General features: G+C 58.1%; 41 protein-coding genes and 1 pseudogene (1 of these 42 running past the window's edge). 27 read left to right on the plus strand and 15 right to left on the minus strand.

All coding sequences use genetic code 11. From position 1 onward, the window contains the following. Positions 1-218, minus strand: the start of a protein-coding gene (locus tag TBK1r_RS14630; RefSeq protein WP_145211885.1) for a DUF7847 domain-containing protein. The gene continues 514 nt to the left of window position 1, outside the view; 218 of the gene's 732 nt are visible here — the first part of the coding sequence; it begins with the start codon at positions 216-218; its stop codon lies off the left edge, out of view. A gap of 550 nt (positions 219-768) precedes the next feature. Between TBK1r_RS14630 and TBK1r_RS14635 the strand changes: the two genes are divergently transcribed. The 10 genes from TBK1r_RS14635 (at position 769) to TBK1r_RS14680 (ending at position 19,948) form a co-directional block, all read left to right on the plus strand. Beyond that, entirely contained in the window at positions 769-1,941 is a 1,173-nt protein-coding gene (locus tag TBK1r_RS14635) for an RHS repeat-associated core domain-containing protein (RefSeq protein ID WP_145211888.1), read from the plus strand. A gap of 20 nt (positions 1,942-1,961) precedes the next feature. After that, positions 1,962-2,396, plus strand: a complete 435-nt coding sequence (locus tag TBK1r_RS14640) for a hypothetical protein (RefSeq protein WP_145211890.1) — start codon at positions 1,962-1,964, stop codon at positions 2,394-2,396. A 1,259-nt stretch (positions 2,397-3,655) separates the two neighbouring features. Then, positions 3,656-5,701 carry a hypothetical protein gene (locus TBK1r_RS14645; RefSeq protein ID WP_419580357.1) on the plus strand — a complete coding sequence of 682 codons (2,046 nt, stop codon included), beginning with the start codon at positions 3,656-3,658 and terminating at the stop codon, positions 5,699-5,701. Between the two features lie 291 nt (positions 5,702-5,992). Continuing rightward, entirely contained in the window at positions 5,993-6,973 is a 981-nt protein-coding gene (xerC, locus tag TBK1r_RS14650) for a site-specific tyrosine recombinase XerC (protein ID WP_145211896.1), read from the plus strand. Between the two features lie 25 nt (positions 6,974-6,998). After that, entirely contained in the window at positions 6,999-8,063 is a 1,065-nt protein-coding gene (locus TBK1r_RS14655; RefSeq protein ID WP_145211898.1) for an RHS repeat domain-containing protein, read from the plus strand. 1,798 nt (positions 8,064-9,861) lie between these two features. Further along, on the plus strand, positions 9,862-11,904 hold the full coding sequence (locus TBK1r_RS14660; protein WP_145211901.1) for a hypothetical protein: 2,043 nt from the start codon (positions 9,862-9,864) through the stop codon (positions 11,902-11,904). A 281-nt stretch (positions 11,905-12,185) separates the two neighbouring features. Then, positions 12,186-13,142, plus strand: a complete 957-nt coding sequence (locus TBK1r_RS14665) for a tyrosine-type recombinase/integrase (protein WP_145211904.1) — start codon at positions 12,186-12,188, stop codon at positions 13,140-13,142. Positions 13,143-13,167: 25 nt separating this feature from the next. Then, complete coding sequence (locus TBK1r_RS14670; protein WP_145211907.1) at positions 13,168-14,367, plus strand: RHS repeat domain-containing protein; 1,200 nt, start codon at positions 13,168-13,170, stop codon at positions 14,365-14,367. 741 nt (positions 14,368-15,108) lie between these two features. After that, positions 15,109-16,494 carry an IS4 family transposase gene (locus tag TBK1r_RS14675; RefSeq protein ID WP_145208338.1) on the plus strand — a complete coding sequence of 462 codons (1,386 nt, stop codon included), beginning with the start codon at positions 15,109-15,111 and terminating at the stop codon, positions 16,492-16,494. 1,534 nt (positions 16,495-18,028) lie between these two features. Further along, entirely contained in the window at positions 18,029-19,948 is a 1,920-nt protein-coding gene (locus TBK1r_RS14680; RefSeq protein WP_145211910.1) for a DUF2207 domain-containing protein, read from the plus strand. Positions 19,949-20,064: 116 nt separating this feature from the next. On the opposite strand, the gene TBK1r_RS14685 is transcribed toward TBK1r_RS14680, so the two are convergent. Then, on the minus strand, positions 20,065-20,598 hold the full coding sequence (locus TBK1r_RS14685) for a Uma2 family endonuclease (RefSeq protein ID WP_145211913.1): 534 nt from the start codon (positions 20,596-20,598) through the stop codon (positions 20,065-20,067). A gap of 499 nt (positions 20,599-21,097) precedes the next feature. Here TBK1r_RS14685 and TBK1r_RS14690 point away from each other — a divergent pair, with 499 nt between their 5' ends. Beyond that, positions 21,098-22,510, plus strand: coding sequence for an ArsB/NhaD family transporter (locus TBK1r_RS14690; protein ID WP_145211916.1), 1,413 nt, complete (start codon positions 21,098-21,100; stop codon positions 22,508-22,510). Between the two features lie 7 nt (positions 22,511-22,517). Here the strand turns inward: TBK1r_RS14690 and TBK1r_RS14695 are convergent, their stop codons facing one another. The 3 genes from TBK1r_RS14695 to TBK1r_RS14705 form a co-directional block, all read right to left on the minus strand. Beyond that, on the minus strand, positions 22,518-22,868 hold the full coding sequence (locus TBK1r_RS14695) for a hypothetical protein (protein WP_145211919.1): 351 nt from the start codon (positions 22,866-22,868) through the stop codon (positions 22,518-22,520). 149 nt (positions 22,869-23,017) lie between these two features. Continuing rightward, positions 23,018-23,869, minus strand: coding sequence for a 50S ribosomal protein L11 methyltransferase (locus tag TBK1r_RS14700; RefSeq protein ID WP_145211922.1), 852 nt, complete (start codon positions 23,867-23,869; stop codon positions 23,018-23,020). Continuing rightward, positions 23,866-24,498, minus strand: a complete 633-nt coding sequence (locus tag TBK1r_RS14705; RefSeq protein ID WP_145211925.1) for a TerB family tellurite resistance protein — start codon at positions 24,496-24,498, stop codon at positions 23,866-23,868. Before TBK1r_RS14705 ends, TBK1r_RS14700 begins: the two co-directional genes overlap by 4 nt. Positions 24,499-24,645: 147 nt before the next feature. On the opposite strand from TBK1r_RS14705, the pseudogene fliW reads away from it, so the two are divergent. Then, positions 24,646-25,071, plus strand: a pseudogene (fliW, locus tag TBK1r_RS14710) (flagellar assembly protein FliW); the annotation flags it as partial. A gap of 521 nt (positions 25,072-25,592) precedes the next feature. Next, on the plus strand, positions 25,593-25,817 hold the full coding sequence (csrA, locus tag TBK1r_RS14715) for a carbon storage regulator CsrA (RefSeq protein WP_095739475.1): 225 nt from the start codon (positions 25,593-25,595) through the stop codon (positions 25,815-25,817). 75 nt (positions 25,818-25,892) lie between these two features. On the opposite strand, the gene TBK1r_RS14720 is transcribed toward csrA, so the two are convergent. Together TBK1r_RS14720 and TBK1r_RS14725 are read right to left on the minus strand one after the other, a co-directional pair. Next, entirely contained in the window at positions 25,893-26,402 is a 510-nt protein-coding gene (locus TBK1r_RS14720; RefSeq protein WP_095739476.1) for an acetolactate synthase, read from the minus strand. A gap of 126 nt (positions 26,403-26,528) precedes the next feature. Beyond that, positions 26,529-27,524, minus strand: coding sequence for a 6-bladed beta-propeller (locus TBK1r_RS14725; RefSeq protein WP_419581359.1), 996 nt, complete (start codon positions 27,522-27,524; stop codon positions 26,529-26,531). A gap of 183 nt (positions 27,525-27,707) precedes the next feature. Here TBK1r_RS14725 and TBK1r_RS14730 point away from each other — a divergent pair, with 183 nt between their 5' ends. From TBK1r_RS14730 to TBK1r_RS14775, 10 genes are all read left to right on the plus strand, one after another. Next, positions 27,708-28,133 carry an acyl-CoA thioesterase gene (locus tag TBK1r_RS14730; protein WP_145211931.1) on the plus strand — a complete coding sequence of 142 codons (426 nt, stop codon included), beginning with the start codon at positions 27,708-27,710 and terminating at the stop codon, positions 28,131-28,133. A 603-nt stretch (positions 28,134-28,736) separates the two neighbouring features. Continuing rightward, positions 28,737-30,185 carry an IS4 family transposase gene (locus TBK1r_RS14735; RefSeq protein WP_145211934.1) on the plus strand — a complete coding sequence of 483 codons (1,449 nt, stop codon included), beginning with the start codon at positions 28,737-28,739 and terminating at the stop codon, positions 30,183-30,185. Between the two features lie 314 nt (positions 30,186-30,499). Further along, on the plus strand, positions 30,500-33,079 hold the full coding sequence (locus TBK1r_RS14740; RefSeq protein ID WP_145211936.1) for a DUF1592 domain-containing protein: 2,580 nt from the start codon (positions 30,500-30,502) through the stop codon (positions 33,077-33,079). A gap of 26 nt (positions 33,080-33,105) precedes the next feature. Next, positions 33,106-34,467, plus strand: coding sequence for a DUF1552 domain-containing protein (locus TBK1r_RS14745; RefSeq protein WP_145211940.1), 1,362 nt, complete (start codon positions 33,106-33,108; stop codon positions 34,465-34,467). A gap of 125 nt (positions 34,468-34,592) precedes the next feature. Further along, positions 34,593-37,091, plus strand: a complete 2,499-nt coding sequence (locus TBK1r_RS14750) for a TonB-dependent receptor plug domain-containing protein (protein ID WP_145211943.1) — start codon at positions 34,593-34,595, stop codon at positions 37,089-37,091. Between the two features lie 186 nt (positions 37,092-37,277). After that, positions 37,278-37,922 carry a YfiR family protein gene (locus TBK1r_RS14755; RefSeq protein ID WP_419581360.1) on the plus strand — a complete coding sequence of 215 codons (645 nt, stop codon included), beginning with the start codon at positions 37,278-37,280 and terminating at the stop codon, positions 37,920-37,922. A 24-nt stretch (positions 37,923-37,946) separates the two neighbouring features. Then, on the plus strand, positions 37,947-39,473 hold the full coding sequence (locus TBK1r_RS14760) for a sensor histidine kinase (RefSeq protein ID WP_145211949.1): 1,527 nt from the start codon (positions 37,947-37,949) through the stop codon (positions 39,471-39,473). Positions 39,474-39,581: 108 nt separating this feature from the next. Next, the gene (locus TBK1r_RS14765) at positions 39,582-40,034 is read left to right on the plus strand and encodes a response regulator (protein ID WP_145211952.1); all 453 of its coding nucleotides are present in this window, start codon (positions 39,582-39,584) and stop codon (positions 40,032-40,034) included. A 3-nt stretch (positions 40,035-40,037) separates the two neighbouring features. After that, positions 40,038-42,458: a hybrid sensor histidine kinase/response regulator gene (locus TBK1r_RS14770; RefSeq protein ID WP_145211955.1), complete on the plus strand. Its 2,421-nt coding sequence runs from the start codon at positions 40,038-40,040 to the stop codon at positions 42,456-42,458. Between the two features lie 26 nt (positions 42,459-42,484). Further along, positions 42,485-44,593 (plus strand): hypothetical protein, encoded by a 2,109-nt coding sequence (locus TBK1r_RS14775; RefSeq protein WP_145211958.1) that lies wholly within the window; start codon positions 42,485-42,487, stop codon positions 44,591-44,593. Positions 44,594-45,074: 481 nt separating this feature from the next. On the opposite strand, the gene miaA is transcribed toward TBK1r_RS14775, so the two are convergent. Then, positions 45,075-46,052, minus strand: coding sequence for a tRNA (adenosine(37)-N6)-dimethylallyltransferase MiaA (gene miaA / locus TBK1r_RS14780; RefSeq protein WP_145211961.1), 978 nt, complete (start codon positions 46,050-46,052; stop codon positions 45,075-45,077). A gap of 111 nt (positions 46,053-46,163) precedes the next feature. Here miaA and TBK1r_RS14785 point away from each other — a divergent pair, with 111 nt between their 5' ends. Then, the gene (locus TBK1r_RS14785; RefSeq protein WP_419581361.1) at positions 46,164-46,733 is read left to right on the plus strand and encodes a GNAT family N-acetyltransferase; all 570 of its coding nucleotides are present in this window, start codon (positions 46,164-46,166) and stop codon (positions 46,731-46,733) included. A 121-nt stretch (positions 46,734-46,854) separates the two neighbouring features. Here TBK1r_RS14785 and TBK1r_RS14790 read toward each other — a convergent pair whose 3' ends face one another. From TBK1r_RS14790 to TBK1r_RS14810, 5 genes are all read right to left on the minus strand, one after another. After that, positions 46,855-49,125 (minus strand): hypothetical protein, encoded by a 2,271-nt coding sequence (locus TBK1r_RS14790; RefSeq protein ID WP_145211964.1) that lies wholly within the window; start codon positions 49,123-49,125, stop codon positions 46,855-46,857. Beyond that, a complete protein-coding gene (locus TBK1r_RS14795; RefSeq protein WP_372896217.1) occupies positions 49,122-49,727 on the minus strand; it encodes an RNA polymerase sigma factor in 606 nt (201 codons plus the stop codon). Before TBK1r_RS14795 ends, TBK1r_RS14790 begins: the two co-directional genes overlap by 4 nt. Before the next feature lie 66 nt (positions 49,728-49,793). Next, entirely contained in the window at positions 49,794-51,068 is a 1,275-nt protein-coding gene (locus tag TBK1r_RS14800) for a DUF1501 domain-containing protein (RefSeq protein ID WP_419581362.1), read from the minus strand. 82 nt (positions 51,069-51,150) lie between these two features. Further along, a complete protein-coding gene (locus TBK1r_RS14805; RefSeq protein ID WP_419581563.1) occupies positions 51,151-52,773 on the minus strand; it encodes a DUF1549 domain-containing protein in 1,623 nt (540 codons plus the stop codon). Positions 52,774-52,941: 168 nt separating this feature from the next. After that, on the minus strand, positions 52,942-53,241 hold the full coding sequence (locus tag TBK1r_RS14810; protein ID WP_145211967.1) for a hypothetical protein: 300 nt from the start codon (positions 53,239-53,241) through the stop codon (positions 52,942-52,944). Positions 53,242-53,301: 60 nt separating this feature from the next. Between TBK1r_RS14810 and TBK1r_RS14815 the strand changes: the two genes are divergently transcribed. Next, on the plus strand, positions 53,302-53,718 hold the full coding sequence (locus tag TBK1r_RS14815) for a hypothetical protein (RefSeq protein WP_145211970.1): 417 nt from the start codon (positions 53,302-53,304) through the stop codon (positions 53,716-53,718). 193 nt (positions 53,719-53,911) lie between these two features. After that, entirely contained in the window at positions 53,912-54,826 is a 915-nt protein-coding gene (locus TBK1r_RS14820) for a cysteine peptidase family C39 domain-containing protein (protein ID WP_145211973.1), read from the plus strand. On the opposite strand, the gene TBK1r_RS14825 is transcribed toward TBK1r_RS14820, so the two are convergent. Beyond that, positions 54,805-55,146 carry a hypothetical protein gene (locus tag TBK1r_RS14825; protein ID WP_145211976.1) on the minus strand — a complete coding sequence of 114 codons (342 nt, stop codon included), beginning with the start codon at positions 55,144-55,146 and terminating at the stop codon, positions 54,805-54,807. The two genes, TBK1r_RS14820 and TBK1r_RS14825, sit on opposite strands and share 22 nt — an antisense overlap. 492 nt (positions 55,147-55,638) lie before the next feature. Here TBK1r_RS14825 and rnc point away from each other — a divergent pair, with 492 nt between their 5' ends. Beyond that, on the plus strand, positions 55,639-56,436 hold the full coding sequence (rnc, locus tag TBK1r_RS14830; protein WP_145222632.1) for a ribonuclease III: 798 nt from the start codon (positions 55,639-55,641) through the stop codon (positions 56,434-56,436). Here the strand turns inward: rnc and TBK1r_RS14835 are convergent. Continuing rightward, positions 56,433-57,461, minus strand: coding sequence for a beta-ketoacyl-ACP synthase III (locus tag TBK1r_RS14835; RefSeq protein WP_145222630.1), 1,029 nt, complete (start codon positions 57,459-57,461; stop codon positions 56,433-56,435). The two genes, rnc and TBK1r_RS14835, sit on opposite strands and share 4 nt — an antisense overlap. Between the last annotated feature and the right edge of the window lie 210 nt (positions 57,462-57,671).

The raw sequence follows: 57,671 nt of genomic DNA on the forward strand, positions 1-57,671 counted from the left end.
GCACCGATGTAGACCGGACCAAAAATCCCTTCGATCCACATCGTACTCCGCATCAAATCGACAATCTCGTCCTCGCTGTAGACATAGTAGGCGAGGTAATTGATCAGCAGATTCCCAGGCAGCCAAACGGTCAGAATGATCGCGCTAAACAACACAAGATGGTTGGAGAGAAGCCGGCACGCTTCACCAAATTTTCCGATCAGGCTGGTTTGATGCATCGTCGAAAAATGACTCAACGCGCTCGCGTCTGACGCAGGTGTCGCGTAGGGATTCACAGAAGGCGGGGGCCGGTCATTCGAAGTCATCTTGATCTCTGGAACAGGGTCTGGAGCCTTGTCGGTCGACGGGGTAGTTCGCGAATGTTGACTTAGGCGTTTTCGATTCACGGTTGGACATCCTCTTGAATATCCAGACCGCATCATGTTGATGCCGTCGGAGCAATGTATCATGCGTTGAACCACCGAGCCAATGGTGCGCTCCAACCTGACAAAACAAGATCGCCCCCGCAACCGAACCTCGTTTGCATAAAGGACCGATGCCCTTTGGTCTTGTCCCGAACCGGTTCCCCCGATCCGCTCCAGCCTCCAATTTTCCTACCCCAAAATCTTCCTACCTCCTCTGGTCACCAAAGCCGAACACCCGATAACTCGCGACACGAACAGCGACAACATGCTGTCGAGCATCCGTTAGACTGGGGCAGCGACCGGCAAGCTCAGCGACGGCTGGGACGACCACAAAAACAAGACCAGTGAGAGTATCACCGGAACGATGAGTGGCTACGGATTCGATGTGATAACGAGCGGCACCGACGACGTGTTCTACCAATGGGACGCACTCGGTCGCCGCGTCGCACGCGGCGACGGCACGACGGTCAGCATCGATGTCCAAAATGGCCAGCCAACGATCGCAGACGACACGTCCGGAACCGCAGCGACCAGCCCGACCTACACCACCGCCTACGCGAACTCCCTCGACGAACCGGTCGTGCGTGACAGCACCGGCGGCGTGCGACACTACCATCGCGGCCAACAGTACAGTGTCAACGCACTGACCGATTCGAGTGGAGCGATCAAGGAACGGTACGCGTATGATGCCTACGGCAGTCTCTCGATCTTCGACGCCAGCGGCACGGCACGTACGCCAACTGCCGAAGGCAACCGGTACACCTACACCGGTCGCGAGTACGACGACGTCCTTGACCTCTACCACTACCGCGCCCGCATGTACGATTCGATTGCGGGACGGTTTTTGAGTCGTGATCCGATTGGGTTCGAAGGTGGCCAGTGGAGCCTGTACATGTATGTTGGTGGGATGCCAACCAACGCCGCTGACCCCAGTGGATTGCAGATCAGGTTCTTTCCACCGGAAGGAGATCCACGAAATGAGAACAGTAGGTTGCCGGGATTTCACGTAGCTGACAAACCTGGGTGGTTCAGGATCGTATGCCACGGTGGCTGCCACCTGGATGATGTAAGTGAGTTTTCACCCAAAAAACCAAATCCAAATTGGACGCCAGACGGAGGAGGCGGACCCGCATATATTCCCATCCCGGTAAATGAAATGTGCGCAAAAATCTTGTCGCACCCTTCTTATAAGCCCGGTTGCAAGGTCGAAATCATTGCTTGTCAGGTGGGACGAGGGGATTACGGCGAACGGTTGGCCGAGTGCTTGGGAGGCGGTTCTGATGTTTACACCTACCCAGAAAGCATCAACCCCGTAGGCAATAGCTTTTACTGCAACAACTCACCCCAGGAACCCGAAGACCTCTATGCCCCGGATTCCGGAGGAAACAAGCCACCAGTCATTTCACCTGGGCTATCGGATCTAGAAGCATGCTACGCGAGGTGCGATCGAACTTTTCCCGGATTAACGAATTGGGTTCTTCGCAGCATATGCAAAGCAAAGTACTGTGACGTTCGTTACGGAAATGGAAGCCTATGACCCATGCAGTCAACTGAAACATGCGATTCTCTATCAAAACTGTGGTGGTTGCAGTCCTTATGGCTGCTTTAGCAATGTCACATTTCGTGCTCCAAGCGAAACTACGAATGCAAATCCGTGCGTTCGAAGAGAAAGAGGAAGAACGCGAAAGCCTTGAGGACCCACTGGAAAGGCAACTAGTCGACTCGCTCACTACCGGCGACTTACTTGGGACGAATCCATATTATATGATTCTTGTGGATAAGGTCGTGACACCAGCCAATCCGGAAATGTTTAACGGCTGGGCGAAAATGTTAGCCGAACTCGACGATTCTTCTCCGTCCGCTTTTGTGGACTGTGAATTCCACTTGTTTCGTTTTCGAGAGGGCAGGGACTACACAATCTTTGCCGTTATCGTGCGAGAGGATAGGTGTGTAAAGGTAATGTGGATAGGAGCAGAGATAAAACCCGTCTGAGTTGACGCGCTCAGCAATTTTCCGTCAGTGACCAAGCCAAAGGGGGCCATTACCTTTCCGATTAACCTGCCCGGTGGGCAGGATGCCCGCCGTCTTTGGGCACGATGCCGACTAAGAAAAAGGGTCAGGAGCCGAATTGGCAGGATAGGCAACCTGACGACTACGGACGCATCAAAGGGGGCGGGGGTTGAACCCCGCAAATGCAGCGGCGGACGATTGATGTGATCACAGGACCGAGTTGACTTCCGCCGCAATGGGAGGCCGCTTGGTCTTGCCACAAGACCGACCGCGCACCTTCGGACATGAAAGAACGCCGAAGGCACGGCGGGTAGGATGCCCGTCGACTGAAACCCGTCGGGGACAGGATGTCCGTCGGAGAACGATGGCAGGAAGCGGGAGCACAGTTTCAGGTTTCAAGTTCCAGGTTCCAAGTTGAAAGAGAAGAAGTTGGAAGTTGGAAAACGTGAGCGGGCCATCCTTCGCCGACCGGAGTGAGGGAGGGATCGACCGAGCGGAGCCGACGGTTGACGGAGGTGGTGACAGCGACCGAAGGATGAGGGTAGCGCCGAGCGCGAGCGAGCAGCACCGACGCCGAGGGCGGAGCCCGATCAGAACAGTGCGAGGCAGGATGCCGAGCTCCTTATCAAGAAGGGCGAAAGTGACCGCGACGAGCGACAGCGACGTAAGCCGGGAACGAGACGCTCGGTCAACCTTCAACCGACAGCTTGTCTGTTCGGCCAAAGCCCTCAGCGAATCACCGACAGGCTCCCCGGCAGTCACGGGCGCATCAATCTCCGGCGCACGCGACTTCACGCAAAAGGCCGACGCCTCACTCTTCCCATACGTTTTTTGGCTTTCGCCGATTTCGGACTGACGCCGTCACCCGTGACCGTCCGGTGGCAGTCCGAGAGAAGGCGAGAGTCAAAAAACCAAAGTGCGATCGTTAACACCAAGTGCGTTGACTTTAACGATTGATCCCGAAGCGGTTTTCTACTTTCGCAGCGGTTGGCCGATCGACACGCTTGACAGTGAGCGGAAGCTGTCGCGTCATGGAGGGCCGGCCGATCCGTGAGCCCCTGAGCCACGTTTCACCATCGCACCGTCAAGGCTCTCGACCGCCAACGACAGCCGACAGGTGCGCAGCTTTCGCGGACCCGACCGGCAAACCGCCGACACCTCTCCCCGCGATCTCTACCAGATTCAAAGCACCCAGCATGGGCCGGGCCACCGGTCTGCGCGCACCCAACGGAGCCGACACAATGAACGAAGACTTCCTCAACGCGATCATCGAAAACCCATTCAAGGCTGTCGCCGAATTCTATGCTTCATGCTTGAAGGAAAGCGAGCGAGCCATGGCGTACGTCAATGACGAACTTCATCTCACCAACGAACAAGCGACCGAACAACAAGTCGGATTTGCCGATCGAACACTCGGCAAGCAGATCCCGCAGCGACGTATCAAGCGTGGTCGTGAAGTCCGCGACGCGCTCGTCAACGCCGGCCTCTACAAGGCCAACGGACGAGAAACAATGCGTGGCCGTGTCACGGTTTCGATCACCGACAACGAAGGCAGCATCGTCGGCTTGCGTGGCTACAAGATCGATGCGCATGCAAGCGGTCCCGACGTGATCGTTGTTGGCGAAGAAGTCAAGACACTGTCCACGAATCACACCAATGACACGAATGAAGACAGTGCCACCGACACCAAGCCTAAGCCGACAACCCAAGACGAGAACGAACTGATCATCGAAGACAATCAAATCATCTTCATCCGCGATGATCGCCGCTATCGCATTCGCGGTCTTGAAAAGAACAAGTCGACGCTGACACTCAAGGTCAACCTGATGGCTTCGCGCGATGACCTCGTTCACATGGACACGCTTGATCTTGTCAAGGCCCGATCACGAACGTCGTTTATCAAGGCTACCGCGACGGAACTCTACACCGATGCGGACATCATCAAAAAAGACATTGGCACGTTGCTGCTGAAACTCGAAGCGTTGCAGTCCGATCGCATCGCGGCGTTGAAACAACCGACACGCGTCGAAGTGGAGCTCAGCGATGAAGAACAACGCGAAGCGTTGGGTCTGCTTCGCTCGCCCAACCTGCTCGAACGCATCGTTGCCGACATGGATGCCTGCGGGATCGTCGGCGAATCCACCAACAAGCTCGCCGGCTATCTGGCCGCGACCAGCCGCAAGCTTGCCAAACCACTCGCCATTGTGATCCAGTCATCATCCAGTGCCGGCAAGACATCGCTGATGGACGCGGTGCTTTCGATGATGCCAAGCGAAGACGTCAACCGCTTCAGCGGCATGACCGGTCAGTCGTTGTTCTACCTTGACAGCGACAGCATCAAACACAAGATCCTAGCCATCGCCGAAGACGAAGGCATCCGTCAAGCATCTTACGCGCTGAAGCTGCTTCAAAGCGAAGGCGAACTGCGTCACGCCACGGTCGGCCGCGGCGAAGATGGCCGCAGTCAAACCCAAGAGCACCACGTCGAAGGCCCCACGCAAATCTTCCTCACGACAACAGCCCTCGACATCGACGAAGAACTGATCAATCGGTGCCTGATCTTGACTGTCGATGAATCGCGCAATCAGACCGACGCGATCCAAAACATCCAACGCGATGCGCGCGCAGCCGTGCTCAGTCAATCCAACGAACTCAAACGCAACATTCGCGAGCTGCATAAAAACGCACAACGACTGATCCGTCCGCTCACGATCGTCAATCCCTACGCGCCCCAGCTGACCTTCGCCAACTACAAAACCAGGCTTCGCCGTGATCACGAAAAGTATCTCACGCTGATCGACACAATCGCCCTGCTGCATCAACACGGCCGCGAAGTCAAAACCGTTGACCACAACGATCAATCGATCGAGTACATTGAAGTCACCCAAAATGACATCGCCGTTGCCAACGGCATCGCGGGTCTGGTTCTCGGGCGCAGCCTTGATGAACTCGCACCACAGACTCGCAATCTACTCGGCCTGCTCAACGACTACGTCACCGACACGGCCAAAGCGAACGCGGTTCCCCGCGACGCAGTCCGCTTCACGCGTCGCGACATCCGTGAAGCAACCGCGATCGGCAACAGCCAATTGAGCATTCACTTAAACCGTCTTGTCGATCTCGAATACGTCCACGTTCATCGCGGCAAAAACGGTCAGCGATACGTCTACGAGCTGCTCTACTGCGGCGAAGGCCGCGAGGGTCAACCGTTTATGATGGGACTGATCGATCCCAGCAAGCTCACCGAACCTGCAACTACAACCAAAACCTTCCGGGCCACCAAGTAAGCTTCCGGCCCTAGCCAAAACCTGCCGCCCTGCTTTCCGGCGGCTTCCACCGACCTTCAACCCGCTTCCGATTCACCCAAGTCGTTGTACCGCAACGACCTAGCCTCTCTGGCGTCAAACCTGATGCCAAAACCTCGCAAGGCCCCCTTATTGAAAGCCTTGTCATAGCTGCATCGCCGCGTTGGTGATGCCGTCTTCTTCGGCCGAGTGACGTTCACCCGACCGCTTTCACCCCGATCGAGCACGCCCGGCTACCGGTGCGCGCCGATCACAACCAAAGGATGCAAATCCATGTCCCAAGTTCCTCTTCCCACCGTCCTGCTGTCTCGCTACTTCAGTTATCTCAAGATGAACAACTGGTCGACCAACACCCTCTCGCGCCGCGACTATGTCTTGAACAAGTTCATTAGCTGGTCAAGCGAACGCGGAATCGACACGGTGACTGAGATCACATCCGATCTACTCGCTGCTTACCGACGTTGGCTTTATCACTATCGCAACGAGCGTACCGGCAAGCCACTCAAGTTCTGCACTCAAGCAAGTTATCTCTCAACGGTCGCGCACTGGCTCGGTTGGCTCAATGAACAAGGCTGGATTGAAACTGACCCATCAACAAATCTCGAACTGCCTAAAGAAGAACAACGCTTACCGTCATCGCATCTGACGATCGATGAAATCGAAGCGCTGCTCAGTTCCGTCGATCTCACAACACCAACCGGTCTTCGCGACCGCGCAATCTTGGAACTGTTATATGCCACCGGCATGCGACGCGCGGAGTTGATCGCACTGAAGCTTGACGACATCAACCACGAGTCTGGTCTTGCCATGATCCGCCAAGGCAAAGGCCGCAAGGACCGCGTGGTCCCCACCGGCAAGCGTGCCCTCCAGTGGCTGATGAAATACCTTCACGACGGCCGTCCTGCGCTGATCGCTGAAGACACGCAAGTGATCTTCTTAACGACCCGCGGCAACGCGTTCCACCCCGTCACGCTCAGTCAGCTCGTCAGAAGCTACCTGACCGCGTCCGGCATCACGAAGCCGGGCAGTTGTCACATGCTTCGTCACACGACGGCCACGCTGATGCTCGAAGGCGGCGCGGATCTGCGTTCGATTCAAACGCTCTTGGGTCACGAGCAGCTCAACACGACGCAAATCTACACCCACGTCTCGATCAAACGCCTCCGCGAAGTCCACGACAAAACCCATCCGGGATCCAAGGACCGACCACCGCAATCAGATCCCAACAAGTCCGACGACAAACCCACCGAGTAGTCGATCGATCCACTACAATATCGGGATGCTCTGTCATCGATCATCCCGCCGCCAAAACCTTCGCCAACGTCTCGCGCGCACCCGCGCGCGAGGCGTGAAACCGTGCGCCGATTTAAATTCAAACCGTAGCTGCAAAACGCTTCGTCAACCAACTTGCTCGCCCGGCAAATCACGCCCTGAAAACGACAGGCCATCTATCAAGTTCACGGTTCGCTATCTCCGCGGCCAACAGTACAGCATCAACGCACTGACCGATTCGAGCGGGACGATCAAGGAACGGTACGCTTATGACGCGTACGGCGGTCTGTCGATCTTCGACGCTGCTGGAACCGCACGTACGACGACGGCCGAAGGTAACCGCTACACGTACACCGGACGCGAGTACGACGACGTTCTCGACCTGTACCACCATCGCGCCCGCATGTACGACTCGATCGCTGGACGGTTCTGCTCCAGAGACCCGATTGGCTTCATGGGGAGCCCGTTTAACCTGTATGAGTACGTTAGTGCGATGCCCCTCTCGGCGCGGGATCCGTCTGGACTTGTTGGCCCTGGCGACGGCGGAGCCGGTGGCTGGCCGGGGGACCCGTTCATTGATCCAAAGCGACCGAGGCCATCATTGCCAGACGTTCCAGCCGGTGGTGCGGGCTGCATGGCGATCGCCGTTCCAATTGCTGTTGTTGAGCCGACACCCTGCGGTGAAGCTGCTCTCGTGGTAATCGTCTGGGTCACTGCGGTCGTCTGCGACAAGGCCCAAACACAACGAAGAACGACTCGGTTGCCAAAACCACCTGGAAGGCCATTCAAATTTCGCAACCCGTTCCGATCGCCGAGGGTCGATCCTGGGTATCCGCCTCCGAATCCTCCTGACCGTGACGACGATAAGGAAAAGAGGTGTCCGGAAGGTGAGTGTTGGTGTTGCGTTAATCAAACCTATCCTATGGATCCAAACCCCGGTTCAGTGAAGTCGTGTTCGTGCCGAGACGCCGAAGATTGCTGGCTGGATGGTGATACTTGCAGCCCTTACGATCAAGAAATCGACAAGCCGGCGAGACCAGACCCCAACAACCCACCACCATGGGGAAACTAATTAATGGAAGAGCCCGACCCGTTGCTTTCTGACTATCTTCGTCGCCTTGCGGCGAAACATGGACCGACACGGCGTTGGGCGGCGATTTACGCTGGGTCGTACCACAAAGAAGACTGTGCTTTGCTAGTTAAGGGGCTATCCGACTTGGTCGTCCGGGAATGCAAGGACTCGGAAGGCCAAGTTCTAGCCGGGATTCATAGAGATATCGTTTGCCGATCACTAGACTCAATAGGCAATATCATAGTTCAGAGCGCGTTTGAGTTGTCGCAATTCGATCGGCGTTGGTTAATCGAAGCGATGGAGGAGGCTGTTGGAGCAGATCTTGACGAGGTAGACGCTAGCGTTATTCAGCTATGGGAGAGGTCTGGGGTTTCATCTAAAAGAATCGTGGATTCCCTTCGCCGATCCAGCACTCGACTCATCCCAACTTGGCAAGAACGATTGAATCGTCTACTGATCGAATCAAATCGTTCCCGACTCTCTGATGATTGAGCAACGCGAGATCAAAGGGGGCGGGGGTATTTTTTGGGGACCGAATCTAAGGGAACACGCCTCTTTGATGAGCGAGGGAAGCGGTTGACTTGCTTTCGATGCCGCCGCAAGGCGGCGTTTACATTTTCAGCGGCGGACGATTGATGCCAACACAGGACCGAGTCTCGTTCCGCCGCAATCGATGGTTGCAAGACCTTGCTGTTCGCGCTGACGGTCACGATAACCGCCGCCTGTCTTCGGCACGATGCCGGACCGCGCACCTTCGGGCACGAAAGAACGCCGAAGGTACGGCGGGTAGGATGCCCGTCGCATGAAACCCGTCGGGGACAGGATGTCCGTCGGAGAACGATGGCAGGAAGCGGGAGGCAAGAGAGGGAGACACGGAGAGGGGGAGACAAGGAGAGTGGGAGTGATGATGATGGTGGTTTGATGGAGCGGGCCATCGTTCGGCGACCGGAGTGAGGGAGGGATCGACCGAGCGGAGCCGGCGGTTGACGGAGGCTGATGACAGCGACCGAAGGATGAGGGTAGCGCCGAGCGCGAGCGAGCACCACCGACGCCGAGGGCGGAGCCCGATAAGAACAGTGCGAGGCAAGATGCCGAGCTCCGTATCAAGAATTGCGAAAGTGACCGCGACGAGCGACAGCGACGTAAGCCGGGAACGAGACACTCGGCAAACCCTCAACCGACAGCTTGTCTGTTCGGCCAAAGCCCTCTGCGAATCACCGACAGGCTCCCCGGCAATCACGGGCGTGGCATCCAAACCGTTGGTGTCCAGCCTTTAGGCGCCTCTTCACGACGCCTCCGGCGCTCGACCGACCGGACGAGGATCGGCTGAAGCCTAGACACCAACGGCACATACCCACCTACTCTCCCCCTACGTTTTTTGGCTTTCGCCGAGCCGGACTGACGCCGTCATCCGTGACCCTCCGGTGGCAGTCCGAGAGAAGGCGAGAGGCGAAAAACGCCCACGTGCGATCGTTAACACCAAGTGCGTTGACTTTAACGATTGATATCGAGGCGGTTTCCTACTTTTGAATCGGCTGGCGGATTGACCTGTTGACACGCAGCTGAATCTGTCGCGTCATCAAGGGCCGACCGTTCCGAAAGCGTTTCATTGCACTTTCACCGTCGCATCCTCAAGGCCACGCAACCGACGACGCCAGCCTTGATGGGCGCAGATTCAGCGGACCCGATCGGCAAACCGCCGACACCTCTCCCCGCCGATCTTTCCCAAAAACAATCCCTAGAGCAAGGGCCGGGCCACCGGTCTGCGCGTATCCAACCAACCCACAGAGATCAAACCATGAACGACGACTTTTTGAACGCGATTCTCGCCGACCCGATCAAGGCCATCGCCGAATTCTACGCTTCATGCTTGAATGGAAGTGACCGCGCGAAAGCCTATGTCAACGACGAACTGCACCTGACCAATGAACAAGCGACCGAACAACAAGTCGGATTTGCCGACCGAACACTTGGAAAGCAGATCCCACAGCGCCGCATCAAGCGTGGCCGCGAAGTCCGTGACGCGCTCGTCGAAGCCGGCCTCTACAAAGCCAACGGACGCGAAACAATGCGTGGCCGTGTCACGGTTTCGATTCTTGACAACGACGGCAACGTGATTGGGCTACGTGGTTACAAGATCGATGCGCACGCCGATGGACCCGACGTGATCGTAGTCGGTGATGAAGTTGAAGCACTGTCCACGAATGACGACAGTAACAACGAGAAGGACTCAGCGCCAGCACAACAGTTCGACAACGAACTGATCCTCGAAGACAATCAAACCACCTTCATCCGCGACGATCGACGCTATCGCATCCGCGGTCTTGAAAAGAATAAGTCGACGCTGACACTCAAGGTCAACTTGATGGCTTCGCGCGAAGACCTCGTTCACATGGACACGCTCGATCTTGTGAAGGCGCGCTCGCGAACATCGTTCATCAAGGCTACCGCAACCGAACTCTACACCGATGCGGACATCATCAAAAAAGACATCGGCACGTTGCTGCTCAAACTCGAAGCCTTGCAGTCTGATCGCATCGCGGCACTAAAACAACCGGTGCGAATCGAAGTCAAGCTCAGCGACGAAGAGCAACGCGAAGCGTTAGCTCTGCTTCGCTCTCCCAACCTCCTCGAACGGATCGTCGCCGACATGGACGCTTGCGGCATCGTCGGCGAGTCCACCAACAAGCTCGCGGGATACCTGGCCGCAACCAGTCGCAAGCTTGCCAAGCCGCTCGCCATTGTCATTCAATCATCATCGTCGGCCGGCAAGACATCTCTGATGGACGCAGTCCTCTCGATGATGCCATCCGAGGATGTCAACCGCTTCAGTGGCATGACCGGCCAGTCGTTGTTCTACCTCGACAGCGACTCAATCCGTCACAAGATCCTGGCGATCGCCGAAGACGAAGGCATCCGCCAAGCAAGCTATGCATTGAAACTACTGCAAAGCGAAGGCGAGCTGCGTCACGCCACGGTCGGCCGCGGCGAAGACGGTCGTAGCCAAACCCAAGAACACCACGTCGAAGGCCCTACGCAAATCTTCCTCACCACAACCGCGCTCGACATCGATGAAGAACTGATCAATCGTTGCTTGATCTTGACCGTAGATGAATCCAAATCACAGACTGATGCAATCCAGTCGAAGCAACGTGAATCGTTCACGCATGACTTCACCGAACATGGCTACCTTGCCGGTCAGTTGAAACGCCTTCATCAAAACGCTCAGCGGTTGCTGCGTCCCGTCGAGGTTTTCAACCCGTTCGCGACGCAGCTGACGTTCCCCAATCACAAAACACGCATGCGGCGCGATCACATCAAGTATCTGACGCTGATCAACACCATCGCGTTCCTGCACCAGCACCTGCGGACGATTCATTCGGCACAACAAGGCGACATCTCGACCGAGTTCATCAACGTCGAGCCCGGTGATATCGCAATCGCCAACGGCATCGCGGGTGAAGTCCTCGGACGCAGTCTGGATGAACTCGCGCCGCAGACGCGAAACCTGCTCGGCAGACTGCATGACTTCGTCGACTCGAACTCACGATCGATCGGGCTTCCGCGGGACGCATTCCGGTTCACCCGCCGCGATGTCAGGGAAGCGATCCACTGGAGCGATTCGCAAATCCAAAAGCATCTTGGTCGGCTTGTCGATCTGGAATACGTGCTCGTTCACCGTGGTCGCAACGGCCAACGCTACGTCTACGAACTGCTTTACGGTGGGGAGGGACGCGAAGGCCAACCGTTCCTGATGGGGCTGATCGATCCGGCGAAACTCAAGACACCTGCAACTACAACCAAAACCTCGACCCCCTTGGTCGAAACCTCAACCCCCTGAGCAAGCAAGCTCAACCCCGGCTCTGTCGCCGCTCTGCGGTCGCTTCACCCCACCTCGCACATCCAATAAGTCGTTGCGACGCAACGACCTAACCGCTCTGGCGGCAAACCTGGCGTCAAAACCTCGCAAGGCCCCCTCATTGAAAGCCTTGCCATAGCTGCATCGCCGTGATCAGTGATGCCGTCTTCTTCGGCCGAGTGGCGTTCACCCGGCCGTTTTCACCCCGATCGAGCAGGCCCGGCTACCGGAGCGCGCCGATCACAACCCCAGGATGTAAATCCATGTCAAACGTTCCTACTCCCACCGTCCTACTGTCTCGTTACTTCAATCACCTCAAGATGAACAACTGGTCGGCCACGACCATCTCGCGGCGCGACTACGTCTTGAACAAGTTCATCACCTGGTCAAGCGAACGCGGCATCGAGTCCGTCACCGAGATCACGCCCGAGTCACTCGCAGCCTATCGCCGTTGGCTCTACCACTCCCGCAACGAACGCACCGGCAAGCCGCTGAAGTTCTGTACGCAAGCAAGCTACCTCTCAACGGTTGGTCACTGGCTCGCATGGCTGAGTGAACAAGGCTGGATCGACAGCGCTCCATCAACCGGCATCGAACTCCCCAAGGAAGAACAGCGTCTTCCATCATCGCACCTGACGATCGACGAAATCGAAACGCTACTCAGTTTAGTGGATCTCACAACGCCAACCGGCCTTCGTGACCGCGCGCTGTTGGAACTCTTTTATGCCACCGGAATGCGCCGCGCCGAGCTGATCGCACTGAAGCTCGACGACATCAACCACGAGTCCGGCCTTGCCATGATCCGTCAAGGCAAAGGCCGCAAGGATCGCGTGGTGCCGACCGGCAAGCGAGCGCTCGGATGGCTGATCAAATATCTTCACGACGGTCGCCCCGCGCTACTCGATGAAGACACGCAAGTCATCTTCCTAACGTCCCGCGGCAACGCGTTCCATCCGGTCACGCTCAGCCAACTCGTCAGAAGCTACTTGACTGCGGCGGGCATCACGAAGCCCGGCAGTTGCCACATGCTCCGCCACACGGCGGCGACGTTGATGCTCGAAGGCGGCGCGGACCTGCGCTCGATCCAAACGCTCTTGGGACACGAGCAACTCAACACGACGCAGATCTACACCCACGTGTCGATCAAACGACTCCGCGAAGTCCACGACAAAACCCATCCAGGAGCCAAGGACCGACCACCGCAAAGCGACACCGAATAGCCTGTCCATCAGTTACAATAGCGGGATGCTCTGCAAGCCATCATGCCGTCGTCGAACCCTTCAACGCCGTCTCGCGCGCCACCGCGCGGGAGGCGTTAAGTCGTGCGCCGATTCAAAACAAATCCGTAGCTGCAAAACGCTTCGTCAACCAACCTGCTCGCCCGGCAAATCACGCACTGAAAGCGACGAATCATCTAACAAGTTCGCGGTTCGCTACGTCCGCGGCCAACAGTACAGTGTCACCGCACTGACCGATTCGAGCGGAACGATCAAGGAGAGGTACGCTTACGATGCCTATGGCAATCCGTCGGTGTTCGATGGCGCAGGTGTTGCACGTGCAGCGACAGCTGAAGGCAACCGGTATACCTACACCGGCCGCGAGTACGACGACGTCCTTGATCTCTACCACTATCGCGTCCGCATGTACGACGCGATCGCTGGACGGTTCTGCTCCAGAGATCCTATTGGGTACATGGATGGGCCTATGCAGTATCAGTACGTGGCTGCTAATCCGACCGGTCGTATTGACCCAGGTGGGCTGTCAATGTTTTGGCCGGGCGGCGGCACTGTGTTGCCCGACATCAGCATCCCAGACCTGTGGGATTTTCCACAGTTTGCATGGCACTATTACTTCGGCGGAGGTAGGCCGTATTCAGTTGATCCCGAAGACATGCAGGACTTCATAAACGGGTCGTCCAACGCAATGGGAGCATTGCGAGGCATGGCAAGGGGTTCTGCGTTCAGTGCAGCTACTTGTGGAAAAACTGTCCAGACACACGGTCACCAAAGAATGAATGGTTTTGGACTGAACGTACCGAAAGGCAGTTTATGGGCGTTCTTCCGGGACAAGCACATTCTTAATACAGGTACCGCTGATGTAAGTTGGACTTGTTCGGCAACGAAAAGTTGCTGCAAAGATGGAACGGTTGAATCAATCTCTTTGTCTTGCACGGTGAATGTTAACTACTCAGATAGATTTGCTAATCCTTTCGACATTGGCGGAGAGTATCACGAACACGACCCGATCAAACTAAGGAAGTGCCAGGAGCGCTGCCGGGCACGTTATGAAGCCGATGGGAATTCGGTCGGATACATGAATTGCAATGGAAGATGTTGGGAGAAAAACCCGTTGACTGAACGTTTTGGTGCCGTAGCGTTTAACATTTTTGGGCAGCATTCTGAATCGTTTAGCGAGAACTACAAGCTGGGAACTTGCTGTGATTAAGCTGACAGCGATCCTGCTTCCGGTAGTGTTCGCAGGGGGATGCTATTCCAACGTCTCACAGCTTGACGTCCTAGTCAATTCTCGGATTCAACACGCCGAGCTCTTACAAACTGCAACAGGTCATGGCGTTTCAACGTCGGCACCTGACGAGATAGTAGGACTCTTTAATTCTCTTATTCCTTATGAGCGCACCGGTCCAGGTCGAATTGAGAATCCACAGTACATAGGTAAGTTTTTTGTCGCTGGACGCTGGGCGGAAATACGAGTCGCTACCGACCAGGAGCCGCCAACGTTTTCATTCGATGGATATGTTTACAGAAGCCAACGGGCGAATGGGTTTACAAAGATAGCGAACGATGTGCTTAATGCGCCTTTGGAGCGATCAAACGCGATGGAGGTAGTTTCGGAGAAGCCACCCGATGAACCGGAGTGAAACGACGTTCAACAGGCCGCCGCGAGGCGGCCTGTTCTGTTGGCGGGCACGATGCCCGCCTGTTCTTCGGCGGGATGCCGACCATGCGCATCGGACCAAACAAAGGTGGACCAAACAAAGGTGTCAGGACTGAATGGCACGGGCATAAGTGGAATCAACTAGATGTGGTGCGATTGCGTTCGTGCTAGCACAACGGGCAGTGATATCAAATCGCAATCGCACTTTGCGTGCCGTAAATGAATTGAAAACACAGCGAGCCTCCGGTGCAATGGAGTTATCAAGCACATCACTTCACTGGAGGGCTCACCGTGAACGATCAGTCTACCGATGCAGGCTTCGAAGTTCAAAGCAAATTGCGAAAAGCCTCATCACTCGTTTTGGACCTCCTTCTGCCTCAGGTTGAGGTGGCAAGGGTTTGCGCTGAACTGAAGCACAAATACCGCGATTGCCCCTACAACCCGATGATCACCGTTTGGTTGTTCATTTCACAGGTCCTTTCGGCAGACCACAGTTGCCAACAGGCCGTCACCCGCTTCAATGTGTACCGCGTCGCGAAGGGGTTGCTTCGCGTCAGCAGCGAAACAACATCGTATTGCAAGGCACGCGGCAGGCTTCCTGAGCAACTCTTCGAAAGGCTGCTTGCATGGACCGCGAAACGTTGCGAAGAGGCGACCGACCAAGCTTGGCTGTTTCAAGACCGGATTGTCGAAATGGTTGATGGCTGGACCTTGACGATGGCTGACACCGACGAGAACCAAGAAGAATACCCCCAAATGAAAAGTCAAAAGCCTGGCTGCGGTTTTCCGATCGCCAGGATGATTGGCTTGTTTTCCCTTGCGACAGGTGCAATTCAACGCACGGCAGTGGGGCCGTACCGAGGTAAACAGACTGGTGAGACAGCGCTACTGCGGACGTTTTTGGACTGCATTTTACCGGGGCGAATCTTGCTGGCTGACCGCTACTACGCAAACTTCTGGTTGCTTGCCATGGGGCCGATGCGAGGTATCGACTTGGTGGCCAGGGCGCACCAACTTCGCAAAATCGATTTTCGCCGTGGGCTCAAACTTGGCTACCTGGATCAGTTAGTCGCCTACCGCAAACCGCCACGTCCCAAGTGGATGAGCAAGAAAGAATACGATCAGTATCCTTGTTTGGTCATTGTCCGTCACCTGAAGTACAAGGTTGAGCAGCGAGGTTTTCGAACCAGGGAAATTACCCTGGCCACGACGTTGGTGGATGCCGAAATCTATGCCGCGGAAGATTTGGCCGAACTGTTTCGCAAGAGATGGCAGGTGGAGCTTCACATCCGAAGCCTGAAAACTCAAATGCAGATGGAGCACTTGCGATGCAAGAGCCCGCAAATGGTTCGCAAGGAAATCCACTGCCACATGATTGGATTCAATCTAGTCCGCGCTGCGATCATGGCATCTGCGTTGAAGTTCGGGCGATGTCCGACAAGGCTGAGCTTTACCGGCGCGATGCAGGCGATTGAAGAGCTTGCAGCATTTCTCCGACTCCGCTGCGGAAGCCCGGGCGAACAATTCGACAACCTGCTCGAAACGATCTCCGAACTGGTTGTCGGCAATCGACCAGGTCGCCAAGAAAAACGGGAACTCAAACGCAGGCAGAAAAACTACAAGCTCATGAAAACGAGACGCAACCCGAACCGAAACCGTTACGCCACAGCAGCTTAGGCTTATGCCCGTGCCATTCGTGTCAGGACTCTTTTCCGCGTAAGTCAAGCGATTGACGATCGCACAACGCCGCCGCGAGGTGGCGTTTGCTTTTCTGGCGGCGGACGATTGATGCCAACACAGGACCGAGTCTCGTTCCGCCGCAATCAATGGCTGCAAGACCTTGCTGTTCGCGCTGGCGGTCACGATGACCGCCCCTGTCTTCGGCACGATGCCGGACCATGCATCTTCACGCGTAAAAAAACGCCGTAGGCACGGCGGGCAGGATGCCCGTCGATTGAAACCCGTCGGGGACAGGATGTCCGTCGGAGAACGATGGCAGGGAGCGGGAGGCAAGAGAGGGAGACACGGAGAGGGGGAGACAAGGAGAGTGGGAGTGATGATGGTCGTGGAGTGAGGTAGCGTGCCATCGTTCGGCGACCGGAGTGAGGGAGGGATCGACCGAGCGGAGCCGGCGGTCGACGGAGGTGGTGACAGCGACCGAAGGATGAGGGTAGCGCCGACACGAATCTAAGGGGTCAGGCCTCTTAGATGAACCGACCGAGGAATCAGCCCCCTAAGACGCGGCGATTGACGTTGCTTCCCTTTCTGGCGGCGGACGATTGTCTTGACCGCACGGCCGAGCTGACTTCCGCCGCAACCGGATAGCCCGCCAGCTTCACTTCGCATGGCGGTCACGACGACCGCCGATGTCTTCGGCACGACGCGAGACCGCACACCTTCAATCACGAAAGAACGCCGTAGGCACGGCGGGTAGGATGCCCGTCGATTGAAACCCGTCGGGGACAGGATGTCAGTCGGAGAACGATGGCAGGAAGCGAGAGCACAGTTTCAGGTTTCAAGTTCCAGGTTCCAAGTTGAAAGAGAAGAAGTTGGAAGTTGGAAAACGTGAGCGGGCCATCGTTCGGCGACCGGAGTGAGGGAGGGATCGACCGAGCGGAGCCGGCGGTTGACGGAGGTGGTGACAGCGACCGAAGGATGAGGGTAGCCCCGAGCGCGAGCGAGCAACACCGACGCCGAGGGCGGAGCCCGATAAGAACAGACGAGGCAGGATGCCGAGTTCGTTATCAAGAAGGGCGGAAGTGACCGCGACGAGCGACAGCGACGTAAGCCGGGAACGAGACGCTCGGTAAACCATCAACCGACAGCTTGTCTGTTCGGCCATAGCCCTCTGCGAATCACCGACAGGCTCCCCGGCTGTCACGGCTGTGGCGTCCGAACCGTTGGTGTCCAGCCTTCAGGCGCTCTTCCACGACGCCTTCGGCGCTCGAACGACCGGGCGAGGATCGGCTAAAGCCTAGACACCAACGGTTCATTCACAAGTGCCTTCCCCAAGGTCGAAAAAAGGTCAGGAGCCGTTTGGGTCAACACATGCGAGTCCGGATTTCTAGACGATTACGGAAAATGGACGCTTCTTTCCAATCCGCCAGAGCCGTATGATTTGCTCAATCTGAACCTCTTGGCACTCCCATCGATCCGCCGTCAACCGTCAGGAAGGCTTCAGCTTAAGGACGCAAATCGTGCGTCGGAACCGATGACTTTCGAAGTCGGGGTTTGGGCCCATCGGCCGCGAGGTTGGATCGTCACGTTCAGCTGGATGCTTGTCGTTTCGTCGGTCTTGCGGAGCACGGCGACGGCCGAATTGACACGCATCACCGTCGACGCCCATCTGACGAACGATGGCCGTTTCCAGGTCACCGAAACGCATGACCGCCGCATCGACCAAGGCCATGAAAGTGGTTTTCGGTCCTTCGGGTTGGGCGTGGATCAGTCGATCGCGTCTCTCAAAATCACGCGAGTCAGTACGGATGGGACGCAGACGCCGCTCCTCGATCGGGGGCCGGCGAATCGCGAAGTCGATGGCCCCGATCAGTTTCGGTACTATCCACGCGGCCACATCTACTTTCGCTATCCCGAGGTCATCGGGCAGACCGAGCTTCGCTATCGTCTGGATTACGAACTGGTCCATGCGGTCAGTCCGGCTTGGGGACTGGGGGCGGGCTGGGATCCGCTGACGCCGGAAGATGGATATGGCAGCCCGTGGCGTCGATGGAAGTCCATCGTCGACGACGCCAAAGCGGCCTGGCCGGCTCCCGATCGTCGGTATCGCCTGGATCACTCCGTCCTGTTTCCCGAACGCGACGAGAATCGCGATACGGGGTTCGAGCTGAACTACAACCTTCGCTTCGATACGGCATGGCGCGAGGTGGATTCGACGGCGGAACTGGCGCGCGTGACCCCCGAGATCGAATACCGTGTCCGACGACTGTTTGAGTATCTGCCCGCCGGACGACCTGCGGCGACCAACGCACCGCAACATGAAACGCGTCTGAAATCGGTGGCGGCCGTTCTGATCGTGGGCCCCGTTCTCTTTGTGGTGTGCCTGATCTTGGAAGCATTGACAGCGGGCAAACGGTTCGATGCCTCCGCCGTCGCCGAGCGGCTTCGCCCGCTCACTCCCGAAGAGGTTCAGACCTATTTCCAATCATCACCGCCATTCTCATTGCAAGATCTGTTAGCGCGGCTGGAGAGCGAAGGAAAGCTTTCGATCGAACCGGTGCTGAATCACGAAGGGAAAGAGACCGACGAACTGCAGTTGCGTCTACTCGTCCCACTCGCGTCGCTGCCACGGGTCGAACAAGAATTCGCCAAGTGGGTGTTTGGTGAAGACGACACGACGACCAGTGAAGCCATTCGAAACCGAGCGAGTGCATCGGGAGTCGATCTCAATCAACACTGGCGGAATTTGATCGCGGAATCGACGTCCAACCAAGACGCCTCGCGTCTTCCGCGGATCGCGCTTGTGCCAATCGCGATTGGGTTATGGGGCGGTTCTCTGCAACTGAACGGTCTGCAACGCGATGACGAGTTGATCGTGGTGGTCGTCGTCAACTTCCTGGCACTGATGCTGACACTGGGGTGGCCGAAACGATGGTGGCACGTCGGAGTCGCTCGACGCGGTCTGTTGCTGCATCTGATCGTGCTGGCGACCGTCTATGCGGCGATGCATCTGGCTGTCAATCGACCGTATGCCGCCCAAGCCTGGATCGGATCGGCCGTCAGCATCCTGGCGTACTTTTGTGCCCAATTGATCGCCGCTTGGATGCCGCACCGCGGAGTCTGGCAGATCAAACGCGAACTGTATCGAGTCCGCCAATACGCCAGGGGCGAACTGCGAAAACCGACTCCGATGCTGGACAATCGCTGGATGCCATACCTCGAAGCACTCGGGCTTGGGCCAGAGATGAAACGCCATCGGAGTGAAATGGGCCAGTCCCTTCGTGCCGCAGTGATCTCACGATCCCATGATCACACGTCCGAGGCAATCCGTTCGGTCATTCGTGTTCCCTATACGGGGATTCCTGCCCAGCGGTTGATCCGGGAATCCGGCTGGGCGGATGTCTTTCTCCTTTCGCTGGACGAGCTGAACGCTGACGATGATGACGATGCATAGCACCGCTTGACACCTACGTGGGTGTGTCACGTCGTAGGGAGATGAGGCAGAATGATACGGGGCAGAATGATGCGAGGCAGGGTAATGCCAGATGGAAGGATGGGGGCGAAGTGGCTTCAGTCGAAGAGGGACTGGGGATCGATTGTCATGGTGCAGTTCGCGGTGGCGAGCGTGAGGTGGAGTGTGGTGTCGAGCGGCGGGTGATCGCTGCCGGCGGCCGTCACGTGCTCGATCGTTTTTTCGGCCGGGTCGATGATCAGATAATGCGGGACATCGTTCTCACGGCACAGCGTGCGTTTTGCCGTCAGGTCTCGGCCACGGGTGGAGTCCGAGAGCACCTCCACGACGAGCTCCGGTGGCCGCTGGAGGTGTTTTTCAGGCTGGTCGCCACAAATGACCATCAGGTCCGGGCGGATCACGGTGTCGTCGCCGATGATCCAGTCCAGATTGGTGTACACCTCGCACGGACACTCATGCTCCCGGATCTGAGATTGAATTTGGAATGACAACCGGGAGATGACGCGCTGGTGCGGGCCGAACGGTGACGGCCCCATCGAGATGGCGACGCCGTCGATCAGCTCCCAGTCGCCTTCCCAGCGGGCGTAGTCTTCCAGCGTGTAGTGGGGGATGTAGCGTGGTGCGGTGCGCATCGAGACGTGCTCTGCGGGAACGGTTGCCGGTTTGCGGGGACGGAATTGATTGTAGCGGCGGTGCCGGGTCGCGGCCAAGCGAAACGACGGGGCGCTGGATCGGCGAAGGCGTGTGTTTTTAGCTACTCGCGAGTGGCGTGGCAGGGGCGCTGACGACCGGAGGGCTTGGGCCCTGCCGCTGGCATTGGCACGGCAGGAGTTAGCGGAACGGCGCGAGCCGTCCGGTTTGACCGTGAAAGACCGGAGGGCTTGCGCCCAGCCGCTTGCATTGGCGCTGACGACCGGAGGGCTCGCGCCCTGCCGCTGGCACTGGCACGGCAGGAGTTAGCGGAACGGCGCGAGCCGTCCGGTTTGACCGTGAAAGACCGGAGGGCTCGCGCCCTGCCGCTGGCATTGGCGGCGAGGTGGCAATCTGGTCCACGGTTCCCAGGTAGCGTGTTTTGGCGGTTCGGTGGTACGGTATGCAAATCAAATCCGTTTCTGCGTCGCAGGTCTTCGAATGATTTTGATTGACACCTTGTTTACCGGTTCTCCATTGCTTGCCAGTTCGGTGGAGGAAGCTCCGATCGAACCCGCCTCCGCCGGCGTGATGCTGCTGTTTGCCGCCGTCATGTGCGCCACCTACGTGGGCGTTGCGATCGAGCGATTTCACAAAACGGTCGCGGCGCTGTGCGGTGCGGCGGTGTTGGTGGTGCTCGGTTTGGCGTTGGGTCTGTTCGAGTACCCGAAGCTGTATGAGTTCCTGAAGGAAGACCTGAATATTTTTGGCGTGATCATCGGCACCGGAATCCTGGTCGATGTGGTCGGCAAGAGTGGCCTGTTTCATTTTCTGTCGATGTGGATTGTCCGCTTCACCGGCGGGTCGGCGTCCAAGCTGTATCTGACGTTGTGCCTGGTCACGTTCGTGTTCGTCGCGGTGCTGACGATTGTTCCCGCGATGTTGATCCTTTCGTCGTTGGTGCTGGTGATCTGTCGCTCGCTGAATTACAAGCCGATGCCGTTCTTGCTGAGTGTGGCGATCTGTGCCAACAGTGGCGCGATCGCCACGTTTGCCAGCGGGCTGCCGAACATCATGATCGGTACGGCAGCGGGAATCCCATATGCCCATTTCTTGCAAGTCAGCTTGCCGTACGCGGTGGTTTCACTGGTGATTGCGATCGCGGCACTGCGATTTTTCTTTCGCAATGACTTGCCATGGAAGCAAACCGAGGAGCAACAGGAAGCGCTGCGTGCTCAGATCGAGACGTTTGATCCCTGGGCGATGGTCGAAGACAACCGCGTGCTGCTACGCAGCGGCACGATCCTCACGTTGACTGTGATCGGATTTGTATTTGCGCAGCAGATGGGCGTGGGAATGGATTTCATTGCGATGGTGGGCGCGACTGCGGCGCTGCTGTTTGCGGGCAAGGGTGTCGAAGATGCGATCGGCAAGGTGAACTGGACCGTGATTTTGTTTTTCATGGGTCTGTTCATCATCATCGGTTGTGTGAAACAAACCGGCGCGTTGGCTTGGGTGGCCGAGCAAGTGATCGAGTTGTCGGGGAACGAGTTAACGCTATTGGTTCCGCTGCTGGGCGTTTTCTCGGCGGTTGCCAGCAGCATCGTCGACAACATCCCGGTCGCCGCGACGCTGATTCCGATCGTCAAGGACATCGCGGCCGATGGCACGGTGCCGATCGAACCGTTGTGGTGGACCCTGATCATTTGCTGCAACCTGGGCGGCAACGGAACACCGATCGGATCGATCTCCTGCGTGATCGCGATCTACGCACTCAAGAAAGAAGCCGGTGTGCACGTCGGCTGGGGAACGTTCTTGAAGATCGGTGGATTGATCATGTTGTTGCAGGTCGCCGGCGCGATTGTTTACGTGCTGTTCCACTACAACAATGGATGGATGCCGGCGTTGTCCTAAGATTGCTTCAGTTGTTGCTGAAGCCGTAGCCGACGGTGGTTTCGCGACCGAGCGGGTTGCTGGCGAATGCTTCGTAGCATTGTTCGCAAAGGTCATATTGCTCGGGACCATCGTCGAGATCCCTTCCGCACAGGACGTCGTCGATTTCGTCGAGCGTGTCGTGCAGACACATGCCGATTTCGGCATTGAGTTCTCGCTGCAACTGATCGTGCAGTTCAGCGAGTTGATCCAGGTCGTCTCCCTGGTCACTGTTTGGCTCAACCACATTGGCCATACGAACATCGATCTCGACGACAAACCTTGGTTCCGTTTCCGGATCGATCGTGCGTTTGCAGCGATCACAGGTGTAGTGGATCATGGGCGATTCCGACTCGCGTTACGTTCGAAGAAAGCGGTCACCCTCTTGCGAGAGTGTTCACGGACAACAAATGACAACACTTTTGATCCGCCGCTCACACCATGGTAATGGCTGTGAGCCGTTGATCGCAAGCTTTTTGCGGCAACCCGCTAACGGGGATCCGTTGCAGGTGGATCGCCACTGCTAGCGTCAACTTTGGGGATTTGATTACGCCCCAAACGCACTTCGATCAACATGCCCGGTAGAAAATTCAGCGGCAACTGATCGACATCTCGGTCATCGAGCACCTTGGTTTGGTATCCTAACGCATCAGCCTCGGATAACAGACGCGTGATTGCGGGAGCATGCCCGTATGCCAAAAGACAACGTCCGCCCGGGTTGAGATGCTTTGGCAACCCGGCCAGCAGCGAATCCATCAGTGCGAAATCGGGGTCGTAAAAGGCATGATCGGACGGTGCAGCGACCTTACCGTCCTCCCACGGCGGATTGGACACGATTAAATCAAACCGTTCGTCCGGTTCCAGGACCGCAAAGGCACTCGGATCCGCCGGCGAAACCTGGCGGACGTCGAACGATTCGTCCAATTGATGCATCGCCACATTGTAGCGGGCGTTGGCGACTGCCGCCGGGTTGATGTCGGTCGCCACCACCTTCTGGGCTCCGTTGGCCAGGCACAACAGCGACAACAAGCCGGTGCCGGTACCGATTTCCAGCACACTGCGTCCCGCCGCGATCTGGTCCTCGACAATCAGTTTTCGCAGCGACGTGGTGTCATCGGGCTCCCAAAACACACTTTCAAATTGAACCAGCGGTTGACCATCGATCTGTTCCAGATCGGGCAGCACGACGTACTGTTCAACGTCATAGGAGTAATCGAGATCGTTTCGTTTCGATGCCGGACACCCCAGGCACGACAGCAGGGTCGTGGCCACCACGGCGTGAATCAAAGACCTCCGGTGGCCGGTGCCGCGGGTGATCCGCGGAGAAACGAGAGCGTTCATTCAACCAGTTCTCTTTGTAAAGCGGCTTCGATCGCCGATTGGTATTCTTGTTCGGTCAATTCCAGGATGTCGCGCATCTGGGTCATGACCTGAAGTTGTGCCCCGTCCATCTTACCTTCTGCGGTCGCGGCCAAGAACATCGCCTGAAGCGCCTCGGACTTTTGCGTTTCGCTCCAACGTCGGGAAACCGTCATCACGTAGTTGGCCGCGCGAATTTTGTTCTGCTGTGCGATCGAGCACAGTTCACCCAATTCCTCTCGGTCGACCATCCGGCCGAGCAGTTGTTGGGCGATCTGCTGAAGCACGTTGACCTCGGTGTCGCTGATCTGGTCGTCGGCCAAGACGACGAGCACGGCGCTGCGGAGTGCTTCGCGTTGGAACTGTTCGGCCTGAACCTGTTCGTGTTCACGCTGGTCCATCTGCAGCACGGTCGGATCCCACTTGTCGCGACAGCCGCGGCAATCGACAAACCATTCGGCGGCACCGATCGGAACGACGGGAATGAAGTACAGCGTCAAAAACGGCCGCCGGGACCGCAAACGATACTCTTGGGCGCAGCGACACGTGGGGCAGTAGAACTGCCCCGTCTCGCGTGTCCGCGTCAGGTTCATCGTGCCGATGAGGATCATGAAACACTCTGCGGGAAAACCTTGGCTTTGGTGCCCGGCTGGCACCGATTTGGAGTTCTTGTCTGATTTTGTCGATTTCGAAAGGGACTCCGCCGATAACGATAGTGTAGGCACACCCAATCTCTCTAGCGCCACCGAGCCATTCCGATGCGGATCGAAACTCAGCGTTTTGGCAACATTACTGTCGATCAAGACCAGCTCCTTCTTTTTCCCGCAGGACTGATCGGGATGGAAACGCTGCGCGATTGGGCGCTGCTTCCTGATTCGGAGAATCCGGCCGTGGCGTGGTTGCAATCGGCATCACGTGGGGATCGGGCACTACCGCTGATCAGCCCCCGGGCGTTCTTTCCGGACTATCGCGTTCAGGTTTCACGTCGGGAACTGGCCGGATTGCACATGCGACCGGGCACAGAGCTGTACGTCTTGACGACGGTTTCGGGGCACAGTGGAAAGCTGACGACGAATCTACGCTCGCCCATTCTGTTGAATCTCAGCCGACGGCTGGGTTGTCAGGTGATCACAGACAACGACTATCCGTTGCAGCAAGGCGTCTCGTCGTTGCAGTCGGAAAGTCTGGTGGTGCCGTTGACCGACGCCCCGTCCACGGCGGCCGATGCGGTTGCGGCGGCAACGTCGTCGAGCCTGATCGGGCAGATCAATCGCGCGGCGTAACGCCATCTCGCTGTGTGACGCCATCTCGCTGTGTGACGCCATCTCGCCGCGCAACGCCGCCGTCGTTGTCGATCCTGACCGACCGTCGGCGGATTTTGAGGGTCTCGCGGGGCCGACGAACGCCCATCACATTGGGAATTTCGTTCCAACCCGGCAGGCGCGATGAATCGGCATGACCGGCATGCGCCGACTTCCGCAGAACGTTGTCAAATGCCGGGACCGCTGCGCCGATGAACAGGTTGTCAGGAGGCACGTACGCAGGACGCGACGGGGTCTGCTGATCTTGAATCACCCGTTCCAGTCCATGGAAACCTTTCTCCACCGCGATTCGATCGCGTCGGGGAGCCTGCCGACTCGGGTGGTTTAATCGTTGATGTAACCTCCTTCTGTTTCCTTTAGAATTCAATGATGTCGAGGCCAATATGCTGGTCCTATCCCGACACCGCGACGAAAGCATCATGATTGGCGACGATGTCGTTGTCACGATTGTCGATATCCGCGGCGATAAAGTTCGCTTAGGTATCGAAGCCCCACAGTCGATCCCGGTTCACCGACAAGAAGTCTACGACGCGATCCAACGTGAAAATCGACGCTCGTCACAGACAAGTGCCGCCGCGACCAAAGACGTCAAACCGCCACGCGATTAGGCTCCCGGTCACCCCGACTGCCACAGCAGCGTTTGCGATCGCGCCAGTGCGATCGGCGATTGGCTGTGCAGTTCGCTATTGATCGATGGTCGGATTGTCGTCCAAGTCACCTTCGGTGATGATCGTGAATCCTTTCTCGATCAATGTCTCCATCGCCATTTCGATGTTTTCCACCATGATCGCCACTGCCGGCTTGCCGAGCGGTCGGACGATCAGTGGATACGTTTGGATGATGTTCAGCTCGGCCTGCAGCAACGCGGTGCAGACGCGGAGCAGCGGTTGAGGCCCTTCGGGGAGCTGGACGCCGATTAAATCGGTTTCAATCAACGCCAACCCGCTTCGTTCGAGGATTTCTCGACCGCGGTCGGCGTCATTGACGAGGAATCTGACGAACGCACATTCGGCGGCGTCGTTGATCGACAACGCACAGATGCGGATTCCCGTCCCTTCGAATCGCCGGACCACTTCCAAGAGTTGTCCGACGCGATTTTCCAAGAAGATGGTGAATTGGCGGAGTGCCGGATAATTGCGGCCCCGCATCGTATCGAATTTGGTTGCCGCACCACTTCCGTCGTCAGATTCCATCACAGCCTCGTCGTGAATGCAGCCTACGTTCGCGTTGCCATCGGCGTAGTGTACGCTTTTCCCGTCTCGCAGGTCAATTCGGCGATTTCCCCGCGGCTTCAGCCCGTCCCCAGCGGCGGGGCAGGACTACTTCCGGACCCGGACCAGCTTCATCAACCGACCGGAAACGTTCCAATCCTGGACGTACAGGTTTCCGTCCTTGTCCCAATAGGAACCGTGCGTCCCGCTGAAGACGCCTTCGACCCATTCGGACTGGGGGATGTTAAAACTGCGCCCCTTGGCCGGATCGGGGTTGTTGCCCAGCACGGCAATGATCGTGTTGGTCTTGTTCAGGATCACCAATCGTCCGTGCAGATCCGGCACCGAGACATAGTCACCTTGGATCGCTACCGACGTCGGCATCCCCAACCCGGTGATGACTTCTTCGATGAAGGTTCCGTCCAAGTCATAGTGCAACAAGCGGCCCTTGGGCTGGTGATTGCGATCACAGATCAGCAGGCGGTTGGGTTCGTAGCGTGTGTCCAGGGTCATGCCGTGGGCGGTATTGAACTCTTTCAGCCCGTTGCCTTTAGTGCCAAAGTGCCGCAAATACGTTCCTGTCTTGTCGAACACGAAGATGTTGTTGCTGGCGTAACCGTCCGATAGATAGATGTCTCCGTTGGCGGCCACGGTGATCGCGGTCGGGCTGAACTTTTTCAGGTCCAGCCCCGACTCTTGCGGGAACGGCAGTTTGAGGACGATGTCGCCGCCGCGAACACGAAACTTGATCCCCTCGGCGTCCTTGTTCCGCGCCCCATAAATGTACTCTTCGCCGTCCTCCTGACGGATTTCCATGTCGTGAATGTTCGCGTACTCCGGCCCCAAGTAGGTGTGAATCACGGCACCTTCGGGGGAAAACACGAACACGCCGGCTTGGGCGCTGGTGTAGATGTTTCCTTCTCGGTCGACGACGACGCCGCCATGGGTCGGCCCCAGCGGCGAGTTCCCGTCGGCCCGCAGTCCCCAACCGGGCACTGTGTCAAAGGTCATGTCGCCGCATCCCATCCGAACGGGATCGGCGGACCAGGCGGGAATGGCGAGAACAAACGCAAGCGAAAACGTAAGCAGCGGGGTTCGGTTCATGATGCTGAATGTCGGTGGGGCGAGGCGGGAAAAAAGAGATAGAGATGGAGAAGATCGCCTGCCGATTGTACCTCGCGCCGCGGCCAGTGGGGCGGTTGGGGGCGATCGGGTATAAGATGCCACGAGACCCCCGCCAGACGATGGCTCGGTGGCCCGAAAACTAGATTTGGACAAGACGCCAGGATGCCCGCAGACACCCTCCTTCACTACTCCCATGAGTTTCGTGTCGCCTACCACCAGACCGATGGCCAGCGACGCGTGCACCATTCCAATTACCTGAACTTCTTTGAAGACGCCCGCGTCGAAATGCTTCGCGCCGGAGGGGTGCGTTACAAAGATGTCGAAGATTCCGGACGACTGCTGGTGGTCACCGAAATGAATGTCCAATACCACGCCGCGGCCGAGTTCGACGACTGGCTGCGTCTGGACGTCGTGGTGACCGAGATTCGCAAGGTCCGCTTGCGCCACCATTACGACGTCTTTCGGGACCAGACGCTGATCGCCTCGGCCGACTCGACGATCGCCTGCGTGGGCCCCGACGGCCGCCCCAAGAAATTGCCCTCGAAATTCTTGGATCTGGCCCAGCATCTGGACCTGCCCCGGCAGTGAACAGCTCCCGTCAGGCAACGCCGCAAAGCATTTTTTGGCGCTGGGGCGCGAGCCTAAATCCACTGCCCCCTTTCGTGCGTCGTATATTGCATGACCCCAACGGGGTCAAAGCTGGTAGCCGGAGGTGAGCGCAGCGACACCTCCGGATCTCCGGTGAGCCGCATGACGCGACCCCGGAGGGTGTCGAAGCAAAGGGCGAACGGGCCCTCGGACCGGGCCGGCGCAAGCGGAAAAGCATCCCAATCAACTCGTTCGCAATGGCGGTCTGCGACACAGCCGGCGGATTGATTCGCTGCGACCCCGTCCGGGGTCGGTGGGTATCCCACGATCGGCTCTCCGGAGGTGGCGCTGCGCCTTAGGTTTGACCACATCTTTTTGTTTGCCGGCGGATGTGTCGAGTTGGCGCGGCTGTGAAACCAATTGTTGATCTTTGTAAATGAGTCAAGCTTGGTAAGGTTGATCTGGTAATTTGGCGATGCCTGGAGTTTTTTCCCTGTGGGAACCGTGGCGTGGAACACACGCTGCGATTGATTCGCGACGGCGGGTTGAGATGGTTGCTGGTGACGGAATGGCTACCAGCACTCGTATCACGGAAGGCCCCCCATGGTTTTGCCCCTGCAAACATTTGGACAAGTCAACTTTGCCAACGCTCAACTCGGCGACAAACGTAGAACAAATCGTCTCGTACAACTTGCTGACTCAATGGCTCGACGACCAAGTGGAACATTGCCACAGAAATTCAATAGCCCCAAAGACCTCAGGGCTTTCTACCGGTTGATGGACCGTGACCAGGTGACGCATGAGGCAATTCTCGCATCTCATCGTGAGGCAACCTGGCACAAGATCAAGCAAATCAGAGGCCCAGTCCTGATTCTTCATGATGCCACCGAGCTGGATTTTACCAATCACAAGTCACTTTCCGATGACATGGGCCAAATTGGCAACGGCAATCGCCGTGGGTACATCGCGCAAAACAGCTTGGCCGTGAACCCGAAAACACGGCAAGTAATTGGATTGTGCAATCAGGTTTTGCACCATCGGGAGGATGCTCCCAAAGACGAACTGACCGCTCAGAAACGCAAGCGTGAATCACGAGAGAGTCGATTGTGGTTGCGCGGTGCCGATCCACTGGCTAACAGCGAGAAACTCGTTGATGTTTGTGATCGAGGAGCTGACACGTTCGAGTTCCTCGAACATGAATTGGCCAGCGGCCGTAGGTTCGTCATTCGTGCCTCTCATAATCGGGCGATCATTCCTGGACATGGCGATCAAGGCAGTAGCGATCAAGCCTGTTACCTTCGCAACTATGCTGCCAGCCTTCCGCCAGCAGGACACTGGACGTTATCGGTAACGAGCAAAGTCGACAAGAAAGTACGGGTTCGCAAAGGCAAAAAGAAATCAGCCAATCGACGGGCTCGTGAGGCGAAGATGGCTGTCTCATTTGCCCCGGTTCAAATCAAACCACCCGCGAAGAAACTAGGAGAACACGGCAACGATCCGCTTGCCGTCTGGGTTGTTCGAGTCTGGGAAGAAGATCCGCCCGCCGGAGAAGAGCGTCTGGAATGGTTTTTGATTACAAACCAACCCGTACTTGATTTTGAAGATGCCTATCAGGTTGTCGGTTGGTACGAATGTCGCTGGATCATTGAAGAGTATCACAAAGGGATGAAAACAGGATGTAGCATTGAGAGCCCGCAATTCACTAGCGAAGAACGTTTGCAGCCAGCGATCGCTTTGATTTCAGTGGTGGCGTTGACTCTGCTGCAAATGCGTGATGCCAGTCGTCGTTGGGACGCAAAGAAACGCAAAGCGACCGAAGTTATCTGCAGCGACTACGTGAGTGTGCTGAGCGCTTGGCGACATGGCCAAATCAAACCCGACTGGTCAATTCACGATTTCTTCTATGCACTGGCGAGACTCGGCGGTCATCAGAACCGCAAATCCGATCACCCACCGGGATGGCAAACGATTTGGCGAGGCTGGAACGACCTCCAAGCGATGCTCTGCGGCGTTGACGCAATGAAGATTGTAAAAAGATGTGGTCAAACCTAAGCGCTGCGCTGACCTCCGGCTACTCGCTGAAATCCCTCCGGGATACAGTCGACGCTGGCCCAAATCGGCTGATAACCCGCGCGCCATCAGCCGTTTGGGTGCGGCAAACTTTGCTGCTTGAACGGCGCGGCTTCGGTTCTCCCCGCCAAATTCGCGCAGTCGTCCCGATTTCTCTGGAAATGGGTGGCCAAATTCCTACAATCAACTGTCCCTCCACTCCCCGGAATTGGAACACTTCGCCTGCGTCGTGTTCGGCAGCCCCCCGTTGATGGCTTCCCGTTCCGGTCCCGCCTTTCCTACCCGATGGTTTTTCCGTGTTCGATCAAACGATCGTAATACGACCGTTTTACGTGCAGCCCGATCGCGGGTTCTCGTCCCACGTTCGATTTGCCGCACGTCTAAGCTTGTTGGTCGTCCTGTTGTCAGGGCTCGGCTTTTTGTCGGCCGGCGGACAGGGTGTCGTCGCAGCCCCACCCGTGGACGCAACGCAAACCGCGGAACCGCCACCGCCATCGGAATCCGCGGCGCCGGACGCGCTGGCGAATTGGCAGGCGACCGGATTGCCGTTGATGCAGGCTTATTGCGTCGACTGTCACAACGAAGACGTCCAGGAAGGCGGTTTGGATCTCAGTCCATTCGAAACGCTCAGTGACCTGACCACGGCCGAGGTGAAACGGGTGCTGGAGATGGTCCGATTCGGCGCGATGCCGCCGGAGGACTACGACACGCCGGAGATCGAGGAGCGTAAATCGCTGGTCGCGTCGCTTGAGGCAACGATGTATTCGTCGACCTGTGATCTGACCCCGCGTGCGGGCAAGGTCACCGTTCGCCGGCTCAATCGCAGCGAGTACAACAACACGATCCGCGACCTGTTCGGGCTCGACCTGCGACCGGCCGACCGCTTTCCGTCCGATGAAGTCGGCGCGGGGTTCGACAACAACGGTGATGTGCTTTCGCTGAGCCCGATGTTGATCGAAAAGCTGATCGAAGCGGCGGAGTTTGTTTCGCAGAACGTGATGATCGATCCGGCTGACTTGCCCGAACTTCGTCTGGAGCTGCCCGGCGACCAGTTGCCGATCTATGGCGATCCGAAGATCGGCCGTTTCAGCGGTCGATTTGTTGACCGCGATAGTTTTGCTTGGATCGATTTGGACGCTCCGTTCGACGGCCAATACCGCATCGACGTCCGTGGCGGGACGACATCCAAGTCACACGGCAAGGCCAAGGTTGCGATCTGCGACGAGCAGGGCAAGCTGTTGGCGAGCGACGAGTTGGACTATTTCGGCGGCGGGGGCAGTTCTGATTCGATGCAGGAGACCATCGAATTGACTCAAGGCAAACATCGGCTGATTTTCGTGCCCGTGTTGGACGATCGCAAGCTGGTCGTCGGTGAAACAAGCTTTGAATCGGTCACGACGATGGATCCGGAACGCGTCAAAACAATTCTCGCCAAGCGTGGCAAACCCGTCTCACCAGACGGGGACATCGATTCGGACAGCTATCCGTTCATGTTTCGTTCGTTTCGCGTGAGCGGTCCGAGAGAGCATCCGCGGGACGCGTATCCGCCCAAACAGTTTCAGATCGTTCGCCACGTCGCACCCAAGAAACGCGACCGGTATAGCGACGTCGCCAAGACAGCGATGAAGAACTTGCAGCCCTTGATGAAACAGGTCTTCCGAGGTCCGGTGTCCGATGACGAGGTTCGGCCCTACGCCCAATTGGTCGAGCAGTCGGTCAAAGAAGGCGCATCGTTTCACCGGGGAACACAAATCGCATTGTCGGCGATTCTGGTCAGTCCTCGTTTCTTGTTCCGGGTCGAAACGCCGCCGCCGGACAGCCAACCCAATTCCTTCGGTGACATTCCACTGTCGCCGCACCAGTTGGCGACCCGCCTGTCGTATTTTCTGTGGAGCAGTACTCCGGATCAAACGTTGTTGGACCAAGCCGATCGCAACGAGTTGGACCTGGAGCGGTTAAAGAGTCACGTCGGTCGGATGTTGGCGGATCAAAAAGCCGATGCATTGGCAACGGACTTTGCCGCCCAATGGCTGGGATTGAGAAATCTGGTCGAGCACGAAGCCGATGGCAAACGCTTTCCCACCTTTGACCAGGATTTGAAATCGGCAATGGTGCGCGAAACTGAATTGTTGTTTCTGCACATTCTGCGGAACAACCTGTCGATCAGTGAGTTTCTGACCGCCGACTACACGTTCGTCAACGAAACCCTGGCCGAACACTACGGTTTAACGTTTCGCGGTGAACCGTTTGAAAAGGTGTCGCTGTCCGGCACTCCCCGTCGAGGTTTGCTTTCCCACGGCAGCGTGTTGACGTTGACCAGTACGCCGAATCGCACCAGCCCGGTGTTGCGTGGGAAATGGATTCTCGAAAACGTGTTGGGGACGAAAGCCCCGGATCCACCGGCCGGTGTTCCCGAGCTGGACGATGCGAAAGCGGCCGGCGAAAACGCGACACTGCGCGAACAACTTGAATTACACCGTCAAAGTCCCTCCTGCGCCTCATGCCACCGAGTGATGGACCAATTGGGGTTCGGATTGGATGACTATGACGCCATCGGCCAATATCGAACCGAAGAGGGTGGCAAACCGATCGACGCCAGCGGCGCCTTGCCCGACGGTCGGTCGTTCAACGGAGGCGCTCAGTTGAGCGGCATGCTGGCCGAGACCGAAGTCGAAGGGCTGGCGCGGACGTTGGCCGAACGGCTGCTGACCTTTGCGATCGGCCGCGAACTGACCCCTGACGACCGCTGCACGATCGACGAGATTCTCGAACACACACGCGGCAACCAATTCCGTCTGGCGGATCTAGTCACCGAAGTGGTGACCAGCCGCCAATTCCGATTCCAAACTTTCGACGCCGACGCTGGCAGCCGGTAACGAATCCATCAACAGAGGACCGAACGATGAAGTCGAGACCACAAATGATTCAGCGCAAGAAGGTCGATCGCCGAACTGTCCTGCGGGGATCGGCGGCCGTCCTGGGCCTGCCCTTGCTGGAGGCGATGACGCCGATGGCACGCAGCGCGTTCGCGTCGCCCGATTCGATGCCGCGGCCGGTTCGGATGGCCTGTATCTTCGTGCCCAACGGCGTGATCATGCCGCAGTGGAAGCCGATCGTCGGTCCGTCCGGCGAGCCGACCGATTGGGAATGCAGCGAGACACTGCAGCCGTTGGCGCCGCTGAAGCACAAGCTGAACGTGATCTCCAATCTGACCCATGACAACGGGCGCGGCTACAAAGACGGCGCCGGCGACCACGCCCGCTGCGGTGCAACGTTCTTGACCGCGGCACGTCCGCTGAAAACCAGCGGCAACATCCGCTTGGGCGTCTCGGTCGACCAGATCGCCGCGGCGCAATTGGCCGGTCAAACCCGCCTGCCTTCGATCGAACTCGGACTCGAAGGCAGCCGCAACGCCGGCAGTTGTGATTCCGGGTACAGCTGTGCCTATAGCAGCAACATTTCCTGGCGAAATGAAACGCAACCGATGCCCAAGGAAACGATTCCACGGCTGGCATTCGAGCGGATGTTCGGCAGTGGTGATTTGGCCGAGCGGCGGGAAGCCAACCGGATCCGCAAGAGTGTGCTCGATGTCGTTCGTGGCGACGCTCAACGGCTGATGAAGCAGCTCGGCAGGTCCGACTTGCGCAAGATGGACGAGTATTTCACGGGGGTTCGGGAGATCGAACAGCGGATCGAACGCACCGAGCAAGAAGACGCCGCGGCACTACCGGACATCGAGATCCCCTTCGGCCGCGTCGAATCGTTCCGCGAACACGCCCGGCTAATGTTCGATCTGATGGTCCTGGCGTTTCAAACCGACACCACCCGGGTTGCGACGCTGATGTTGGACAACGCCGGAGGCAACCGACGCTACACCGAGATCGGAGTCAGCGACGGGCACCACGGAATGAGCCACCACCGAGACAAGCCGGAACTGGTCGAGAATCTTCGTAAGATCGATCACTACCTGGTCGAGCAATACGCGTATTTCCTGAAAAAGCTGGAGGCCACCCAAGACGCCGGCGGCTCGCTGTTGGACCAATCGATGGTGCTCTACGGAAGCGGGATCAGTGACGGCAACCGGCACCGGCACGAAGATTTGCCGATCGTGCTCGCCGGCAGCGCGGCGGGACAGATTGAAACGGGGCGTTACGTCGATGCCGGGAAAGAATGTCCGATGGCGAATCTGTTCCTGACCATGCTGGACCTGATGGGCACGCCGGCCGATTCAATTGGGGACAGCACCGGCCGAATGACGATCTAGGCCAGGGGGCACGCCATAGTAAGATTTAAGGGCGGTAGACGGAATACTTAATATTTTCGTCAGCGGGTCCGACCAGACTACCAAGGGGATGCATTCTTTTCCGCGCCTTTTGGTACGCCCGTCTCATGAAACGAACGACGCTCGCCGCACTGTGCTGTCTCGGGTTGAGCCTGGAGACGTGGTCGGTCGGACAGGAACCGGCACCCAAGCGACTCGGATTGACGGCCATCGGTCAACTGGCCGAGGGCGGTCAGCAAACGCCCGGCGAACTGGTTCCGGCGACGGTGGAACCGCCGCCTGGGGAACCGCCGCCTGGGGAACCGCTGCCTGCAGAATCACTGACCGACGGTGGGCTGGGTGCCGCCGACGCCGACGACACGGACGCTGCTGCCGTCGAAACTGAGTCCGACAGTCAAGGCGAAGAGGAGCCAGCTGCCGAAGACCAGGAGTCGCTAGCCGACACGCTCGGCTTTGATCTCTCTGCACTGGAAGACTTTGCCGAGCAACCGCTATTGGTTCCCGTCGAAGCGCCGGCAACGCTGGCGACACTGGACACCATCGACGAAATCGCTCCCATCTCGATCGGGGGCGGCATTCCGGCGATCTCTCGAATCACCCCGGCCGCGGTCACACGCATCGGTGCCCCGACGATCTGGTCCTCCGGCGCACGCAATCTGGACGAATTGCTGGATATTTTGGTGCCCAATTTCCAGCATGTGCATCAAGTGGCCACCGGTCCCAAGATGGGCATGCGAGGCATCATCAGCGACCGCGATGACAAGATTTTGTTGAAGGTCAACGGCCGGATCATGAACAACCGGGGTGAGTCCGGTGCGTATCACGAGCGAGATCTGCCGCTGCTCGGTGACCTTCACCTTGTCGACGTCCTACGCGGTCCCGGCGGGGCGACCGATGGTCCGGGCGCCATCGCAGGTGTGATCAACTTGCAAACGCACACGGGTCTGACGTTCCAGGGACTCGACGCCACCGTCCGGCAAGGCTTCATCGACGAATTCACGGCGACCGAACTGCGTTACGGCCGCAAGTTCGATGAGGACACGGGCGTGTTCGTCTATTACGGCATCGCAACCCAAGATGGCGCCGATCAATCCGATGCGCCCTTGGTGTTCGGTCGCAGCTTCCTTGCCCGAGACAACATCCCGGTGACGGCCGGTGAGCCGGTGACGTTCAATGTCCAGGACGACGGCCGCGGGTACCGTTCCAAGCCGAAACACAAGTTTCACGCACAGGTGACCGATGGCAATCTCAACGCCTGGGTCCGCTACACGCGTGGCGGTCAACAAATCGATCCCGATCGGCGTGACGTTGCCGTCGCGCCGGCCGGTGAGGCAAATCCCGGCGACAGTTTTGCCGACCTGCAAACCTCGCAGGCCGGCTACCAACAACTGACCTTTGCCGGCAAGTACTTGTTTGAATGCACCGAGTCTCTGAATGTGGAGTGGATGGCGAGTTGGGATCTGTTCGATTTCGAACGCTTCACGCCGCGAGACGGGATCATCACCAACCGCGAAGACGAGTTCTACACGCGTTTGCTGGCCCGCTGGACGCCCAACGAGCGGCACACTCTGGCATTTGGGACGGCACTTTCGTACGAGTGGTTTGGGTTACCAAGTCCCGGGTATCCCGGATTGCCGGCCAACGTCGAAGGCGTGCCTGCCCCGATCGAAGGCCCGTGGGAAACGGATACGTTTTCGTTGATGGGTGAGTACGTGTTGCGGTTCAACGAGCGTTGGACCGCATTCGCCGGGCTCCGCAGCGACAAGCACTCTTACAGTGAGTGGTTGCTCTCGCCACGGACGGCATTGGTGTTCGCACCCAATGAACAAGATACATACAAAGCGATCTGGTCGGTGGCCAACCGACGTGCGACCGACGGCGACCTGAGACGCCAGTTCGTCGAACAAGGAAGCTTCAGTGAGGCGGAAGAAAACGAAAGTGCCGAGTTCCGCTACGAGCGGCGGCCCTGCGACCATCTTTACTTCGGCGCCAGCGGCTTTTACCAGTACTACACCGCGATCGGGTTCAATCCCACGCCGACCGTGCGACGGCAGACGGTGTTGGGCAAGTTCAAGATGGCCGGTTTGGAATTGGAATCGTCTTATCGGACCGAGTGCTACCAATGGTCGCTTTCGCACTCCTACACCCAGTTGATCAGCGGGTTTCTGCCGGACATCACCCGGAACCAAGGCATCAGCGCCGAGCCGTATGGTTTCGGCAACGACTTGGTGAGTTGGTCGCCGCATTTGACCAAGTTGTACGCCAACCGAGAATGGAATTCACTTTGGAGCACCAGCGGGTCGCTGCGTGCCTATTGGGGTTTCCCTGGTGACGAAGACCTGGCCAATTACAACGAAAGCTTGCCGGCCCCGAACGGCTTTCTGCCGTACATCGATCCGGGTTACAAGAAAGCCTTCCGCGGCAGCTACTTCCTGGACTTCGGCATCCAACGCAAGATCTGCTGTGGTCAGGGCCGGATGCGATTGGACTTCTACAACGTGCTCGGCTGGATCGACCGAGATCTAAACAAACGCAATGTGCTGCGACGGGCCTATTACCGCAGCGAGGCGGCGGCGATCGCGTTGACGGTTCAGCGAACATTTTAGCGGGTGATCCATCACCCCACGGTCTCAGAATTCTTGCCCGGCCGGTTCACAATGACTAAGTTGAATAGCATGAACACGCTCCGGGGTCCGTGGGCTCACGTCCATCGGCTGATTCAATCCACACGCCGCGGTGGTGCCGGATACCGTTTGGAATGGCGGACGCCACAAAGGTCCGCGAGGCTGCACATGCGCCGTTCACTTTCATTGCTTTGCGTTTTGATCACCTGTGGATTACTGATCGATGCGCGTTCCCTCGACGCCCAACAGCCGGCGCCGCAGAACGAATACGACATCAAAGCCGGTTGGTTTTATTTCTTGGGCGGCTTGATTCAATGGCCGAAGCAGCCGTTTAAGGGAGCCGACAAAGATTTCGTGATCGGTGTGCTGGGAAACAATCCGTTCGGAGCCTACATCCGCCCGGTTGGCAATGGAGCATCCATCAAATCGACAAGAATCACGACCGATACGATCCAGCGTAAACCGATCAAAGTCATCCAGTACAGCTCGGTCGCTGAGTTTCAAAACAGCTACAGTCCGTGTCACATTTTATTCATCTCACGTTCTTCCGCCCCCGGAGTTCTCGGGGAAACGGCACAGGCACGGGTCGAAGCGGCCTTGCAGAAAACCACGGGGCAACCGGTGGTCCTGGTCGGAGAGGCGGAAAACGAGGCCGAGTCGTTGGTCTACGCCAAGTCGGGGATCATCATCTGTTACTGGAACGATCTTCAAGAAAAGCGTGTCAAGATGGTTGTCAACGACACCCATGCCAAACGCGGACAGCTAAAGGTTCTTTCCCCCCTCTTACGCTTAAGAATTGTCACGGTGCTCTAAGACATTCAATCAGGACCCCACAGCATGCGACCGCTACGCGACCTGTCGATTCGAGTCAAATTAACAGGTTCGTTGATTGCCGTCGTCAGCATCGTGTTGTTGTTGTCGACCGTCGCGGGACTGGTCGAGCAACATCGCTCGGCAAAGACCGCCATGATGAACCAGTTTTCCGTGTTGGCCGATGCGTTGGGTGACGCCAGCATCACGCCATTGGTCTTTGACGACGTTGACACGGGGGCGGAAGTTTTGGCGTCGGCGCGTCTGGAACCCAAGATTCTGTTCGTGCAAACCTTCGACGCCAATGGAAACCGATTCGCTTCCTACCAAGCCCCTGATTTCGCGTCCGAAGAAGTGGTCCTGCCGCCCGGTGAAGATCAATTCCTTTTCGAAGGTGAGTTCCTGCACGTGTCGAAATCGATTGACCGAGACGGAGCGACGATGGGAAGGATTTATTTGCGGGCGAGCATGAAAGACCTATACGCGACGACGCGTCACAAGATTTTCCTCGCGACGCTCTCGCTGTTGATTTGTCTGTTTATCGCGATCCTGCTCGGCTCACTGCTGCAGCGAGAGATTGCCAGGCCGATCCTGGAATTGGCCGCTGCGACCAAGAAGGTGTCCGGCGAAGGGGATTTTACCGCACGCGTGCACAGCAACTCCGGTGACGAAATCGGCGTGCTATGCGACGGTTTCAACACCATGCTCGATCAAATCCAACAACGTGATCGAGAGTTGGAGAAACATCGCGCGCATCTGGAGGAATTGGTGCGGGAGCGGACCAGTCGACTGGAAGCCCAGACGCAGGAATTGACCGATTCCAACGCCCAACTGGAACGCAGCAATCAAGAACTCGATGATTTCGCCTACATCGTCTCGCACGATTTGAAGGAACCGTTGCGTGGGATCTCACGTTACTCCTCGTTTATTGCCGAAGACTATGCCGGGAAGTTAGACGAGGCCGGCCACGAAAAACTTGAGACGCTGCAACGGCTTTGTTTACGTCAGGAAAACCTGATCGATTCGCTCCTGCATTATTCCCGCGTCGGCCGCGCCGAACTGGCGATCGCTCCGACCGACCTGAACGACGTCATCGAACAAGTTCTCGACATGATGCATATTACTTTAGAGGAACTGGGTATCGAGGTGCGAGTACCGCGACATTTGCCGACCGTGGCCTGTGACTCGGTCCGAATCGTTGAAGTTTTTCGCAATCTGATCACCAATGCGGTAAAGTACAATGACAAGGCGGACAAGTGGATCGAAATCGGTTTTCAGCAACATGGTGAGTCCGGCGGCAACGATCTGAACCCAACCGGCTTCGTCTTTTATGTCCGTGACAACGGGATCGGCATCCGAGAAAAGCACCAGGAGTCCGTCTTTCGAATTTTCAAACGGCTTCACGCCCGGGACAAGTACGGCGGCGGAACCGGCGCGGGATTGACGTTTGTGAAGAAGATTGTGGAGCGACATGGTGGTAAGATCTGGCTGGAATCGACGTTCGGTGAAGGCACCACGTTTTATTTCACGCTTGAAAAAGGAATCGTCGCGTGAGTTGACCGAGCTATTTTTCGTAGGCGAAGGTTGGACGTGTCATTTCGATGCCATCGGAAACACTCGAGCCGATTGTGCAAAACCCGATGCAGAGGAGACGCGTGACTGATGGTCGACTGGAGCAATCAACCGATCCTGATCGTCGAAGACAGTCCGGAGGACTTTGAAGCGACCGTCCGCGCTTTGAGGTCCTCGGGGCTTCGCAATTCGCTGTACCGATGTAGCGACGGTGACGAGGCACTCGATTACCTGCACCGCCGTGGCGATTACGCATCGGCCGACACCGCGCCGCGTCCGGGGATCATTCTGTTGGACTTGAATCTGCCCGGGACTGATGGTCGTGAAGTGCTCGAAGAGATCAAGCAAGATCCTGAGTTGAAAAAGATCCCCGTGGTCGTGCTGACAACGTCAACCGACGAACGGGATATCGAGGCGTGTTATGAGTTTGGTGCGAACAGCTACATCCAGAAGCCGGTGGATCTGGCTGGGTTCGTCAATGCGATTCAGCGGCTGAAAGATTACTGGTTCCGGATCGTGGTGTTCCCCAAGACCGACGACTGAGAAATGACGCTTCGTATTTTGATCGTCGACGACAGCCCCGAAGACCGTGAGGTCTACCGGCGGCTGTTGGCCCAGCAAGCCTGGAACGAATACGACGTGGCCGAAGCGGATTGCGGCGAAGATGGGCTTGACGCGTGTCGGGACCATCCGCCGGATTGCATTTTGCTCGATTACAATCTGCCCGATCTGGACGGTCTGGAATTCCTCACCGAACTCCATGACGCCGTCCCCGATCACCACCTTGCCGTCGTGATGTTGACCGGCCAGGGCAACGAATCGATCGCCGTCGAAGCGATGAAGAAAGGTGCCCAGGATTATCTGGTCAAGGGTGAACTGACATCGGACAACCTGCAGCGAGCGGTCTCCAACGCCGTTGAAAAGGTCAGCCTGCAACGCGAAGTCGAACTGCAGCGCGAAGAACTGAAGCAGCGCAACGAACAGTTGCAACTGGCCAAGGAAGCCGCCGAGGCCGCCAACCGCGCCAAGAGCGATTTCCTGGCCAACATGAGTCATGAAATCCGCACGCCGATGAACGGCATCATCGGGATGACCGAGCTGTTGCTCAGCACGCAACACACAGCGGAACAAAATGAATACCTGTCGATGGTCAAAGACTCCGCCGACGCGCTGCTTCGACTGCTCAACGACATCCTGGATTTTTCAAAGATCGAAGCCGGAAAGCTCGCTTTGGAGGCGACGCATTTCAACCTGCGTGATTGCATCGGCAAGACCGGTCAAACGCTGGGAATTCGCGCGGCCGACAAATCGTTGGAGTTGCATTGTCGGATCGACCCGGAATTACCAGAGTACCTGCTCGGGGACGCCGGGCGGCTGCGCCAAATCATCGTCAACCTGGCCGGAAACGCCATCAAATTCACCAGCGAAGGTGAAGTCGTCATTAATGTGGCCGAGGAAGCTCGGTTTGACGATCAGGTGCGATTGCATGTCTCGGTGTCCGACACGGGAATCGGGATTGCCCCGGAGCACCAGAAGAATGTGTTTGGGGTGTTCGAGCAAGCGGACTCTTCGATCACGCGAAAGTTCGGCGGCACGGGACTGGGGCTGGCCATCTCCTCGCAACTGGTGGCGATGATGGGCGGACGGATTTGGCTGGAAAGCGAACTCGGTAAGGGCACCACGTTTCATTTCACCTGTGAGTTCGGGCTCGGCGCACCACAGCCGACCGTATCGCCGATCGACCGTTCGGCGCTCGAGGGGCTGGCAACACTGGTCGTCGACGACAACTTGACCAACCGTCGAATCTTGGAAGAGATTCTGAACAATTGGAAGATGCAGCCGGAAACGGCTGAGAGCGGTGCGGCGGCCTTGAGTGAGCTGACGCGGGCGACGGCCGATGGCCGGCCGTATCAGCTGGTGCTGCTCGACGCGATGATGCCGGAAATGGACGGATTCGAATTGGCCAAACGCATTCACGCCGATCCGAACATCAACCGCTGCACCCTGGTCATGATTTCCTCGGCGGCGCGACCCGGTGATGCAGACCGCTGTCGCGAACTGGGCATCCTGCGGTACATGACCAAACCGGTCGTCCAGTCGGAGCTGCTCGAGACACTGTTGGAGGTGTTCGGCGAGCAGGCCGCCCAGGATCGTGCAGCGCAGTCCGATTCCGGCGAACCGGCAGAGCCGTCCGCGGGGCTGAAGATTCTGCTGGCCGAGGACGGGTTGGTCAATCAACGCGTCGCCGTCGGGCTGTTGCAGATGCGCGGCCACCACGTGACGATCGCCAACAACGGCAAAGAAGCCGTCGACGCGGTTCGCAACGACCGCTACGACGTCGTGCTGATGGACGTGCAAATGCCCGAGATGGACGGTTTGGAAGCGACGATCGCGATTCGTGAACTGGAGAAACCAAACGGCCGACACACGCCGATCATTGCGATGACCGCCGCGGCGATGAAGGGCGATCGCGAAAAGTGCTTGCAGGTCGGCATGGACGGCTATATCTCCAAACCGATCGACCCTGAACAACTCACCAGCACCCTCCAACAGATCTCTCCGGCCGAATCCGGTCCCGCCGCCGACGTGACGGCGCCCGCGACGCCACCGGAATCCACCGACGTGATCGACCTGGAATTCGCCCAGACGAGAATTCCCGGCGGAGCCCAAGGCGTCAAGGAAGTGGCACAGTTGTTGATCGACGAATGCCCGAAGATGATCCATGAAATACGTGAAGGCTTGGCCAACCAGGACGCCAATCAAGTTCGACGCGGAGCCCACACGCTGAAGGGGTCTGCCGATTGGTTTGCCGCCAAGCGGGTTGTCGCGACGGCCAAACGATTGGAAACTTACGCCCATGATGGAGACCTGGAATCCGCCTCGACGGTCTTGCCAGAGCTTGAAGCCGAGGTGCGGCAACTCGTCGATGCCGTCAAAGAGCTGACGAAGCCCGCCGCCTCACAATAGCAATCGCCCCCCGTTTCGTCTTCCCAATGCCCTACCTCCCGTCCATGCCGACGCGATGCATCGCTCGGACTGTTGCCACATTCTGTTTCCTTGCCATCGCGTCACAGACCGGATCGGCGCAGACAGCCCCGTCGTTGTCCATCGATCAAGACGGGCTGAAGCTGATCCATTCCGATCACGCCGCATCGGCACTGCATTCGCCCACCGAAGGTCTATGGTCGATCGGTACCGGATGGAGCGAAAATGCGTCGACGGCCTGGCACCACGGGCAACCCGACCACGTGGAACGACGTGGGCCGTGGTCGATCGCGACCGGAACGGTTTCGACGGTCGATGGCGTCTGGGAAATCCGCGACCTCTATCGCGTGATGCCTCTGGGGGTGGTGCAAGCCAAACGGCGCTGGCACTACACCGGAGAAAAGCCCAGCGGACCGGTCGTGCTGTCGGTCCGATTCGTGATCGATTCGGCCAAGAATGAGACACCGCAACCGTTCTTGCCCGGCATCAATTATTACGGCAATCCGTCCGGAACCCGAATCGATGACACGCGCGTCCCCACGTGGTCCGGCCGACCTGGCGAAGAGGCGTTGTACGAAGAGCATCGCTATCCATTGCCGTTTGCCGCAGTCGAACAGACGGGTAAGGCAGTCGCGGCGATCCACAGCCGACCGTCGCGGTTACCCTTTGCGGCACGCGAGGATCTTTGGTGGTCGCTCGGTTTGGTGGCCGGCGAGGGGACCGTTGGGATGACGCTGCGAAGTGGCCCCACCGCATCCAATGGCCAACGGGGCGTGGTCAAGGCGCGGCAAACAATGTTCTTGCCGTACGAAGACGCACACTTGGTCGACATCCCGCCGGGCGCGATCATCGAGAAAGAGTTTTGGTTGCAGTTCACTCCGGCGACGGATCCGGGCCACGGCTTTCGCCATCCGCTTTGGACGTCCATTGACTTGTTTGATCCCCGCACCGATCGCTCGCTGCCACGTCCGGCGGACGTGATGGCGGCCAAGATGAACGACACGTTCGATCGCTGGCACGAAGACGACCAGTGTGCCGGATTCCGGACGCGACCGCCGGGCAGCAATCCGTGGATCATGATGGGCTGGGCCGATCGCGCCGAAGTCGCTCCGCGGGCGCTGCTGGGGATGGATCTTCGACCCTACACCGATCAACCGGACAAATGGAAACAGCGGGCCGCCGACGCGCTCGACTTCCTGACGTCGGCCCCGACGCGGAAAGCCCCCTACGGCGATGGTTTTCCGATCGTCTATGACTATCAATCGCACCGCTGGCTTCCACTTCAGAATCCGCTTTCCCAGGCCCAGACGCTCCACGCCATGGTGGATGCCATCACCGAAACGGATCACCCGCATCGAGATCAATGGATGCGTTTCGTCGCGACACACCTGGACGCGATCGCCGAGCGTATTTTGAAGTCCGATTGGCGGCCCGTGTCCACCAACGAAGCGTTTGCGATCGCGCCTCTGGTCAAAGGCAGCAGCTATGCGTCGAACGATCGGTGGATGGCCGCGGCGATCAAGCTAGCCGATCACACGATCGAGCGTCATCTGGACATGAAAGAACCGTATTGGGGGGGCACGTTGGACGCCCGCTGCGAAGACAAGGAGGGGGCTTGGGCGGCGTTGCAGGGGTTTGCCGCACTGTACCGGGCCAGCCGCGATCCCCGCTACCTCCGCGCGGCGGTTCATGCCGGTGATGTCTGCTTAAGTTATCTGTATGTCTGGGACGTTACGTTGCCGCCGGGACGTTTGGCCGATCATGATTTGAAGACGCGCGGTTGGACCGGCGTCTCGGTGCAGAACCAACACCTGGATGTGTTCGGCGTTGTGTTCACTCCCACGTTATGGGAACTGGCCGACTGGACCGGCGACCAGCGGTATCGTCAGCTCGCCAAAATCATGTTCGTCAGCTGTGGGCAAATGACGGATCTGGCAACCGGGGTCCAGGGCGAACAGTTGCTGCAAACCAATTATGAACAGCATGACCCCCGCGACGTCGTCGAAGGGATGCGTGGTGATTACGCCGAACGGTGGAACATCTACTGGATCACCGCACACTTTTTGACCGCGGCGGCCGACTTTGAGAAACTGGGCGTCGATTGGCGATCGTTTTGAACGGCGTGGAGGTGCCCCCGGTTTGGCAACGCTGTAAATCAATCTCAATGGTGAGGCTCGGACGCTGGCGCGAACCGGCTGATGTCAAACGATGATCAGCCGTTTGGCGCGAGCCTACGGGCCCTCATCTGAGGAAGCGCCGCTTCACTTAGCGGTATTGGGCTTTAGCCGCTCTCTGTCGCTGCGTATCAGCGACCGGAAATCGCCTGAAGTGGTCCGGAGGTGGTGCTGCGCTGACCTCCGGCGACTCGCTGAAATCCCTCGGGATACTACGGACGCTCGGCGCGTCGCATCTGTGTCGGCCAGACATCAAGGGGGCAGTCGGCTCAGTAGCGTGAAAGTCGATGGAGGACTAGGATTCCGCCGCACCTTGGTTTTCGGGTAGGCGGTAGTGGACGAGGCGACGAGTCCTCTGTCGTCGGCATATTGGCAAGGACTCGTCGCCTCGTCCACTACCCGAAAATTCAGCTGCGATAGAGCACTAGGATGCGGTTCCCGTCTGCTCGATGTGCTGGAGCAAGAACTCGAGCGCAGCGGATTCAGTGTCGAGTTGATCCAGCTCGACGGTGGTGATTTCGCTGAACGATCGAAACCAGGTTTCCTGGCGTTTGGCCAGCTGTCGGGTGTGGGTCGCCACCAGGTCTTTCAGTGCATCGATGGGACCGCCGCCTGCCGCTTTCCAGTCCAGGATTTCTCGATAGCCGACGGCTTGGGAGGCGGTCCGGGACAACGAACCAAACCGCTCGACCAATTGCTCGACTTCTTCAATCAGCCCCCGCTCAAACATTTGCTCGACACGTTCGTTGATCCGCTGATGAAGTTTGCCTCGATCGTGTCGGAGCGCAAACACGTTGCAGGACCGCGCGTCGACGTGGCGGTCGAATTGAACCTGTCGATGGCTCAGCGGCATCCCGGTGTGCTTAGAAACCTCCAGCGCCCGAATCATGCGGCGCGTGTCTCCCGGCGCGATCCGGGCGGCCGAAACGGGGTCGACCTGAACCAACCGCTGTCGCAGTGCCTCCGCCCCGAACGTCTCGAGGTCACGTTGCACCGATTCGCGAAACTCCCAGTCCGGCGGCGGCCCCACATCAAACCCCCTCAACACTGCCTTGAGGAACATCGGAGTTCCGCCGACAAAGATCGGGCGTTTTCCACGGCTGCAGATCTCGCCGACGCGTTGATGGGCTTCGGCCAAGTAGCACGCAACGCTGAAATCCTGATCGGGATTGGCCAGATCGAGCAGGTAGTGGGGCACCCTGGCGCGGTCGGCGGCACTCGGTTTGGCCGTCCCGATGTCCATGTGTCGATACACCGCGATCGAATCGAGCGACAAAATCTCGCCCCCGATCGCTTCGGCCAATCGCAGCGCCAGCGACGTTTTCCCCGAGGCCGTCGGACCGGTCAGGACAATGGTTTGTTCAACCAGGGGTGGAAAAGTCGTTGGAGTCGGTTCGGACATCGGCACGCCGGATAAGCCAAAAAAGAAGATTTCCCATTTGAAGGGGTTGCCCAAAGTTTACGCAGATGCGGTCGGATCGGTAAACGCGTGGTAGAATCAAGCATCATGGGCATGACGTATTTCAAACGATATCGAATGGAATTTGACCTTCGCGATTGGCGTGGGGACGATGCGCGTCTGCCCGAAGGCTACGAGCTGTTGCCCTACCTGCCAGGGCTGTTGCGGGAACACGCGATCGCCAAGTTCAATAGTTTCAAGGAGGAATTGGACGCGAACGTTTTCCCCTGCTTGTCTCGACGCGACGGCTGTTTGCGGCTGATGCGTGAGATCACCAGCCGCGGAGATTTCGTCCCCGACGCGACCTGGCTGATCCGCGCACTCGAAACGAACCCGAAAACCGGCGCGGTCCAGCCCTACGCCGTGGGAACCATTCAGGGACTTTCCACCGAAGGCTGGGGCTCGATCCAAAATGTCGGAATCGATCCGGCGCATCGAGGCAGAGGCTTGGGATCGATTCTGCTGTCCAAGGCTGCGACCGGTTTTCGCGCCGTCGGCTTGGAGCGGATGCACCTGGAAGTCACGACGGAGAACACCGGCGCGGTGCGGTTGTACGAACGACTGGGATTCAAGCGGTCCAGTGTCGTCTACAAGGCGGCGGAAGTCGCCGGGGCGAACGCCTAGTACTCCGCCGCAGCTTGGTTTTGGGTAGGCGGTAGGGGACGAGGCGACGAGTCCTTGCCAATCTGCCGACTACACAGGACTCGTCGCCTCGCCCACTACCCGAAAATTGAGCTGCGATAGACTACTCGTTTCTGAGGATCCACCAGATCCGGCTGAGCGCCGATTCTCGGCTCCTGGATTCTTCTTTCAACCGGTTTGCCGCCGCGGTGATTTCCGGCGTGACACGGTTGCGACCGGACAGGTAGACCAAGTGCTGGACTTGCAACTCGAAATCGTCGATCGAACGCAACCACGAAACCGGCAACGCGGCTTCGTCACCGGGAAAGTCGACGCTCAATTGTTGCAAGAAACTCGACGCATTTTCCGCATCGACCTCGGCAAGCGATTTGGGCGATCGCCGAGGACCATCGATCGGTTGAGCCAGGATGGCGCCCTGGTCGTCCGGGCTGAATTGCCCCCCGACACGACGCATGGCAACTTCGACACGCTGATCCAATGAAGAGGTCGGAGTTTGAATCGCAGCCGCGAAGGCTTGAACCAACTCCAACGCTTCCTTTCGCTCCTGCTCGGATGACGTCAACATCGCATCGCCTTGCAGAACATTGGGTACGCTGCGGTGGGCCATCGGGGACGCGATGATCAGCGCCAACGTTCTGGCGACATCGAAGTCATTGGCCTTCAAGTCGTCGGCGAGTTGCCTGTGCAAGCGATCCAGGTTTCCATCGACCGGAGGCGCGAAGGCGTCCACGGGAGACGGTTTCAGGGGGCGGCCGTGAACCAATTGCCAAAGCGAGTCCACCAAGCTGTCGGCCAGCACGTCGCTGCCGACGAGCGTCTTGGTCCAGGTTTGGAAGTCTTCCATTTGCTCGGTCGACTGCAACAGGTACTTGCTGACCTTCGGAACCGCCATGCGTTGACGCCCATCTAACAGTTCATAAAACGTCGGCTTGAGCGTCGCCGGTTGCGCGGCCACGACCCAACGATTGTCCTGTCGACGAACGACGTTGCGGACCAGGGCGACGAACGACCAATAATCATCTTGGGTCCCCGAACGACCGATGTGCGAATCATGGCATCGAACACAACGCATGTCGGCGTTGATGGAGATGCTGGCCAGGTGCGTGGCGATCCCTTCACTGCCACGACGCCCGATCGCTTGATACCACTGTCCGGATTGCTGATTGGACCCGTCGATCAACGAGACCAGGGTGACGTCCAGCTTGGCTTTGCCGCTGACACTCTTGGATAACTCGTTGACCAGCCCGGCGTTCTCGGGGCGATCCATGACCGCGACACCATTGCCAGTGGTCAATGCGAGCCAGCGTTTAGAAATCTGTTCCGCGTTGGAGGCCTCGGCCAACAGATCACGGAGCTGTTGCGGATCGCGCAACGCTTGTTCGGAAAGCTTGATTCCCAATCGGGCATTCAAGCGGGCGGCGATTTCCGCCGGCGCGGCATCAGGCGTCGGCTGGATCCCAAGCGTCTGCCAGTAATCGCGGACCGTCGCAGCGGTTTCCGCCGCGACCCGGGTCACCGCTTGTGACTCCCCCGTAGACGGCGCTGGCGAGACCGAATCGGGAGCGGCCTCAGGCGACGGATCGGTGTTCGAAGCGATGTTGTGTGAGTCGAGTGGAATGCCGCGTGGCAGATCCGGTGTGTCGCTGTCGGACATCACAGGCGGGTTGTCGACCGGATCGACAATCGCGACTCGTGGGTCATCCGACGATGAGGATTCAACCAGCTCTGACGGAGACGGCTGGTCCGGAACATTTTCGGCCACGGTCAGACTTTGATCGTCCGGATCGTTCTGCAGGTCGTCCGGTCCGCTGAGGTAAACGACGGCCAGGAGACAAGCGGCGACGGCGATCAAGATCGAGACCAAACGCCCGATCGACAGCCCGCCACCGGAGGCCTTGATCGGCGGCAGCGAAGGGCTGCTTTGCTTGGCCGCGTTGGGGGATTGGGCAAGGATCGGCGCGACCAGATCGGGCGGCGACTTGCGTTTCAGCGGGTTGACTGGGACAAATTCGGTCAGCAGCGCATCGACGACGGGATCGGCATCTTCGGCAAACTCATTGCGTTTACTGTCGGCCGACTCGGCAAGCCGTTGCAGGATCGTCGCGGTCAGATCGGGTGGGCACGATCGCGCGTTGTCTTCGCCAGGCAAAAACTCCGCCAACAAGGTGTCGACGACCGGATCCGCATCGTCGTCGGTGTCGAGTGGTTGTTCGTGGTTGGCGGCGGCCAGCTGCGCGAGAATGCTAGCCGACAAGTCGGGCGGCTGCTTGCGTTTGCTCGCATCGCTGGAGACAAATTCAGCCAACAACGCGTCGATCAACGGATCGGCATCGCTGCGTGCTTCGTGCGGCAGTTGGCTTGCGGATTGGGTCATGGTTCGTTTTGAAGCTGCAATTTCTCTTCGACACAGTTTCGCAGCTGTTGTTTGGCTCGCTGCATCAAGTTTCGGGCTCCGTGATCGGTGATGCCCAGGGCTTCACCGATCTCGACTCGGCTGGCGCTGGAATCGAACCTCATTCGCAAGGCGATTTGAGCCCGTTCGGTTAGTTTTTCAAAACACTGTTGAAGGGCCTCCACGGCGGCGTCGCCGGTGAGATCCTTTCCCGCCCATCGGTCCCAAGTTTCGTCGAGCAACTCGGGTTCTCCGGTGGTCTGAACGCGTCCCAGTTTGCGGTGCCTGGAGACGAGCAGGTTGTAGGCGGTTCGCCGCAAGTAGCCTGCCGTCGCGCTGTCGTTGTGCTGGACAAAATCAGGGCGCCGGAGCACACGCAAGAAGGTTTCTTGCGTCAAATCATCGGCGGTCGCGTCGTCGCATCCGAGCATTCGCAGGTAGCGCCACACGCCACGTTGGTGTCGTTGGATGAGCGTGGCCGGGTCGAGGGTTTCCGCTTCGGCCGACGGTCCATCAAACGCAGTTTCCTCGTCGACGTTGCCCTCGGGCATCGAATCGTCGGGAACATCGTTTGACTGGGTCATCGAGACGGTACTCGGCCCGGTCGAGCTTGGCGTCTGTCCGCCTAGACTGCCTTCATCCACCAATCATCAAGCCACCAATTCGCTTATCACTTTTCCACCATTGGCAATTTTCATCGGTCGTCGATTTTTGCTCATGAACGTGGTGTCGAGACTAATGCTGAGTCCCTTGCAGACGGTCGCCATCAAGTCTTCACTACTGAACGGCTCGGATTCAACCGCCGTTCCGTCGCTGCTGGTTTCACCGACGGCCAATCCGCCTTGGATGCCTGCACCGCCGACGACGCAGGACCAGGACCGTGCCCAGTGGTCTCGCCCGGCGTTCTGATTGATCCGCGGTGTTCGTCCAAATTCTCCCATCCAAATGATCGCGGTGTCTTGCAACAAACCGCGTTGTTCCAGGTCCTCGACCAGGGCGCTCATCGCCTTGTCCAGTTGCGGCAACTTCGTGTCCGCCAAGGTTTGGTGAACGTTGTTGTGCAGGTCCCAGCCACCCAAGTCGACTTCGATAAACGGGACACCGCCCTCGACCAAGCGTCTGGCCAACAGACAACCTTGGCCAAACCCGTTGGTCCCATAACGTTCTTTCGTCTTCTCGTCTTCCTTCTCGACACGGAAAGCTTCCATTTGACTGCTGGTCATCAAGTCAAACGTCTTCTTGAGCACCTTGCCGTGCTCGCCGGCGGGAAGATCACGCGTCCGGTTGGCGAAACCGCTTTCGATTTCCTGCAGGGCGGCCATCCGTTGACGTAATCGCATCCCGTCTAACTTCATGTCCAAATTGCGAATCCGTCCGCTGCTGGTGACGGCAAAGGGAGACCACGCCATCCCCAAGAATCCCGGACCCGCGCTGGCACCGCCGATGGTGACAAACGGAGGGATCTCCAGCTCGGGACGCTGCGACATCAACTCATGAGCGACGACGGCACCATAGCTGGGGTGTTCGATATTGGGGTTGGGGACGAAGCCGGTATGCATGTAGTAGCGGCCACGATTGTGGTCGGCTTCGCGGGTCGACATGCTGCGAACGATCGACAGATTGTGCATCTGTTTGGCGACCATCGGCAGATGCTCACAAATCTGCATGTCGCCGGTTGTCGAGATCGGTTGAAACGGACCACCGGTGGGCGCGCCTGGCTTCAGGTCCCACATGTCGATCGTCGGCGGGCCACCCCCCATCCAAAGCATGATCGCCGATTTCCGATTGCGACGCATCTCTTCGGCGTTGGCTGCAATGGCACCACCCATCGTCAGCGCCGCCGAGGCGGCAGCACTGGAACCCGCCAAGTGGTTCATGAAGTGTCGGCGGCTCATCCCGCTGGGAGTTTTCCAAGGTGAAATCATTGCGATTGCCTATCGAAGAATTCGGTTTCGAAGGAAGTGTTGTCAGATTGGTAACGTTTGAGAACCGCGATTGAACCCAAGCTCAATGCTGCATGATGAATTCATTGCTGTTGAGAATCGCCCACCAGACGTCCTGCAACATCTCGATCTCCTTGCCGCCACGGGCACGGTAGAGTTCACCGGCCAATGCGACTTCCCGCTTCGTCGGCTGTCGTGACAAGCCCGCCTTGTACAGTAGGTTTAATCGGTCACGGGTCGATTTGCCCGACTGTGAAAGCCGATCCAGAAAGCTGCCCGGCTTCGTGCTCGTCGCGTTTTGTGTCAATTCGCCGTTGAACAACATCAACGCCTGGGGAATCGACCCGTCAAAGGTCGTCGCTTCGTCGCCTTCGTCGGTTCCAAAGGTCACCACGAATTGACGGAGCCATTCACGACGCTTTTTCTCCTGCTGCTCGTACGTGCCCGTGGCATTGCCTCCGGAGGCGGAAACCAAGGACTGATACAGTTGCTCGGCACTCATCTGGCGGAGATAGAAGCGGGAGAACTTCGGCGTCTCGCCGATCGACGGATCATCGATCTGGTTGTTGCTGCCCAACACCGCCGCCAGCGAATAGGGCCGGCTGAGCGTGAGCCAGGTGATCAAGTCTTTGACGTTGTAACTGGATCCGCGGAACGCATTGGCCAAATCATCCAGCAATTGGGGGTGCGTCGGGTTGTTGTGGGGGCCCATGTCATCGATGGGTTTGGTGAACCCGTATCCCAGGAACATCGACCAGTAGCGATTGATCGCCATGCGGTCGAGCGACTGGCTGTCCATCATCAACCGCCCGAGTTCGTGGCGGCGATTGACGTCATCGACATATCCGCTTTTGGAAATCTCGGTGCCGTCGGTGAAAACCGGATAAGCGACTCGCGTCAGACCGTTCCGCATCTCGTAAAAGACCAACGCATCGTTCGGATCACCTGCTTCGCCGGCATAGTCCTCGCTGACCAATTCGGCGTAATCCACATCGCGCGTCCCGTCGACGAATCGGCGCAACGCACGCGTCTGTCGAAAGAACGAATTGAACTCCCAAAACTTTTGTTGCTTCCAATCATTGAAGGGGTGATTGTGGCACTGCGTGCATTGAACCTGTTGGCCGAGGAAGATCCGCGACACACTGCTTGCCGCCAACACCGCTTTCTCTTCGTTGACTTTGCCGACCAGGAAATTGACGGCTCCATTGAATCCAGGTGCCCCGGGCTTGGTCGCTCCCTCGGCGGTCACCAATTCATAGACCATTCGGTCGTAAGACTTGTTCTCGGCGAACGAGTCTCGCAGGTACTTCATCATGCCGTCGCGATTGGTCAGATCACGCCGGTCCATGCCCCCGCCGCGGCCGATCAACAGATTGCTCCAAACCGTGGCCCAATGGTTCGCATACTCTTCGGTGTAACGATCGTCATGCAACAAACGATCGACCAGCTTCGCACGACGGTTGCCGCCACGGTCGGCTGCAAATTCCTGTTGTTCTTCCAGGCTGGGAATGCGGCCGATAATGTCCAAGAACACCCGCCGACACCAAACCGCATCGTCCGCCTCCTTGGCCGGCGTGATCTCATAATCCGCCCACCCCTGCTCGATCGCATCATTGATCATCGCGATCTGGGGAGGCACGACGCTCTGCGCTCGCGCCAGCGAAGCAAACGCGATCATCAAAATCATCAGACCACCCAAAGAACGCGTCAGACGCGACAGGAAGATTGATTTTGGTGCCATGTACTGAAACCTAAACTGCTCGAGCAAACGGATGGGGTGCCCCGGTAACGGGTCGATGCGGTGAGTGCGATTCGCCCTATCCATGAAACGAAATGTCGGCGCGGTGGTACCTGATCAAGTGTCAGATTTGTCACACATTGGGAGAATCGGTCGCAGCAGCACAGATGTGTTCAGTAATGGTACCCGGTTGGACACAAAATCTTCCAGTAATTCAGCACTTTTTGCGGCAAGCTGCACGAATCGACGGGCCAGAATCCCCCTGATGGTCTGCTGCGGTCCATCAGCTGGAAAACGATGGGCTCCAGCTGTCTCACTCTGCGACGCGACCGAGCCGCAGATGGCATGATCAAGGGCATCAATCAATGGATTGACCAGACGTGTCACCAGCGTTGCGATGCTGGTCGAATCAGCCACCAGATTGGCTCAGCCACCCGATGGGCGGTCTCAACCATGTGCCATTTCAGGGAGTTTGAAATGCCGGAACTTTATCGCGGACTTGAGCATCCCTATTGTCAGCCATTTGATCCCGGTGCGGGAGCACTGCCCCCCCGCGTGACCCGCCGCACCGACGGGAATCTTGAATGCAGGGAGCGGTGGGTGGGGACCGCCCCAGCGGTGGCAGTCGGCTTGGAGGCGGGCTGGCTGATCGCAAAGAAGCCGGACGCCGCTGATGCGAAAACCGACGACGCGAAAACCGACGACGCGTCACCACGCTGTCTACAACTGGCAACCGGACAATGGTGCCTCCCGATTTGGGCGACCTGGTTTCCCAGCCCCGGTCCGGCTGTGATCTATGCGTCTGATCTGGGTTACCGGATCGGTCAATCGGTCGAAATCATTTATCTGCAACGCGACCGACAAAACGAGACAGTGCCGAGATTGCAATCATGAAAATCTGGATCGCCGCCTGATTCGCGCAGAAACCGGCGTTTGCCACGGTCCCTCGAACCGCTTTCTAAACTTTGCGCACACATTGTCTTCATGCTATCTTCATGGGCAATCGCATGGCATCTTTTTGCAATCGCCTGGATGGCGACGGGTTTGCTATGATTTTCCCGAGAGATACCCCCCAGAGAATTGGGCAATGGGAATGGACCTTTGGATCGCGATCGGTTTTATCGCCACGGTCTCCACCCTCGCGTTTGTCGCGGGACGGCGACTGTCGCTATCGGTCTACCAGAACAAGCCCCTGCTGCTGGCCGAATGCTTGATTTTTTCGCTGGTGTTCGCATTCGGTCTTGCCAATCGGTTGTCTTGGGCCCATGCCTTTCCCACGCCGGCAGCACTTTGTTGGGCAAATTGGGTGCCGGTGTTTTTGTCGTTTAGCGCCGGCTTGGCCTCCGAAGTGTCTGCGTTGCGAGCGGCGTGTCGGCACGGCGTCGCCGGGTTGATGGCGCTGCTTGCGATCGGGTTCTTGGTCTTGCCGGTGCTTCGCCCCCAATTGTTTCCGATCGAAGTGGACCGGGCGGCGACTTGGAAAGACGGAGTCTGCTTACAAAGTCATGAAGCCAGTTGCGGTCCCGCGGCCGCGGCGACATTACTTCACCAAACGGCGCTGACCACTTCGGCACGGTTGAGGTTCGCCGACGGACAGTGGGCTGGTGCACCGCTGGCGTCGGCCGAGCAATGGATGGCCGATGCATGTTTGACCAGCACCCAAGGGACGTCTTCACTGGGCTTGATTCGTGGATTGCGGATCGCCGTTGCCGACAGTTCACAACAGGTCGAAGTCGCCGACCAGGATCCAACGCTGTGGCGGGCCCGAGGCCAATTGCCCAACGTGGCCGTCGTCCGCTTCAGTGATCATCCTCGGGCCGGCGGTCCGGTCCGCCGGTTGCTCGGGACCGATGGCGAAGGACACGCGGTCGTGGTGCATAGCCGATTGGCCGATGGGCGTTGGAGAGTCGCTGACCCGGCGGTCGGCTGGCGTCTGTGGGATGACGAACACTTTCGTCGCGTATTCACCGGCGAAGCGATCTATCTTGCGACGCGTCGGTGAACGGCATCGAGCCCGAATGAGTTTTTGCGGAGGGCTTGAAGCAACTGTTCGATTTGCCGATGCGTTTGGTACGTCGTGCTGACGACCAGTCCGGGACGGTTGCCCGGGGCAGGCGACATCGTTGAACTGCCACCGAGCGACTCCCATTGGTCCGAGTGGATCGTGGTTTCGATCAGACTGATCAGGCTGTCAAAGTCTCCGCCAAGGCCGATGCCTTCGAGCCAGTAAACGCGACCGAGCAAGTGTTCGTCGCCGTAGTCTTCGGCGACCACGGTATGAAGGTTGTCTTTTGAAATGCTCGTTTTTTCCCCGTTGAACATTCGTGCGACCGGATTCCGGGCCGAATCGCGTCACGTCGACGCCCCCTTTTCAGACCGATCGGACTACCCATGAAGGTCCGCAGTTGTTAAGGTACAACCATCGCGTCGCACACCGGCGGGCGGGTCGGTCTGGTTTGGTTCGAATCGGAACCGCTGGACCCGTTCGCCGGCGTGTGACATGGATGGCATGCAAGGCTGCATCAGACGTTGCGCCTTGGTTTGCCTCACGTGTCACAGCTGCTTCTCTCTGCGTCCGCGCCTCGGGGTGTCTCCCGATCGAGGCGTCGTGCGAGTGGTGCGGTTTGGCACGTGCCTTACCAACGCACGACTCTTTCGCACGCAAGAACCTTGTCTTTACCGCTTGATTCTGAATCCGATGACGCCGAACTGGCCCCCGCCGGTTCCCTCACCGATCACCTCCATTGCTCCGACGATCACGACGATTCTTTTGAAAAGGATCCAGACGATCTCGACCAAGAACGATCCAAGCCGGTGATCGATTTCGACCCACCCGGCACCGGCGACGACGTCCGACTGGTCGCGTCGCCTCGCGACGAAAGCGGTGACCTGGATCACTCCGAGAAACTGATCCGTTGCCAACAACTGATCGATTATCAGTTCAAGGATCAGGAGTTGCTGCGTTTCGCATTGACGCACGCTTCAGGGGCATCGCATCGCTTGGCGAGCAACGAGCGATTGGAATTCCTCGGTGATAGCATCCTCGGCTTCGTCATCTGCTCGTGGTTGTACGAGGAATACCCCGAGTACAACGAAGGCGATTTGACGAAAATTAAATCGGCCGTCGTCAGCCGCCGCACCTGCGGGAAAGTGGCCTGTCAAATCGGACTGGACGAGTGCTTGATCGTGGGCCGGGGTGTGACCCGAAATCGTAGCTACCCGCGGTCGTTGGTCAGCGATGTCTTTGAATCGATCGTCGCCGCGCTGTATCTCGATGGCGGTCATGACATCGTCCGTGACCGACTGAAGACCTGGTTGCGGGGCGAAGTCGAAATGGCGGTCACCAGCCAGGGAGCAACGAATTACAAGTCGACGCTCCAGCAACGCGCCCAGCGCGATATCGCGTGCACACCCCTGTATCGACTCAAACGCGAAATGGGGCCCGACCACCGAAAATCGTTCCTGATCAGCGCCGTGATCGACGGCGAGGAATACACCGCCGCCTGGGGCACCAACAAAAAGGAAGCCGAACAAAAAGCGGCCGCCAATGCACTGGCGGAAATGAACGATGACCCGCTGCCGTATCCGCTGCCGGAAGATCCCAACAGCTAGAACCGCAGCAGCGCGGTGCCCCAAGCCAGTCCGCTTCCGAATCCGCACAGCAGCACGTAGTCACCACGCTTGATCCGCCCCGCTCGCAGGGCTTCGTCCATCGCCAGCGGGATGCTCGCCCCGGATGTGTTTCCGTAGCGATCCAGATTGACGAACACCCGGTCCTTGGGAACGCCCAGATCGGAGACGGCGGAGTCGATGATCCGCTGGTTGGCCTGGTGCATGATCACCAACGCCAGTTCCTCGGCGTTGACTTGTGCCGCCGCGAGCACGTCTTTTGCACTTTCGTCAAAGACGCGAACGGCCCACTTGAACACGTTCCGCCCATCCATCTTCATGTACTGCAGCCCCTCGCGCCGCGCCTCTTCGGTCAGCGGCAACCGAGTTCCGCCGGCGGGAATGCACAGCATTTCACCACCGCAACCTTCGCTGCCGAGCTGGTAGGACAAAATTCCCGACGGACCGTCTGCATCGGTTTGATCGACACCGCCTTCGTCAGGGCAACGAGAATCGTCTGGGCCGATCAGGACCGCGCCGGCGCCGTCACCGAACAACGGATAAGTTTTCTTATCATTGGGATCGATCGTTCGGCTCATTAAGTCGGCACCGACGATCAACACCCGTTTCGCGTTGCCGGCGGCAACGAACTGGGCACCGGTCGCCAACGCGTAAACAAACCCCGCACAGGCGGCGCCCAGATCCATCGCGGGGGCGAATGCGCCGAGTCGCTTTTGCAGGTGACACGCCGTTGAGGGCGTGAAGTGGTCCGGGGTGATCGTCGCGACCAGAATCAAGTCGACTTGGTCGACCGAGACCGAAGCGTCGGCCAGACAGCGGACGGCGGCTTCGTAGCACAGGTCGCTCGTCGCCTGATCCGCGGTCGCATGACGTCGCTCCAAAATCCCCGTGCGTCGAACGATCCACTCGCTGTCACATCCCAGCGCCGCAAGGTCTTCGTTGCTGACCACATGGTCCGGGACGTAAGATCCGCAGCCCAAGATACGAACACCCGGCAGCGATCCCATTCGGCCCCGCGTCTCAGGTTGGTGGCGGAATTCCAATTCGTCGCCGCTGGTCGAATCCGTGGCTTGTGGCGATCGTTCGGTTCGGTCAATCGTGGTCGGGTCGGGCATCACTGGAGTCTTCATCACGCGACTGGCATCATAGAAATCCCGCTTGCACTGCGTTGAGCGGTCGTGACGGAGTATAACTGGGGCACGTTTTTCTCGTCAGGT

This window comes from Stieleria magnilauensis (assembly GCA_007753675.1).
Taxonomy (GTDB): Bacteria; Planctomycetota; Planctomycetia; order Pirellulales; family Pirellulaceae; genus Stieleria; species Stieleria magnilauensis.

Bases quoted from the DNA above. Each gene is read 5' to 3' on its own strand.
- TBK1r_RS14635 (WP_145211888.1), top strand. From the start codon at position 769: ATGAGTGGCTACGGATTCGATGTGATAACGAGCGGCACCGACGACGTG.
- TBK1r_RS14640 (WP_145211890.1), top strand. From the start codon at position 1,962: ATGCGATTCTCTATCAAAACTGTGGTGGTTGCAGTCCTTATGGCTGCT.
- TBK1r_RS14645 (WP_419580357.1), top strand. From the start codon at position 3,656: ATGAACGAAGACTTCCTCAACGCGATCATCGAAAACCCATTCAAGGCT.
- xerC (WP_145211896.1), top strand. From the start codon at position 5,993: ATGTCCCAAGTTCCTCTTCCCACCGTCCTGCTGTCTCGCTACTTCAGT.
- TBK1r_RS14655 (WP_145211898.1), top strand. From the start codon at position 6,999: ATGCTCTGTCATCGATCATCCCGCCGCCAAAACCTTCGCCAACGTCTC.
- TBK1r_RS14660 (WP_145211901.1), top strand. From the start codon at position 9,862: ATGAACGACGACTTTTTGAACGCGATTCTCGCCGACCCGATCAAGGCC.
- TBK1r_RS14665 (WP_145211904.1), top strand. From the start codon at position 12,186: ATGTCAAACGTTCCTACTCCCACCGTCCTACTGTCTCGTTACTTCAAT.
- TBK1r_RS14670 (WP_145211907.1), top strand. From the start codon at position 13,168: ATGCTCTGCAAGCCATCATGCCGTCGTCGAACCCTTCAACGCCGTCTC.
- TBK1r_RS14680 (WP_145211910.1), top strand. From the start codon at position 18,029: ATGACTTTCGAAGTCGGGGTTTGGGCCCATCGGCCGCGAGGTTGGATC.
- TBK1r_RS14685 (WP_145211913.1), bottom strand. From the start codon at position 20,598: ATGCGCACCGCACCACGCTACATCCCCCACTACACGCTGGAAGACTAC.
- TBK1r_RS14690 (WP_145211916.1), top strand. From the start codon at position 21,098: ATGATTTTGATTGACACCTTGTTTACCGGTTCTCCATTGCTTGCCAGT.
- TBK1r_RS14695 (WP_145211919.1), bottom strand. From the start codon at position 22,868: ATGATCCACTACACCTGTGATCGCTGCAAACGCACGATCGATCCGGAA.
- TBK1r_RS14700 (WP_145211922.1), bottom strand. From the start codon at position 23,869: ATGAACGCTCTCGTTTCTCCGCGGATCACCCGCGGCACCGGCCACCGG.
- TBK1r_RS14705 (WP_145211925.1), bottom strand. From the start codon at position 24,498: ATGATCCTCATCGGCACGATGAACCTGACGCGGACACGCGAGACGGGG.
- csrA (WP_095739475.1), top strand. From the start codon at position 25,593: ATGCTGGTCCTATCCCGACACCGCGACGAAAGCATCATGATTGGCGAC.
- TBK1r_RS14720 (WP_095739476.1), bottom strand. From the start codon at position 26,402: ATGGAATCTGACGACGGAAGTGGTGCGGCAACCAAATTCGATACGATG.
- TBK1r_RS14725 (WP_419581359.1), bottom strand. From the start codon at position 27,524: ATGAACCGAACCCCGCTGCTTACGTTTTCGCTTGCGTTTGTTCTCGCC.
- TBK1r_RS14730 (WP_145211931.1), top strand. From the start codon at position 27,708: ATGCCCGCAGACACCCTCCTTCACTACTCCCATGAGTTTCGTGTCGCC.
- TBK1r_RS14735 (WP_145211934.1), top strand. From the start codon at position 28,737: ATGGTTTTGCCCCTGCAAACATTTGGACAAGTCAACTTTGCCAACGCT.
- TBK1r_RS14745 (WP_145211940.1), top strand. From the start codon at position 33,106: ATGAAGTCGAGACCACAAATGATTCAGCGCAAGAAGGTCGATCGCCGA.
- TBK1r_RS14750 (WP_145211943.1), top strand. From the start codon at position 34,593: ATGAAACGAACGACGCTCGCCGCACTGTGCTGTCTCGGGTTGAGCCTG.
- TBK1r_RS14755 (WP_419581360.1), top strand. From the start codon at position 37,278: ATGCGCCGTTCACTTTCATTGCTTTGCGTTTTGATCACCTGTGGATTA.
- TBK1r_RS14760 (WP_145211949.1), top strand. From the start codon at position 37,947: ATGCGACCGCTACGCGACCTGTCGATTCGAGTCAAATTAACAGGTTCG.
- TBK1r_RS14765 (WP_145211952.1), top strand. From the start codon at position 39,582: ATGGTCGACTGGAGCAATCAACCGATCCTGATCGTCGAAGACAGTCCG.
- TBK1r_RS14770 (WP_145211955.1), top strand. From the start codon at position 40,038: ATGACGCTTCGTATTTTGATCGTCGACGACAGCCCCGAAGACCGTGAG.
- TBK1r_RS14775 (WP_145211958.1), top strand. From the start codon at position 42,485: ATGCCCTACCTCCCGTCCATGCCGACGCGATGCATCGCTCGGACTGTT.
- miaA (WP_145211961.1), bottom strand. From the start codon at position 46,052: ATGTCCGAACCGACTCCAACGACTTTTCCACCCCTGGTTGAACAAACC.
- TBK1r_RS14785 (WP_419581361.1), top strand. From the start codon at position 46,164: ATGACGTATTTCAAACGATATCGAATGGAATTTGACCTTCGCGATTGG.
- TBK1r_RS14790 (WP_145211964.1), bottom strand. From the start codon at position 49,125: ATGACCCAATCCGCAAGCCAACTGCCGCACGAAGCACGCAGCGATGCC.
- TBK1r_RS14795 (WP_372896217.1), bottom strand. From the start codon at position 49,727: ATGACCCAGTCAAACGATGTTCCCGACGATTCGATGCCCGAGGGCAAC.
- TBK1r_RS14800 (WP_419581362.1), bottom strand. From the start codon at position 51,068: ATGATTTCACCTTGGAAAACTCCCAGCGGGATGAGCCGCCGACACTTC.
- TBK1r_RS14805 (WP_419581563.1), bottom strand. From the start codon at position 52,773: ATGATTTTGATGATCGCGTTTGCTTCGCTGGCGCGAGCGCAGAGCGTC.
- TBK1r_RS14815 (WP_145211970.1), top strand. From the start codon at position 53,302: ATGCCGGAACTTTATCGCGGACTTGAGCATCCCTATTGTCAGCCATTT.
- TBK1r_RS14820 (WP_145211973.1), top strand. From the start codon at position 53,912: ATGGGAATGGACCTTTGGATCGCGATCGGTTTTATCGCCACGGTCTCC.
- TBK1r_RS14825 (WP_145211976.1), bottom strand. From the start codon at position 55,146: ATGTTCAACGGGGAAAAAACGAGCATTTCAAAAGACAACCTTCATACC.
- TBK1r_RS14835 (WP_145222630.1), bottom strand. From the start codon at position 57,461: ATGGGATCGCTGCCGGGTGTTCGTATCTTGGGCTGCGGATCTTACGTC.